Here is a 56,530-nt window from a genome sequence, read left to right as displayed (position 1 = left end):
GTGCCGCTCGATGCCGTCTACGTCGTCGCCAACTTCAAGGAGACCCAGCTCACGAATGTGCGCAACGGCCAGCCGGTCGAAGTCGAGATCGACAGTTTCCGCGGCACCAAGCTGCGCGGCCATGTCGACAGTCTGTCGCCCGCGAGCGGACTCGAATTCGCGCTGCTGCCGCCGGACAACGCCACCGGCAATTTCACCAAGATCGTGCAGCGCGTGCCGGTCAAGATCGTACTCGATGATATCAGGCTGAAGGGCCTGTTGCGCCCGGGCATGTCCGCAGTGCCGACCGTCGACACCAAGGCCACCGTGCTGGCCGAGCGCGAAGCCAAGAGCCGACTTGCCGCCAGCGCCGCGCGGCCGGACGGAGGCTAGCGGCGAGTTCTCCTCTCGCGCTTGCGGGAGAGGAGTGCAGCATCGATCGCGGAAGCAATTCGGCTTCATCACGCGCTAGCGGACGAGACTAATGACCACGCTACAGCCCACGCTCAACGCCGCGTCCTCCGCGGACCTCAGCCCAAAACCCGCCGCCGCACCGGCTATCCCCGCAAAAATCTGGATCGCGGTGGTCGGCGCCAATCTCGGCGCCTTCATGGCGGTGCTCAACATCCAGATCGTCAACGCCTCGCTGGCGGACATCCAGGGCGCGATCGGCGCCGGCATCGATGACGGCGGCTGGATTTCGACCTCCTATCTGGTCGCCGAGATCGTGGTGATCCCCCTGAGCGGCTGGCTCGCGCAGGTGTTCTCGGTCCGGCGCTATCTCCTGACCAATGCTGTTCTGTTCCTTGTCTTTTCCGCGGCCTGCGCGCTCGCGCACGACCTGCCGCAGATGATCGCGCTGCGCGCCGTGCAGGGTTTCACCGGCGGCGTGCTGATCCCATTGGCGTTCACACTGATCATCACGCTGCTACCTAAGGCGAAGCAGCCAATCGGGCTCGCCATATTCGCATTGTCGGCGACGTTCGCGCCGGCGATCGGCCCGACCATCGGCGGCTATCTCACCGAGAACTGGGGCTGGCAGTACATCTTCTATGTCAACCTGGTGCCCGGCGCGATCATGGTCGGCATGCTCTATTTCTCGCTGGAAGTAAAACCAATGAAGCTCTCGCTTCTGCGCGAGGGCGACTGGCCCGGCATCATCACCATGGCGATCGGCCTGTCCGCACTGCAGACGGTGCTGGAAGAGGGCAACAAGGACGACTGGTTCGGCTCGCCCTTCATCGTCCGCCTCTCCGTCATCGCGGCGGTGGCGCTAGTGGCGTTCATCGTGATCGAGCTCACCGCGAACAAGCCGCTGCTCAACCTGCGCCTGCTGCTCCGCCGCAATTTCGGCTTCGGCATGCTGGCCAATTTCCTGCTCGGCACCGCGCTGTACGGCTCGGTGTTCATCCTGCCGCAATATCTGTCACGGATTCAGGGCTACAATGCCGAGCAGATCGGCATGGTGCTGGCATGGACCGGGCTGCCGCAGCTCGTGCTGATCCCGCTGGTGCCACGCCTGATGCAGCGCTTCGACCCGCGCATCATCATCGGCGTCGGCTTCACGCTGTTCGCCGCCTCCAATTTCATGAACATCTATATGACCAATGACTACGCCACCGACCAGTTGTTCTGGCCGAACATCGTGCGCGCCATCGGCCAGGCGCTGGTGATGGCGCCGCTATCGGCGGTCGCGACTGCAGGGATCGAGGCCGAGAATGCCGGCTCGGCGTCCGGGCTTTTCAATATGATGCGCAATCTCGGCGGCGCCGTCGGCATCGCGCTGTTGCAGACGCTGCTGACCAAACGTGAGCAGTATCATTCCAACGTGCTGATGCAGTCGGTCTCGCTGTTGGAGCAGGCGACCCGCACGCGGATCGAGCAGCTCACGCAATATTTCATGAGCCATGGCGTCGCCGACCATGCCGATGCCACGCACCGCGCTATCGTCGCAGTCGGCAGGATCGTGCAGAAGCAGGCTTATATCCTGGCCTTCAGCGACACCTTTTACGTGATGGGCGTCGCGCTGATCGTCGCGCTGTTCGCCGCGGCGCTCCTGAAGAAGCCGAATGCGCTGGCCGGCGGCGGCGCGCATTAGGATTGCCGCGCGCACCCCCTCGTCATGCGCGGGCTTGACCCGCGCATCCATCAAAAAAGACTCTTCCGAAGCGAGATGGATTGCCGGGTCAAGCCCGGCAATGATGAGGGTGACATGCTACACCGCAGTCGCCTTGGCGAACTCCACATAGATCTCGCGCAGCCGCTCCGTCATCGGGCCGGGCTTGCCATTGCCGACCTTCTTGCCGTCGATGGCGACCACCGCCTGCACGAACAGGCTGGCGCTGGTGATGAAGGCTTCCTTGGCGGCCAGCGCCTCCTCGATCGAGAAGGCGCGCTCCTCGACGCGGAGCTGGCGTTCCTCGGCGAGCGCCACCACGGCCTTACGGGTGCAGCCGGGCAGAATTTCGCTGCCGTTCTGTCGGGTCACGATGACGTCGTCCTGGGTCAGGATGAAGGCAGAGGACGAGCCGCCCTCGGTGACCTTGCCGTCCTGGATCATCCAGGCCTCGCCGGCGCCAGCTTCGGCGGCCGCCTGCTTGGCCAGCACCTGCGCCAGCAGCGCCACGCTCTTGATGTCGCGCCGCTCCCAGCGGATGTCGGGCACCGTGATCACGTTGATGCCGGTCTTGGCCGAGGGCGCCCCGACGATGTCCTTCTCAGAGGTGAACATCACCAGCGTCGGCCTCACCCCTTTGGGAAAGGCAAAATCGCGTCCGGTATCGGCGCCGCGGGTCACCTCCAGATAGACCATGCCGTTGACGAGCTTGTTGCGCGCCACCAGCTCCTTCTGGATGTCCTGGATCCGCGCGATTGTTTCCGGCAGTTCCAGCCTGATCTCGCCGACCGAGCGCTCCAGTCGCGCCAGATGCGAGGCGTTATCGACCAGCCTGCCGTCGAGCACGGCGGCCACCTCGTAGATCCCATCGGCGAACAGGAAGCCGCGGTCGAGGACCGACACTTTGGCCTCCGAAAGGGGTACATAGGAGCCGTTGACGTAAGCGATCTTTTCCAAGCGAAGTCTCCCGGACGTAGTGATGCGATGGGGTTTCTATACGCAATTCGTTAATGCCGATAGGCCTCCAGGCCATCAAACCCTCGGCGTCATTCCGGGGCGATGCGCAGCATCGAGCCCGGAATCCATTTCCCCGCCAGCGCAAGCGGCTGAATGGAGTCCGGGCTCACGCTTCGCGTGCCCCGGAATGACGGCGGTATTAATGCTGCAAGATCTTCGACAGGAACTTCTGCGCGCGGTCGCTGCGCGGCTTGCCGAAGAAATCCGCCTTCAGCGCATCCTCGACGATCTCGCCCTGATCCATGAAGATCACGCGATGGGCGACCTTGCTGGCAAAGCCCATTTCATGAGTGACGACCATCATGGTCATGCCCTCGCGCGCGAGGTCGACCATCACGTCGAGCACCTCGCTGATCATTTCCGGATCGAGCGCCGAGGTCGGCTCGTCGAACAGCATCGCGACGGGGTCCATCGCCAGCGCCCGCGCAATCGCGACGCGCTGCTGCTGCCCGCCGGAAAGCTCCGCCGGATATTTCTTTGCGTGCTCCTTCAGCCCGACGCGCTCGAGCAGCTTCATCCCCTTTGCCACCGCTTCATCGTGCTTGCGGCCGAGCACTTTCTCCTGCGCCAGGCAGAGATTGTCGATAATCCGCAAATGGGGAAACAGCTCGAAGTGCTGGAACACCATGCCGACCCGCGCGCGCAGCTTCGGCAGGTCGGTCTTGGGATCATTGACCTTGATGCCGTCCAGGACGATCTCGCCGCCCTGGATCGGCTCCAGCGCATTGACGCATTTGATCAGCGTCGACTTGCCCGATCCCGAAGGGCCACAGACCACCACGACCTCGCCCTTGGCGACGCTGGTGGTGCAGTCCTTCAGCACCTGGAAGGTCGGCCCGTACCATTTGTTGACGTGGCGAAGTTCGATCATGCCTGGCTCAACTGTTGCCGCGAGATCACCTCTCCCGAAGGGAGACGTCGGCGCGCAGCGCCGGGTGAGGGGTTAAGGTCCCTCGATAGAGCAGGGCCCCTCACCCGGATCGCTTGTGCGATCCGACCTTTCCCTATGGGAGAGGTGAAGAGGTGCGTGCCTCGAAATTTCAACTGCATGACTATCTACCGAACTATGGCGATGCGCGCCTGGAGGCGGCGGACGCCGAAGGAGGCAAGGCAGGAGATGGTGAAATAGACCACTGCCGCGAACAGGTACATCTCGACCAGCCGCCCGTCGCGCTGCGCCACCTTGCTGGCGGCGCCGAGGAAATCCGGGATCGACAGGACGTAGACTAGCGAGGTGTCCTGGAACAGCACGATGGTCTGGGTGAGCAGCACCGGCAGCATGTTGCGGAACGCCTGCGGCAGCACGACGTAGCGCATGCTCTGCGCGTAGGTCAGGCCGAGCGCGCTTGCCGCCGCCGGCTGGCCGCGCGAAATCGACTGGATGCCGGCGCGCATGATCTCGGAGAAATACGCCGCCTCGAACATGATGAAGGTGATCAGCGAGGAGGCGAACGCGCCGACGCTGATCGGGCGCGACGCGCCGGTCAGCCACTGCCCGATATAGGGTACCAGGAAATAGAACCAGAAGATCACCAGCACCAGCGGCAGCGAGCGCATGAAATCGACATAGAGCCCGGCGATGCGGCCGAGCAGCTTGAAGCCGGACAAGCGCATCAGCGCGATCAGCGTTCCAAACACCAACCCGCCCAGCGCCGACAGCGCGGTCAGCGTCAGCGTGAACGTCATGCCGTCGACGAAGAGGTAGGGCAGCGAGCGGCGGATGACGTCGAAATCGAAGCTGCCGAGCATGCTATTTCCCCGCGATGTAGCCGGGAATCGCGACCTTGCGCTCCAGGAAGCGCATGCCGGTGACGACGACGATATTGACCAGCAGATACATGATGGTCGCGGCCGTGAAGGCTTCGAACACCTGGAACGAGAATTCCTGCATCGCGCGCGCCTGCCCGGTCAATTCGATCAGCCCGATGGTGATCGCCACCGCCGTGTTCTTCACGGTGTTGAGGAATTCGGAGGTCAGCGGCGGCAGGATGATGCGATAGGCCATCGGCAGCAGCACGTAGCGATAGGTCTGTGCCGTCGTCAGCCCGAGCGCGGTCGCCGCCTGCTTCTGGCCCCGCGGCAGCGAGGCGATACCGGCGGCAAGCTGCACGGCAACGCGCGCCGACATGAACAGCCCGACGCCGATCGAAGCCGTCCAGAACGGCGCGTTCGGCATTTGCTTCAGCCACAGTCCCGCCGCGCGCGGCAACAGTTCCGGCAGCACGAAGAACCACAGGAAGAGCTGCACCAGCAGCGGCATGTTGCGGAAGAATTCGACATAACAGAAGCCGATCCAGCCTGCGACCTTCGACGGCAGCGTGCGCAGCACGCCAACCACCGAGCCGAACACCAGCGCGATGATCCAGGCCGTGAGCGCGGTCTTGATCGTCAGAGCCAGCCCCGACAGCAGCATGTCGAGATAGGTGCCACTGCCGGTCGGGTTCGGCTCGAAGAAAATCTGCCAGTTCCAGTGATAGTTCAAAGCTCCCCCGTTCCGCGATACGCCCGGCCCGCCCATGCAATGGCCGGGCCAAGGATGGCCGGCCAGCCGCTGTTTCCCCTCATCCTGAGGAGCTTGCGCAGCAAGCGTCTCGAAGGATGAGGCCACGGTCGGGCCTCATGGTTCTCCCGGCGATGCGAAGCATCGTCCCGAGACGCGCTACGCGCTCCTCACCATGAGGTCTAAAGCTGCGTTTACTTATACGAATCCGGGTCCGGCGAGTCCGAGGGCTTGGCGAACTCGTTCTTCAGCTCCGCAGCGATCGGCGTATTCAGGTTCAGCCCTTTCGGCGGGATCTTCTGCGTGAACCATTTGTCGTAGATCTTCTGTCCCTCGCCGCCGGTGTAGAGCGCGGCAGTCGCCGCATCGACCACCTTCTTGAAGGCCGGGTCGTCCTTGCGCAGCATGATGCCGTAAGGCTCCGGCTTCGAGAATGCGTCCTTCGAGATCACGTAATCGTCGGGCGTTTTCGACCCCGCAACCAGACTTGCGAGCAGGATATCGTCCATCACGAAGGCGACCGCGCGGTCGGTTTCGACCATCAGGAACGCTTCCGCGTGGTCCTTGGCCGGGATGATGTTGACGTTGAGCCCGCGCGCGGCGTTGGCCTCGGTGAGCTGCTTGATGTTGGTGGTGCCCGCGGTCGACACCACGGCCTTGCCCTTGAGATCGTCGATCGAATTGAGCTTGCTCGACTTTTTCGAGACGTAGCGGCTCGCGGTGAGGAAATGGGTGTTGGTGAAGGAAATCTGCTTCTGCCGCTCGGCGTTGTTAGTGGTAGAGCCGCATTCGAGATCGATGGTGCCGTTGGCGAGCAGCGGAATGCGGGTCGATGACGTCACCGGATTGAGCTTCACCTCGAGCTTGTCGAGCTTCAGTTCCTTTTTCACCGCGTCGACGATCTTGTGGCAGATGTCCATCGCATAGCCGATCGGCTTCTGGTTGTCGTCGAGATAGGAGAAGGGGATTGAGGAGTCGCGGTGGCCGAGCGTGATCGTGCCGGTCTCCTTGATGTTCTTCAACGTCCCCGTCAGCTCCTGGGCGCCGGCCTCAGCCGCGCCGAGCGCGGCGGCGAGCGCGAAGCCGATCGAAAGAAGGCGTTTCATGCGTAGTTCTCCTCGTTTGGATAGGTTCGATTGTGTCAGAATGTCCGTCAGCCGCATTTGGTCGGACGGCGCGGCAACGCCGCGACGGCGGCATGGCTCGCATCCGAGATGACGTCATATGGCTCAAGCAGGTGTCCCCAACGTGCCCGGCGATGGCTGCCGCCATGATGGCCTGAAGTGCGGACAGTCGCAAGGTACCCGCGGCGGTGCACTTTAGTCGCACCCGCTAGAGCCTCGTCGAGAGCGCTCCGCCTCCGCGCAGCCGATTCGTAGTCTCGTCGCCGTGACCGCCTTCAAATGTAGCCAAGAATGTCTCCGCTGAAATACAACTGCAATCGAAGCTCCCCAGCATCCGCCGACGCATCGATCGCATCAGGTGGAGTTCACGAGCTATGTCCCGAAGGTTCGACGGCAAGGTAGTCATCGTCACCGGCGCCGGCAGTGGTATCGGCGCTGCGACCGCACGCCGATTTCATGAGGAAGGAGCGATCGTCGTCCTGAACGGACGCCGGGCGTCCAAATTGCAGGACGTCGCCGCAACCTTGACAGCCGACCGCTGCATGATCCGGCCGGCTGATGTCTCCAACGCGAATGCGGTTGAAGACCTCGTCACCGATGTCGTCCGCAGGCTCGGCAGGATCGACATTGTCGTCAACAACGCGGGAACGGGAACTGCCGGGGCTTTCCTCGATCTGCCCACTCAGAATTGGCGCGAGGTCTTCGCGGTCAACGTCGATGGGGTCTTCAACGTAACGCGGGCGACGCTTGCTCATCTTATCGAGAGCAAGGGCTCGATCATCAACGTGTCATCCATTTCGGGGCTTGGCGGCGATCGCGGGCTCAACTTTTACAACGCCACAAAAGGCGCGGTCAGCAATCTCACGCGGAGCCTGGCCCTCGAATTTGCCCCAAAAGGCGTGCGCATCAACGCGGTCTGTCCAGGCACCATATTCACCGACCTGACGAGGCGCGTCTTCGAACACTTCCCTGACGTGCTTCAGCGGCTAGAAGAACGCATTCCCCTGGGACGGGCAGCCCAGCCGGAAGAGGTTGCCGGTGTCATCGCGTTTCTTGCCAGCGAGGATGCGAGCTTTGTCAATGGCGTAAACTTGGCGATCGATGGCGGCGTCGGCGCATCGACGGGCTCGGCACCCTTTATATAGACCGCCCTATGCGGACTCGCTTGGTGCGTCGGCTGCGATCACAGCGCCCGCGCCATCTCACCGAGATCCCAGAACAGGCCGGCCATGATCGTGAGCGCTTCTTCCGTCACCGGCAGCAGAATGTGCTCGTCGGGTGCGTGCTGCGAGCAGCCGGGATAGGAATGCGGCACCCAGATCGTGGGCAAGCCGAGACCTTCCGAAAATACGTCGTTCGGCAGCGAGCCGCCGAAATTCGGCAGCACCGCCGGCGCCTTGCCGGTGGTGTTGCGGATCGATGTCGCGGTCCAGTCGATCCAGGGACTGTCCATGTCGGTCCGCGACGCCGCAAATCGTTGCGCGCCGCTGACCTCGACCATCGGGAAACCATTGGCATGGAGATGCGCGCGCACGGCATCGACGACCTTGTCGATCTTCGTGCCGACAACGAAGCGAAGCTGCAGCACGGCATTCGCCTTCCCCGGGATCGCATTCGCCGGGCTTGCGATATTGCCTGCTGACTGCGCCAGCACTTCCAGCGTGTTCCAGGCGTAGAGCCGCTCGGCGGGCGACAGCCCTTCCTCGCCCCAGTCCGGCGACAGCGCCGGCTCGTCCGCGCCCGGCTCGACCTTCACATCCGCCAGCGCCGCGCGGACCCGGTTCGAGATCGGCGGCGGCTTCAAGGCTTCCAGTTTCATCCGGCCCTTGGCGTCGACCAGGCTCGCAATCGCGTTCGCCAGGATGGTGGCGGGATTGGCGAGCACACCGCCCCAATTGCCGGAATGATGCCCGCCCTCGCGCAGGTTGACATCGAGATGGATGCGGTTGCCGCCGCGGCAGCCGAGGAAGATCGTGGGCCGTTCGGCCGAAAGCCGCGGCCCGTCGGATGCCAGGAACAGGTCGGCCTTGAGTTCCTCACGATAGGCTTCGCAGATCGTTCGCAGGTCGGGCGAGCCGATCTCCTCCCCGGTCTCGATGATGAACTTTACGTTGAAGCCGAGCCTGCCGCCGCGGGTCTCCCGCACCGCACGCAGCGCCGCGATATTGATGCTGTGCTGGCCCTTGTTGTCTGCGGTGCCGCGGCCATAGACGCGGTCGCCCTTGATGGTGGTCTTCCAGGGATCGAGATTGTCGCGCCATTCGCCGATCATGCCGTCGACGACATCGCCATGGCCGTAGGTGAGCACGGTCGGGCGCGAGGCGTCCTCTATATATTCGGCGAGCAGATATGGCCCCTTCCCTGTCGGCGATTCGATCAGGCGAGTCTTGAAGTCGAGTTCGGCCAGCGCAGGCTGCAGATTCTCCGTGAGATAGGCGCGCAGCGCGTCACCGCTGCCAGGATTTTGGCTTTCCGTGCGATAGCCGACCCGCTTGTCGAGCTCGCGCAGGAACTCGCCAGAGTGAAATTGCGCGCGCACCCGCGCGATCGCGTCAGCCCTGTCAGCCATGATCTGCCTTTCCCGCAACCAACCTGCCCACCTCTTATAGGGATATCGCGGCGGCTGGAAGACGCCCGAATAAAGCTTGCCAACGCTCGCCAAGCTGCAACAATTTCCGCGCAGTCCGGCGTCCGTCCGGACATCAAATAGGGAGGTCATCCATGAAAACGATCCTGCGCGTCTCGGCACTTTGCATCCTGTTCACCGGCGTCGCACCGGCCGCGACCGGCGAGCGCTTTCCGGAGATCCCGCTGGAGAAGATGACCCCTGCCCAGCGCACGGTCGCGGATGCCATCATGTCCGGCCCGCGCAAAGGCATGAGCGGACCGTTCAATGCCTGGTTACGCAGCCCGGAACTCGCGGACCGCTTGCAGAAGGTCGGCGAATATCTCCGTTTCAACACCTCGCTCGACAAGCGCGTCAACGAGATGGCGATCATCATGACCGCGCAATATTGGGGCTCGCAATATGAGTGGTATGCGCACGCGCCGCTCGCGCTGAAGGCGGGGCTCGATCCGAAGATCGTCGCGGCGCTCGGTGCCGGCCGCAAGCCCGAAAACATGAAGGAGGATGAAGCGATCGTCTGGGAGTTCACTACCCAGCTCCGCCGTGACCATGGCGTCGACGATGCCATCTACCAGAAAGCGGTTGCAAAATTCGGCGAACAGGGCGTGATGGATTTGGTCGCGGTGAACGGCTATTACGATGTGGTGTCGATGACGCTCAACGTCGCGCATGTCATGCCGCCGGCCGGTGAGGAACTGCCGTTCGGGCAGGCCGGACGATAAATTTCTTCCACGCTTTGGCGCGGCAGCGATGCCGCGCTTCTCGGGTTGCCCACGATGACAAAACAAATCCGGCTCAACGCCTTTGCCATGAACTGCGTGGCGCATCAGTCGCCGGGATTGTGGACCCATCCGCGCGACCGCACCGCGGAGTATAACCGGCTGCCCTACTGGCTCGATCTCGCCAAAACGCTGGAGCGCGGCCGGTTCGATGGTCTGTTCCTCGCCGACGTGCTCGGCGTCTATGACGTGTTCGGCGGCGGCCCGGACGCTGCGCTGCGCAATGCCGCGCAGACGCCAGTGAACGATCCCCTGCTGCTGGTTCCGGCGATGGCCGCGGTGACGAAGCATCTCGGCTTCGGCGTCACCAGCAATCTCTCCTTCGAGCCGCCCTACACATTCGCGCGGCGGATGTCGACGCTTGACCACCTGACCGAAGGCCGCGTCGGCTGGAACGTGGTGACCGGCTATCTCGACTCGGCCGCGCGCGGCGCCGGCAAGGACAAGCAGACGGCGCATGACGACCGCTACGAGATCGCCGACGAATATATGGAGGTGGTCTACAAGCTCTGGGAAGGATGTTGGGAAGACGACGCTGCGATCCGCGATCGCGCGCGCAGCATCTTCACCGATCCCGCCAAGGTGCATCCCGTCAAGCACGAGGGGAAGAATTATCGCCTCAACGCGCTGCATTTGAGCGAGCCGTCGCCGCAGCGCACGCCGGTGCTTTATCAGGCCGGCACGTCGCCACGCGGCCGGCAGTTCGCCGCCGAGCACGCCGAATGCGTATTCATGTCGGGACCGTCGGCCAAGGTGATCGCGCCGCGAGTCTCCGCCATCCGTGAGCTTGCCGCCCAGAAGGGCCGGAATCCGGCCGAGATCCTGATGTTCAGCATGATGACCGTCATCCTCGGCCGCACCGAGGCCGAAGCAAACGCGAAATATGCCGACTATCGCAGCCACATCAGCCATGAGGGCGCACTGACACTGATGTCCGGCTGGACCGGCGTCGATTTCTCGACCTACGACCTCGACCAGGAGGTGCGCCATGTCCATAACGACGCCGGCCGCACCGCGATGGACAACATCACCCGCGCCGATCCCGATCGCATCTGGACCGTGCGCGAGGTCGCCGAGCATGTCGGCATCGGCGGCATCGGCCCGGTCGTGGTCGGCACACCGGAAAAGGTCGCCGATGACATCGAGCGCTGGTTCGAGCAGACCGACGTCGATGGCCTAAACGTCGCGTTTGCGATCTCGCCCGACGATTTCGAGGACATCGCCGACATGCTGGTGCCGGAATTGACCCGCCGCGGCCGATACAAGCAGGACTATGCACAAGGCACGCTGCGGGAGAAATTGTTCGGCACGGGCCGCGCGCGGCTGACGGACGAGCACCCCGCGAGTCGCTACCGCATCAAGCCGCACGCGACGGCAGCGGAGTAGGATTGACAGCCCCTCACACCGTCATTGCGAGGAGCGAAGCGACGAAGCAATCCACGCTTCCGCAAGCGGCGCAATGGATTGCTTCGCTTCGCTCGCAATGACGACGAAGAATCGTAGGGTGGGCAAAGCAGAGCGTGCCCACCGTCAAGCACTCCACTCGTAATGGTGGGCACGCTTCGCTTTGCCCACCCTACAATCCGTGGCTCAATTCACCGAATTACTGACCACCACCTCGATCAGCTTCGTGCCGGGCCGGCCGAATGTGGACCGCATCGCGCCCTTGAGTTCGCGGGGATCGGTGATCCGTATCGCTTCCAATCCAAGCGACTTCGCAACGCCAGTAAAATCAACCGGCGGGTCGACGAAATCCATGCCGACATAATGATCGTCGCCGTGAAAGGCGAGGAGGCGCTGCTTGATGATGCGGTAGCCGCCATTGTTGACGATGACGAACGTCAGCGGCAGCTTGTGGTTGGCCGCGGTCCACAGCGACTGGATCGAATACATCGCGCTGCCGTCGCCGGAGAAGCACACCACCGGTCGCTGCGGATTGGCGAGGCTGACGCCGACCGATGCCGGCAATCCCCAGCCGATGCCGCCGGAGGCGAGCGCGTGATAGCCATAGCGGTCGCGGTGCGGGCGCAGCGCGATCATCTGGCGCGACGAGGTCAGGCCTTCATCGACCAGGATCGCATTATCAGGCATTGCCTCGACAACCTGCAGCGCCAGCCAGTCCGGATCGATCGGCGAGGTGCCCTCGGCTTTCGAGATCTGGTCGACCAGCGCCTTGCGCTTCGCGGCCCAGTTTTTTGACGCCAGCGCCGCAACGCCCTGCTTTGCCCGCGCCTCCAGCGCGCCGCCGCCGGCTGCTTTCAGCGCCGGGATCAACGCGCGCAGGGTTTCCTTCACGTCAGCCTTCAGCGCAATCTCCGCGCCGTAGTTCTTGGCGAGGTCCCAGTCGACCAGGCCGACCTGCACGATCCCGAGCCCATCCGGCAGCGGATCGATCTCGCTATAGACCGACATCCGCAAGGGATCGCCGCCGAGTGCGATGATGAGGTCGTAGGGCGCGAGGGTCTCGCGCGCAAGTTTCTGAACCCGAGCGATCGCGCCCATGAAGCACGGGCTTTCGGAGAGGAAGTGCGCGCCATAGGGCGTCGAAGATTGATAGGCCGGCGCGCCGAGCGTTTCCGCGAGTTCGGCGGCTTCCTGCAGCGCATCGCTCTTGACGATCTCATCGCCGGTGACGATCGCCGGCCGCTCGGCTTTGAGGATGCGCGCGACCAGCGCCTGCAGCGATTCATCTGACGGCTTCACCCGCGTGTCGACGCGGGTCGCCCGGCCGAGCTCGATGCCGGCTTCGGAATTGAGGATATCGCCGGGCAGCGAGATGAACACCGGTCCGGTCGGCGGCGTGGTCGCGACTTTGGCGGCGCGGCGCACGATGCGCGGCAGATCCTCCAGTCGCGTCACCTCGACCGCCCATTTCACCAGCGGCTCCGCCATCTGCACCAGCGGCCCATAAAGCACCGGCTCCGTCAAGCCGTGGCCCTGCTCCTGCTGGCCGGCAGTGAGGATCAACGGCGTGCCGGTGAATTTGGCGTTGAACAGCGAGCCCATCGCGTTGCCGAGACCGGGCGCGACATGGACGTTGCAGGCGACGAGCTTGCCGGAGGCGCGGCTGAATCCGTCGGCCATCGCCACCACCAGGCTCTCCTGCATCGCCATCACATAGGTGAGGTCGGGATGGTCTTTCAGCGCATGCATGATCGGCAATTCGGTGGTACCGGGATTGCCGAACAGATGCGTGATGCCCTCGTCCTTCAACAGCGCCAGGAACGCCGAACGCCCGGTAATGCGATTCTTCATGTCTCCTCCTACCCTCGGGCTCATTGGCGCGCGGGATGAGGCATCATGACCAAACTTGCACGCCCCGAGCAATCGCGCCTGCGCTCATGGCTGCCTTGCGATGTAGCGCCGTAGGACCGTAGCCCGGATGGAGCGCAGTGTAATCCGGGGAGCCACGGGCGAACCCGGTGCGCTACGCTCCACCCGGGCTACGAAAATTCAAAACATCCCCTCGCGATCGGGGCGCTTCTTCTTTTTCGAGCGATGCCAGACCACGCCGGGATAACCCTTCAATGGCACCAGCGGTTCGCCGGTATAGGCCCACTCCTGCAGCTCTTCGATCGCGACGTGATAGAGCGGCTGCCGCCCGGTACGGCCCAGGAACAGCGCGCGCGGAATGTTCACCATGTGCGGCGAGCGAGCGCGCTCGTAAAATAGAGGCGTCCCGCAGGTCGCGCAGAAGCTGCGCACGGTCTTCGTCGCGTCATCCTCGTAGCGCGTGATCGCATCCTTCCCCGCGACGATGCGGAACCGCTTGCGCCAGCTCCCGACATAGGTCGCATAGGCCGCCCCATGCGCGCGGCGGCTCGGCGCGGAATGATCATGCCAGGCCCAGCGCGCCGGCACGTCGATCTCAAGCCGAACTGCGCCGCACAGGCATTGGCCCGACGCGATCCCTCCTGCAGCGGCTGCTTTGGCCATTGTCGCTCCTCGTTTTCCTCGTCATTGCGAGGAGCGGAAGCGACGAAGCAATCCATCTCTCCACGCGCGGAACCATGGATTGCTTCGCTACGCTCGCAATGACGGCGGTGTTTACGCCTGCGCCATCTCGTCGTGCACGGGATAATCCGTATATCCCTTCTCCTCGCCGCCGTAGAACGTCGCGCGATTATACGGTGTGATCGGATAGCTGCGCTGCAGGCGGCGCGGCAGGTCCGGATTGGAGATGAAGATGCGGCCGAAGGCGATCGCATCCGCGTGTCCCGCCGCGATTGCGGCATCCGCGGTCTCGCCGGTGAAGCCGCCGGCGGTGATCAGGACGCCGCTCCACATCGGGCGATACAGCACCATCGCCGAGGGCACGTTCTGGTGATTGACCTCGGCGCGGCCGGCGCCGGAGGAACGCGGCTCGATGAAGTGCAGATAGGCGAGCCCGAGCGGATCGAGCTGCTTGATGGCGTGGCTGTAGAGCGGCATCGGGTCGGCCTCGCCGCTGCCATTGGCGATACCGTAAGGCGACAGCCGCACGCCGACGCGGTTCGCGCCCCAGACCTCGATAACGGCCTTCGTCACCTCCATCAGGAAGCGCACGCGGTTCTCGATCGACCCGCCATATTGATCGGTGCGCAGATTGCTGCGCGACTGCAGGAACTGCTCGATCAAATAGCCATTGGCGCCATGGATCTCGACGCCGTCAAAGCCAGCCTCCAGCGCGTTCTTCGCGCCCTCGCGGTAGGCCTCGATCACGCCGGGAATCTCGCTTGTCTCGAGTGCGCGCGGCGTCTCGTAATCGACAACCTTGCCGTCCGCCGTCATCGCCTTGAACTCGGAGGAGATCGCCACCGCTGATGGTGCGACCGGCAGCGCGCCGCCGGGCTGGAACGAGGAATGCGAGACGCGGCCGACATGCCAGAGCTGCAGGAAGATGATGCCGCCCTTGGCGTGCACGGCGTCGACCACTTTCCGCCAGCCGGCAATTTGCTGCTCGCTGTAGATGCCGGGAATGCCCGGACTGCCGAACCCGGTATTCACCACAGGCGAGGCTTCCGCGATGATCAGCCCACCCGGCGTGGCGCGCTGGGCATAATATTCCACGTTCAGCGGCCGCGGCGCGAGCGACGGTTTTTCCGCGCGCATCCGCGTCAAGGGCGCCATCACCACGCGGTGCTGGAGCTGGTACGGTCCGATCTTGAGAGGAGAGAAAAGCGACGGGAATTTCATGCCTGCCCCGGATTTTGTGTTGTCGTTGCCGGCACTATAGGGGAGGCGCGCGCCGCTGAAAAGCAAGTGGCGGCCACGAGGGCCGCCAAGCTCGTCATTCCGGGGCGATGCGGAGCATCGAGCCCGGAATCCATTTATCCACGCAATCTGCGGCCCGATGGATTCCGGGCCTGCGCCTTTGGCGCATCCCGGAATGACGAGGGAGTGTCAGGCCGTCTTGATCCAGACCGCCTTGACGTTGAGATATTCCTCCAAATGCTGCTTGCCGGATTCACGGCCGTAGCCGCTCATCTTGTAGCCGCCGAACGGCACCGCCGGGTCCATCGCCTGGTAGCAGTTGACCCAGACCGAGCCGGCGCGCAGCGCGCGCGCAACCTGGTGCGCCTTGCTGACATTGGTGGTCCACACGCCGCTGCCGAGGCCGAACATCGTCGCATTGGCGCGCTGAATCAGTTCGTCCGTGTCCTTGAAGGCGATCGCGGAGATGACCGGCCCAAAGATCTCCTCCTGCGCGATGCGCATATTGTCCTGCACATTGGCGAACACCGTCGGCTGCACGAAATAGCCTTTTGCCAATGGCCCTTCGGTCAGCCGCGCGCCGCCGGCAACAGCCCTCGCGCCTTCCTTCTGGCCGATATCGAGATAGTCACTGACACGATCCATCTGCTGCTGCGACACCAGGGGGCCGATCTGCGTGTTCGGATCGATGCCGTTGCCGACCTGCAGCTTCTTGCCGAATTCGGCGACGCGGCCGACGAACTCGTCATAGACCTTCTGCTCGACGAACAGCCGCGTACCCGCGCTGCAGATCTGCCCGGAATTGGCGAACACCGCCATTGCCGCGCCCGGCACCGCCTGGTCGAGATCGGCATCGGCGAACACGATGTCCGGCGACTTGCCGCCGAGCTCGAGCGAGACGCGCTTGAGGTTGCCGGCCGACGCCCGCACGATCGCTTGGCCCGTGACGTGCGAACCCGTGAAGGCGACCTTGTCGACGCCCGGATGTGAGGAGAGCGCCGCGCCTGCGGTCTCGCCGTATCCCGGCACCACATTGACGACACCAGGCGGAATGCCGGCTTCCATGCAGAGCTCCGCGAGCCGAAGCGATGTCAGCGGGGCTTCTTCCGCCGGCTTCAGCACCACCGTGCAGCCGGTCGCGATCGCCGGGCCGATCTTCCAGACCGTCGCCGCCAAGGGCCCGTTCCATGGAATGATCGCGCCGACCACGCCGACCGGCTCCTTCAAGGTGTAGGAGAATATCTCGCCCGGCAGCGAGTTCTCGATGGTCTCGCCATGCAGCGCGGTCGCCTGCCCGGCATAATAACGAAGCATGCCGAGCACGCGCAGGCGGTTGCCGCGGGTGCGGCTGATCGGCGCGCCCATGTCGAGCGTATCGAGCTGCGACAGTTCCTCGAAGTTCTTCTCCACCAGGTCGGCGAGCTTCAAGAGCATGCTCTGCCGCTCGAACGGCTTGACCTTGCTCCACGGGCCCTCGAAGGCACGACGCGCCGCCGCCACCGCACGGTTGATGTCTTCCGCGTCGCCTTCGGCTACCGTTGCGAGCAATTCGCCGGTCGCGGGATTGTGGGTCTCGAACTTTTTACCGGAGGCCGCATCGACCCATTGGCCGTCGATCAGCATCTTCTTGTAGGAACCGTCCGCGTAGGGGTGACGCGTGATCGGAATTGCCTGTGTGACAGCCATGTTTGCACTCCCTTGATATGGAACGAGATTTATATGACGGGCCTTGCAGGTTTCAGACCCGTTATATGCGGAACTCTACAACGGCGACCCAAATCCGTAAAGCAGCCGGCCTGATCGCGGGCAGCGCGGCAATGAAGACCTCCCATGCACCATCGTGCATGGCACGACCGCCATGTTAGCCTAGAGATCGCTGCCACGTATTTTGTCGGAGACAGACCATGCCCCACCCCGCCATGTCGCCAAATCATGTCGCCGTGATCACCGGAGGCGCGTCCGGCATCGGGCTCGCCGCCGCCATGCGCTTCGCCGCTTCGGGCATGAAGGTCTGCGTCGCCGACGTCAGTGCCAACGCTCTCAAGGAAGCCGCCACAAAACTGTCAATGATCGCGCCCGGCGGCGCCGACAGCATCATGACCGAAACCGTCGACGTCAGCCGGTTCGAGGACCTCGTGAAACTGGAAAGCGCGGTGCGACAACGGTTCGGCGGCACCGACATCCTGATGAACAATGCAGGCGTCCAGCCGGGCAGCCAGATGTTCGGTCCGCGCGAGAACTGGCAGCGGATTCTCGGCGTCAATCTGTGGGGCATCATCAACGGCACGCATGCCTTCGTGCCGCGCATGATCGAGCGCGGGCGCGACGGCCTCGTCATCAACACCGGTTCTAAACAGGGCATCACGACGCCTCCGGGCGATCCCGCCTACAACGTATCCAAGGCCGGCGTGAAGGCTTTCACCGAGGCGCTGCAGCACGAATTGCGCAACACGCCGGGCTGCCGGCTGTCAGCGCATCTGCTGATCCCCGGCTTCGTCTTCACCGGCCTGACCGCGCGCGGACGCGCCGAGAAGCCAGCCAGCGCCTGGACGGCGGAGCAGACGATCGACTTCATGATCGAGCGGCTCGACGCCGGCGATTTCTATATCCTCTGCCCCGACAATGACGTGCCGCGGCAGCTCGACGAGCGGCGCATCCTGTGGGCCGTCGGCGACATCGTCGAGAACCGTCCCGCACTGTCGCGCTGGCATCCGGATTATGCGGATGCTTTCGCGGCGTTCGTGAAGGGAAAATAGTCGCCGCCTCATGGATATCGAGCAGCGCTGCAGCGCTCCTCCATGCGAATTCCGGGACCGCGACCGCAGCTTTCGCGCCGCGGTCGCTTTTTCCCCCGCAACAAAGCCGGCGTTCTTCATTGCCAATGTAATACCGCAGCGCTGCTCCGACTGCGCCGTTCAATTCTCTCTAAACTGGAATTTAAAGACGCTCGCACGGAGTTGAGCGGTGTGCGCATCGCGATCTCGCAAATGATCGCCACCTCATCATGATCGCGGGCTGGGTGCGATACTGACGGAGTGGTGTAATGTTACGCAAGATGGTTATCGCATTGTTGGCGGCTGCATCGGTTGGTCTTGCGGCGGCGCCGACGGTGGCGTTGGCACGTGGTGGCGGAGGCGGCGGCGGCCATGGTGGCGGCTTTGGCGGTGGCGGCGGCTTCCACGGCGGCGGTTTTGGTGGCGGCGGCTTTCATGGCGGCGGATTTGGCGGTGGCGGATTCCGTGGCGGCTTCGGCGGCGGTGGTTTCCGCGGCGGCTTTGCCGGCGGCGGATTCCACAACGCCTTCGGCGGTATTCATCAGGGCTTCGGCGGATTCCGTGGTGGCGGCTTCCACGGCCGCGGCTTCCATGGACGGCGCTTCGCCTTCGGCACGGGCTTCGGCCTCGGCTTGTACGATCCCTATTATTACGATGACTATGCCTACGACTATCCGTACGGCTATGGCTACCCGTATTACGGCTTCAGCGACACCTATTACGACAACGGCAATTGCTATGTCGTGAATCGCCGCGTCCACACCACGCACGGCTGGCGTACACAGCCGACGCAGGTCTGCGGCTGATAGGCGAGCGGAGAGCCAAAGAGGCCGGCGGATTTCCGCCGACCTCACACCGTCTCCGGCGTCAGCGCCAGCAACCGCCGCACCAGTGCGAGCGCGGTTTCGGTGGCGGGATCGGCTGATGTGACGGGCACGGCGAGCACGATCAGGTCGACCGGATCATGCGAGAGCACGATCACATGCGTGGCGCTGTTGGCCGCAATCAGCGAGAGCACGCGCTCGACCGCGGGGTCGTCAGGTGGATATCCCCAGGGCGCACCCGACCGGCGCAGCACCCGCTGCGTGGCGAACAATTCCCGCAAGCGCGGCGGATCGTAACTGGCGAGCTCGGCCTCGCGGTAGCGCCGCGCGTGCTCGAAGATCGGATGCCGCGCCAGTTCGGCGATCAATTCGTCACGCGTCCTGGCCGTCGACAGCGCTGCCGCATTCAAGACCCCCGGCTCCTGCGCCTCGAACACCGCGCGCAGCGCATCCGTCATCAGGGCGATCGTGAGCACGCCGGCGACCGCGACCGCGCAGAAGCGCTCGATCTGCGCGGCATCGACATCGCCGGCGATGAAGGCGGCGGCGATGCCGAGCAGCGCCGAGCTGCCAAGCCGCAAGGTCATCAGCGCAAGCCCGTGACGCCGCGTCTCGGCACCGCCCCCTGCGATCAGGATCACGGTCACGGTCAAGAGCGCGCCGATCGCACCGAGCCGGACCGGGATGTCCGGAAACAGCGTGCGGAAATCGGTGATCACGAACGGAATCACGATCAGCGCGCCGGCTGCGAGGCGTCCGATGCTGCGGTTTTCCGACGCCATCAGCGAAGCGCGATCGCGGCGCGCGAGCAACAAGGCACAGACGAGAAAGCCCGCAAGCTGGAACAGCGACAACGAAACAGCATAAGCCGTCGTGAACCGGGCAAGCCCGAGCGCGCCGCCAAGGCCGAGCAAGATGCCACCGAACACCGCCAGCATCTTCACCACGCGCGGCGCATGCCGCCGCAGCATGCCTTCGGTCACGACAAGCGCGCCAAGCGGGATCAGCGCCGCCGGAATGACGCTCAGGCGATCCAGCACATCGCTGCCGCTCCACCACGCCACGCCGCGCACCAGGAACAGGAGCGCGATCACGCCGAGTCCGAACAAGAGGCGCCGCGTCAGCGGGCTGTTCGGGTCGCGCCAGTAGAACGTCATCATCGCGACGCAGAGCCCGATCGCACCGCAGAGATTGACGATGGAATCGGCCACGATCCCGGGATTCATCGGCGCCCATCCTTGTCGCGAGAACGCGGCCGCAGCGAGCCGAACGTGCGCGTGTCATCCAACCAGTGGAAGAACGGCAACACCAGCCGCTGCAACGCCAGCACGGCGGAGGCGGCAATCAGCGCCGGCAGCGAGCCCGCCGGCACCTCGCTCGTGAGATAGCGCCGCGCGCCGGCCAGATCGATGCGGCCGAGCTGCAGCACGTCATCGCCGCGCGCATAGTCGAGCTCGCGAGCGCAGAACTCGCCATAGATCGCATTGCGGTGCTTTGGCGCGATCTCGAAGCTCTTCTTCAGCGCATCCGAGCCGCCGGTGTAGGCATTGGTGATGACGAAGCGTTCTTCGTCAAAGCCGGCCTCGGAACCGACACCAAACACCGCGCGATGACGCGCCATGATCCCGCGCGCGAGCTGCAGGTGCGCAAAACTGCGCCGCGCGCCTGATAGCGGCGACGGGTACACATCGGAAAATGTCTCACAGACCATGCCGACCACCGCCGGCACCTGCGTGACATTGGAAATCCATTTCGGACGCAGCCCGTCGCGCGCAAACAGCACCAGTGCGGTCATGCCATAGAGCACCCAGGACAGTCCCTGCCCGCGCACGTCAGGGTCGATCATCACGAGGCCGAGATGGGTGACGTCGATCGGCGCGCCGTCGAGCTCGACCTCCATCACCGACAGCGCATTGAAGGCGATCGGCCGCCCGGTTTCCTCTTCCGAGATCAGCGTGATGATGGCGCGCGCGAGACGCTCGGGCTCGCCGGAGAAGATGCCGTAAGTCAGGCTCTCCTGCGGCAGCGTCTTGGCGGCCACGACGCGTAGCTGCGAGACCAGTGCCGCCAATTCCTCCTGCGGCAGCGAGACGCCCGGACGCTCGACGATGCGCGTGCGAAGGCCCGCATGCGTGCGCAAGGTGAGATCGATGTTTGGCTGCGACAACGCCTTGAGCCAGAAGGTGGCGTGGCCGGGCAGGCGCGCCAGTGCCACGCCGGCTTTGCCAAATCTTTCGCGCAAGCGCGAGACCGAGATTCTACTCCAAGACGCCATGCCGCTGCCCGTTGTCGGGCCAGATTACTGCCCTTCGCCCATTAAGGCGCTGTAAGCGCCAGGCGGCGCTCATGGTGAGAAGGTAAATGCTCCCTTGCGCGCCGTCATCGCTGCATCCTCGCGGCGAAAAGCGGCGGATGCCAGACATCCGCCGCCTCGCGAAGTTCGTTCCATCTCCGGCTGCCTGGTCAGGCCGCCTTGGACACTTCCATCAGGATCCGTTCGGCCTTGGCGTCCTCGATGCGGTTCACCAGCTTGCCGCCTTCATGGACGTCGCGGACCGTCTTGGTCAGGGTGACGCAGGTCTGTACCAGCATCACGATGCCCATGGTGAGATAGCCCTTCATCCAGAGATCGACAGGCAGGAAGAATATGCCGACGCCGACCAGGAAGGCGGAGCCGAGGAAGGAGGCATAGGTGAAGGTGACCCACGCATTGCTGTGGGGCTGGACGTTCTGATTCATGACAATCTCTCTTAAATGAACAATGTTGAGGACTTGAAGGTTCAGGCAGTAGCTGCGCGCCCGGCTTTGAGCCGTGCGAGCACGTCGTCGGCAGTCGATTTCATGCGGGGACCAAAGCCCAGCTCGGCGAGCTTCTCAGCGGTGGCGAGCGGTCCGCTGGCGGCGTCGAGTTCGATCAGCGCCTCGTCGGCGGCCTGGGCTTCCATCTGCCGTTCGCGCAACCTGCGCAGCGTGTTCTCCGCTTCCGGCAGCGTGGATTCGTAAGGGCGCGCGGCCTCGATGCCGCTCCGGCGCAGCGAGCGCACCGCGTCGGAAGCGCGAGCGATGCGGCGGCCGCGGTCGAGTTCGGTGAGCCGCACCTCGGCATTGGCGACATGGCGCTTCAACCGCGCGATCTCCTGACCGAACAGCGTGCGCGCGGTCATCGCGGCGTCGCGGTCGGCTTCGAGATTGGCAATCGCCTGCGCGGCCTCCCGCGCCAGATCCTCACGGCCGCCTTCCAGCGCGGCCGTGGCGCGCAGCTCGAGATCGCCGATCCGCGCATTGGTCGCCTCGAGCCGACGGCCCTCCTGCTGGTCTCCGGCAATCGCCAGCGCCAGCGTTCGCTTGGAGCGATCGATGGCAGAGGCCGCGTCGCGCATCTGCTGGTCGAGGATGAGGAGGGCCGAGCGATCCTGCAGCTCCTCCTCCGCCGCGGCCACGGTGCCGCGGAAAAGCGTGAAAACGGTTTTGAACATTTGCCAGCTCCCTGTTATGAGCATTGCTCACATCATCTTTGTAGCTCGAACTTGAGCGTGGTTCAATAATTTATTGAGCAGCGCTCACAATGTGATTGACAAATGTCCAAGGCCCTGGAACGACGAGCCAAAAACCGCGAACGGCTGATCGAGGCGGCAGAACGGTCGATCGCCGCCAGCGGATTGGCCGGCCTAAAGACGCGCGATCTCGCCAGCGAACTCGGCATCGCCAATGGCGCGGTCTACAATCTGGTCGAGGACGTCGACGAGCTGATCCTGCGGATAGGATCGCGCACACTGGCGCGGCTCGACGCGGCCCTCACCGCGGCGGAGCGGGACGGTCCGGCGGATCCCACCGACACGTTGGTCCGCATCGCGGTCGGCTATTGCGATTTCGCCGCCGACAATCTCGAGCTATGGCGCGCGTTGTTCGAGCACCGGATGGCGCCGGGCAAGCCGGTCCCGGACTGGGCGATCTCCGAGCAGATGGACCTGTTCGGCCACATCTACCGCCCGCTCGCCGCGCTCTTTCCCGCGCGCTCACCGCGAGAGCTGAGCGTCACGGCCCGCAGCCTGTTCTCCGCCGTCCACGGCATGGTCGCGCTGGGGCTGGAGCACAAGCTGATCGCAGTGCCCATCGAAGCCTTGCGCAGCGAAGTCGCCACCATCGTCCGCGCGATGGTCGAGGGATTGAAGGCAGCGAATTTGTAGGGTGAGCAAAGGCGCAGCGACGTGCCCACCCTCTCGCCCCTCATGGTGAGGAGCGCGCAGCGCGTCTCGAACCATGAGGCCCCGCCGGTGGCCTCGCCCTTCGAGACGGTCGCTACGTGACCTCCTCAGGGTGAGGAGAAAGATTGGAATACGCAGCATGTGCAGGGTGGGCAAAGGCGCGCCTGCGACGTGCCCATCATCAAGGACTCCGCTCGCAATGGTGGCACGCTTCGCTTTGCCAGCCCCACAACTCCGGGCCCGCTCTCTCCACGTCGTCCCGGGCTTGACCTGGGGCCCATAACCACAGGAAGTAGTTTTGCGAAGATGACTATGACCGAATCCTATCGAGACATCACGCGGCATGGCCCCGCCTTCGCGGGGACGACACGCGGAGGAGGCAGGGAACGATGCGCGTTGGACCATTGGCGGCTCTCACTCTCTTTCTTTCGATCAGCGGCGCGAGCGCGGCTCCAGCTACCTCCGCTTCAGGATCGGCGGCACTGGCGCTCGCCGCCGTGGTCGCCCAATACTCGCCGATCGCCGCCGCGCCCAAGCGCACCGTCGCTTCCTTCTTCAAGGGCGACACCAATTTTCCCTATGGCGGAAAGATCTCCGTCACCGCCGATAGCATCGTCTGCCGCACCAGCAATGTCGACATCACGTCGCGCTCCTGCGAGATCACCTTCAAGATCGCCAAGCGCGCTCTGAAAGGCCGCGACGCCAACGAATTGTTTGCAACCATGCTGATGGCGGGCATCCCCGCCGAAGGCGCCGCCGGATCGAACATCGCGGGCCTGTCGAAGCTGACCTGCACGATCGATCCCAAGGTGATCAAGCAAAAGGCCGGCGGCGGCGCCGACTGCACTTTCGAGCCGGGCAATCAGCCGTAGACCGCCGGTGACTACGGCAATCGTTCTCAGGATGGATCGAAGGCCAGTTGAATCTGGACGTTGAGGCGATCCGGAAGTTCGGCTGGGATGGATGGAAGAGGCTGCGCCCTCTTGATGGTCTCGATCGCCTCGGTATCGAGCAGGGTCTGGCCGGAGCTTGTTTTCACCCAAACACCCAGGAGGCGTCCTCTCCGGTCGATCGAGAAGAACGTTTCGACCGTGCCTTGAAGCGTATTGTGGGCGGCCGCGGGATAGCGCTGAAATCTTGCGATGTGCTTGAGCAGGCTTTGTTGAAACTTCAGCAGGGCATTATTCGGCACCACATTCGCCACGGTCGAACGACGTGAGATGCTGGGGATGCTGGGACTGGCTTCAACAGGCAGGGACGCGCGGTCGGGCGACTTGATCACAACCTCATCCTTCGCCTGATCATCCGGCTGATCGGCTTCAGGATTCGAATGGGCGACATTCGCCGTCGTCGCCTGCGACGTCGAATCGACTGGAATCGGTGTCTCCTCGCGTTGAGGAACCAGGCGCACCTGTATTGTAGATGTCTGTCCTTGATCGACCGACGATGCGGCTGGGTGCTGTACCTTGATCCAATAGACGCCGCCGGCAAACAACAGCACCGCCAGAGCCGGGATGATGACGAGACGCGCCACTTCTGCGTTGGACCAGGCCGTCGGATCTCCCGCAGTGAGCGCGGCCTTTATCCGGTCCGTCTCCCTTGGAGGCAACGGATCATCTGAACCGTCCATCTTCATATGGCGGGCGCTTTCGCCAGGATAGGCGTGAGCTTCGCGATGCCGCGAACGCCGGCGATCGGAACGCCACGGACAGACCACCTATCGAACTGCGGTACGAACATCTCTGGAAAAGGCCAGTCCGGTCACCTGAGGCGCGCCAAGCCCCTCAGCCAAGCATGATGGCCATCTCCCTATATAGGATTTGTGACATGCCGCTAAAACGGACTGGCGCCAGAAACCGAAACAGGCTTCCGACCGCCCGCATGGCGCGGTTCCGCGCCCTGAAACCGATATTCCCGAGGCCCGCCGTGAATCGGCGAGAGTCGCAGCGCAAACAAGCACAACCTTAGCGCGCTCGTCAGTGCACTTTGTGCCAGAGCGAAGGCAGAAAGTGTCAGGCGACGTGCGGACGTGCGGTTTGTGCCATCTCGCTCGCGCTTTCTTCGCGTCGACCGTTAACCATAGGAACACGAGCGCATGCGTTAGGACAGCCGCACTGATGGAAAGTTGCAGCGTTCCCAGATTTCAATTGCGGATATTTTATCAATTGGAGCGTCCGGTCATGATTGAACGTCGTGCCCTAGAACGTGTTCAGTTGAACCAGTTCGCATTGCTTTCGTTTAGCGGGATTTCGGGAGTTCATCCCTGCCTGGTGAGGAATCTCCACATGCGCGGTGCTGGTTTGTACTCGAATTCATTTCACTTCTTTGCCAACGACTTCCTCATGTCGTTTGACGGCTTCAAGTCGAGCACGCACTGCCACGTCGTGTGGAGACGCGGCTACGAATGCGGCGTCGTGTTTCCTTCAGGGTATCTCCACAGCGAGCTCGAGATCTTGTCAGCGCAGGTGTGACGACGGCTTATCCCAGGAAGACGCGCTGGCCTGCTCCGCATGGCTGCGCCACGCGTAGCCCTCAAGGAAGGAAGAAGTGGCTTGCCGAGCCGTAGCTCGCGGACGCAAACCCGCCTGCGCCCGTGGGGCTTCGGGCGGCAGCCTTCTCTCGCTTCGCGAGCGAAGGCTGGTGGGCGCGACAGGGATCGAACCTGTGACCCCTACCATGTCAAGGTAGTGCTCTCCCGCTGAGCTACGCGCCCGAAAAATCGGCTGGGTCGGGTCCCTATAACGGACCCCAAGCGGGCAGGCAAGGACGCTTGAAGGCGAATCTTGGCTGCCGATCAGGCCGCCAGCATCTTGTTCACTTCGCTGACCAATTCGCGCAGGTGCACGGGCTTGGCCAGCACCTTGGCGTTCTTGGGCGCCTCCGAATCGGAGTTCAGGGCGACGGCGGCGAATCCGGTGATGAACATGATCTTGATGTCGGGGTCGAGTTCCGAGGCGCGGCGGGCGAGCTCGATGCCATCCATCTCCGGCATCACGATGTCGGTCAGCAGCATCTCGAACGGCTCCTCGCGCAGCCTCTGATAGGCCGACATACCGTTATCGTGCGGGGAAACCTGGAATCCGGCGTTTTCGAGCGCCTTGACCAGGAAGCGGCGCATATCGTTGTCGTCTTCGGCGAGGAGGATCTTGGGCATGGCGTTGATTTCGTCGAATCCCGGCTTGGGAGGATCGGTCCGCACACTAAGCCCGATAGGCGGTAAATTTCGAGTGAAAGATGAGCCGGCGCGGCCGACCGGATGCTTAACTTAGTTGTGGACCGGAACGCCGCGCGAATCAATCGCGTCGGGCGTTACCCGCTCTTAAGAGACATTCCAGCCCGGCTCACGATTTTTTTCGCTTGGCAGAAGGGTCGTGATTACCGACAATGCCCCCACATAAATCCTCCGTTTTTCCGGCAAAATCGTGCTGGAAGCCCCAGCGGAATTGAAGGGACGGCGCCGGACGATGAGCAGGCCTGACGGTGAATTGCCGCCTCCGTTCGAGATCGTCGAACCCGTCAATTGGCGGGCGCCGATCATCTTCAACTCGCCGCATTCGGGCTCGGTCTATCCGGCCGAATTCCTCAACGCCTCCAGGATCGATCTGACGTCGCTCAGGCGCTCGGAAGACTCCTTCATGGACGAGTTGATCGAAGGCTTGAGCGCGCGTGGCTTTCCCGTCGTGCGGGTGCATTTCCCGCGCTCCTATGTCGACGTGAACCGCGAGCCCTATGAGCTCGATCCGCGCATGTTCACGGGCCGGCTTCCGAGCTTTGCCAATACGCGCTCGATGCGGGTCGCTGGCGGGCTTGGCACGATCCCGCGCGTCGTCGGCGACGGCCAGGAGATTTATCGCGAGCGGCTCAATGTCGATGAGGCGCTGTCGCGGATCGAGGCGCTCTACAAGCCCTATCACCGGGCGCTGCGCCGGCTGATCAACAAGGCGCACCAGGCGTTCGGAACCGTTGTTGTGGTCGACTGCCACTCGATGCCGTCGATCGGGGTGTCGCGGGACGAGCCGCGGCGGCCCGACATCGTCATCGGCGACCGCTACGGCACAAGCTGCGCGCCGCTGCTCCCCGACGTGGTCGAAGACGTCATGAGCGGGCTCGGCTATTCGATCGGCCGCAACAAGCCCTATGCCGGCGGCTTCATCACCGAGCACTACGGCAACCCGGCGACCGGGCTGCATACCGTTCAGCTCGAGCTCAACCGCGCGGTCTACATGGATGAACGCCGGCGCGAGCGCGGGCCGCGCTTTGCGCAGTTGGCCGCCGATTTCGCAACCTTGGCGGAGGCGCTGGCGGAAGTCCCGCTCGGCGACCTCGGTGCGTTCCAGGCGGCAGCGGAGTAGGATCCATCGTCATTCCGGGGCGCGCGAGCGCGAACCCGGAATCCATCTCACTACCATACCTGCGGCCCGATGGATTCCAGGTTCGTCCTTCGGACGCCCCGGAATGACAGCAAGAACCCCAAAAGAAAAAAGGGCCGCTTGAATGAACAAGCGGCCCAAGTCTAGGGAGGAAACGCCCAAGGAGGGCAGCGATAGCGCGAGGCGCTACCGCACCGCAACAATATGCGGCCGCGCCGCACAAAACGCAAGCGGTTTTAGATTCATTTCCCATGCATTATCCGCAGGGCTTGCAGACCCGCAACACAGGGCTAAAGTCGATTTTTGTCGTTTTCTTTCAATATCTTCGTCAAGAAATGAACGGCTAATGCTGTTCTTCAATCGCAGCCTCCCGATTTCGTGACTGCACCTAGTACCAAAACTCATAGCGGGATGCGGCGCCCCTCTCGCGTTCAAAAATGCTGGCGACAAACCTCCTCAATGTCGGTGCGGATTATCCCGGATTGAGCTAGGCAGTAGCACTGAGTTGCCAGTTCGCTTCTCGCTTTAAGGAACAGCCGTGCCGGTCATCGATTTCACTGCCTTCATCGGCCGCCTCGCGACCGCCGCCGGCGAAACCATCCTGCCGTTCTTCCGCACCTCGCTCTCAGTCGACAATAAGAGCGCTAGCGAATTCGATCCGGTGACCGAAGCCGACCGCGCAGCAGAAGCGGTGATGCGGCGGTTGATCAAGGCCAATTTCCCCCAGCACGGCATCGTTGGCGAGGAATTCGGCAATGAGCGCGAGGACGCCGAATATGTCTGGGTGCTCGATCCGATCGACGGCACCAAGTCGTTCATCGGCGGCTTCCCGATCTGGGGCACGCTGATCGCGCTGCTGCACAAGTGCACGCCGGTGTTCGGGATGATGCATCAGCCCTACATCGGCGAGCGGTTCTCCGGCGACAATGGTTCAGCTCATTACTCCGGCCCGTCCGGCGAACGGCGGCTTTCGGTCAGGCGCTGCGCATCGCTGAAGGAGGCGACGGCCTACACCACGAGTCCGCTGTTGATGAACGCCACCGACCGGGCATGCTTTGGACGGATCGAGAGCGCCGCCAGGCTCACGCGCTATGGCGGAGACTGCTACTCCTACTGCATGCTGGCTGCCGGCCATCTCGATCTCGTGGTCGAGACCGAGCTCAAGCCGTATGACATCGCAGGCCTGATTCCGATCGTCACCGGCGCCGGCGGCATCGTCACCACCTGGGAAGGCAAGCCAGCGCAAAGCGGCGGCCGCATCATCGCCGCGGGCGACCCGCGGGTGCACGAGGCGGCGATGAAGCTGCTCAACGGTTGAGCAAGCCCCCCGTCACGATGCGGCCTTGCGCAGATAGTCGACGAGCAGCTTCGCCGGGCGCGGCAATGCCTTGAAGCTGCGCGCGCAGATCGTGAGTTTGCGGTCGGCCCAGGAGTCGCGCAGCCGGATGGACGTGATCGGCATCGACCGGGCGCAGCGCCGGGCGGCCGTCTCCGGGATCACGGCGATGCCGACATCGGCCGCGACCATCTGGCAGATCGCGTCGAAATCGCGCAGGCGCGCCCGGAACCGCAGACGGGCCCCTAACCGGGCCGCATGCTTGGCGATGTGGGCCTGCAGCGCGGTCGAGGCGGTCAGCCCGACGAAGTCATAGCCGGTCACGTCCTGGAAATCGATCTGGCGGCGGCCTGCGAGATCGCTGCGGCGCGAGGCCACCAGCGTCAGGCGATCCTCGCTGAACAGGAAGCGCTCGACGCTTTCGGGCAACGCATGCTCGGCGGCGAAGCCGAGATCCGCAGCACCGGTCGCGATCGCAGCCGCGATGTCGGCGCTCTCGCGCTCCTCGACGTCGATATTGATGTCGGGATGCTCGCGCAGGAAGGCCGCGAGCGCCCGCGGCAGATGTTCCGACAGGCCCGACGTGTTGGCGAGCAGCAGCACGCTCGCCCTAACGCCGCTGGCATAGGCGGCAAGGTCGCCGCGCAGCGCTTCGACATTGTGGATCACGATCCGCGCATGATCGAGCAGGCTTTCGCCGGCGGCGGTCAACTCGACACCGCGGCGGCCGCGCTTGAGCAGCGAGACGCCAAGCGCAGCCTCGAGCCCCTTGATCCGTTCGCTCGCGGACGCAAGTGCCAGATGAACGCGGGAAGCGCCATTGGTGATGCTGCGCGTCTCCGCCACCGCAATGAAGAGCTGCAGATCAACCAGGTCGAAACGCATACCGGGCTCCGTCTATCTTCGGCAAAGCCGAAGGCATTCTCCGTAATCTCCAGATTGTGCCGCTTGCGGCGATCGGTCAATGTGGCCCCATGTTCGACTCGATGCTGATTCTGATCGCCTTCGCCTTCCTGCTTGCCGGTTTCGTCAAAGGAACGCTGGGGCTTGGCCTGCCTACGGTTTCCATGGGACTGCTGGCCGTGACGATGCCGCCCGCGCAGGCGATCTCGATCGTGATCGTGCCGGCGATCGTCACCAACATCTGGCAGACCTTCGTCGGCTCTTATCTGCGCGACATCCTCAAGCGGCTATGGCCGCTGATGCTCGGCACCGTGGTCGGCATCTGGCTGAATAGCGGGCTGCTGACCGGGCCTTATGCGCCCTATGGCACCGTCGTTCTTGGTCTCCTGCTCATCATCTATGCGGTCGTGGGCCTTAGCCGCTTCAGCTTCAAGGTCGCCCGCCGCGACGAGAAATGGATCGGCGGCATCGTCGGCGTCGTGACCGGGGTGATCTCGGCGGCGACAGGCGTGCAGGTGATTCCGTCGATGCCATTCATGCAGGCGATCGGCATGGAGAAGGACGAGCTAGTGCAGGCGCTCGGCCTGTTCTTCACCACCGCAACCGTCGCCCTCGCCTTCAATCTCACCGCCGCCGGTGTATTGACCGCCGCGACCGCGCTGCCCGGGGCGGTGGCGATGGTGGCGTCCTTCGTTGGCATGTTCGTCGGGCAGGCGGTGCGGTCACGGCTGCAGCCGGAGGCGTTCCGCCGCTGGTTCCTGATCGCGATGATCCTGCTCGGGTTCTACCTCGCAGCCAGCGCGCTCGTGAAGATCCACGGCTAAGCCTCGAGGATTTCTCTAGCGCGCCTCCAGCATCGCCACCCGGAAGCCGAGATAGACGAACAGCCCGCCGAGCGTGCGGTTGATCCAGGCGATCACGCCGCTGGAGCGGCGGATCCGCATCGCCGCCCGCGCCGCAAAGGCCGCCACGCCGAAACACCACAGCGTGCCGTTGAAGACGAAGATCGCGCCGAGCAGCAGGAAGGCCGCGGTCTTGTGTGGCGAATCAGCCGCCACGAACTGCGGCAGGAAGGCGAGGAAGAACAGCGCCACCTTCGGATTGAGCGCATTGGTGAGCGCGCCCTGCCAGAACACCCGTCGCAGCGTCGGCGCCTCACCCTGAAGGGTGACATCCGCGATCACGCGCTGGCGTGACAACAGCATCTGGACGCCCGTGAACAGGAGATAGGCTGCGCCGACCCATTTGAGGGCGGTAAAGGCCAGCGAGGACGTCATCAGCAGCGCCGAAAGCCCAATCGCCGCGCCGAAGACATGAAAAAGGCAGCCACAGCTTATGCCGAGCGCGGCCGCCGCTCCGCCACGCCATCCGAGTTGCATGCTCCTGCCGATGATATAGGCGGTGTCTGGCCCCGGCGTCACGTTAAGCAGCAGCCCCGACAAGATGAAAAGCCATAGTTCGTGAATTCCGAGCATCGTCATCATCTCTCACGCGGACGTTGGCCAACGAACAAGGACAGCAGCTCCACATTATTCCACGACATAAAAATCATGCAGCTAACATTTCCGGCGCCGTCCGCTGCCAATTCCGGAACGTTTGCATTACTATGATCTCAGGATCGGGCTTCCGCCAGGTACATCTTGTTTTATAAGGGTTGGAACGGTCGGCCGCGCACGCGGCGGTCACTGGCCGATTCCGGAGCATAGATACGGTTATGGAGAGACGGCTAGCTGCCATAGTCTGCGCCGATGTCGCCGGCTACTCGCGGATGATGGGCGCCGACGAGGCGGGCACGCATGCCGCCTTCAAAGCCCATCGGACCGCGATCCATCCGATCATCCTCAATCATGGCGGCCGTATTCTGAAGAACACCGGCGACGGCTTCCTGCTCGAATTTCCGAGCATCGTCGGAGCGCTGGAGGCCGCCATCGAGATGCAGATGCTGATGGCGGAGCGCAATAACCAGCTTCCCGCCGACCGTGTCATGCAGTTCCGGATGGGCATTCACATGGGCGATGTGATGGCCGACGAGGACGAATTGTTCGGCGATGACGTCAACATCGCCGTCCGGCTCGAGACGGTTTCCCCGCCGGGCGGCTTGGCCGCCTCGGCCAAGGCCTATCACGAAGCCGGCAGGCACCTCAAAGCCACCTTGGTCAACACCGGCAGCCATCGTTTCAAGAATATCGCGGACCCCGTGGAGGTCTTCACCTGGGAGCCGGGCGGCCCGGAGGCGCCTGGGCGCCAGGTGCGGGATTCGTCGGGCCTGCCAGGGCAGTCGCGGACCGCGATCGTCGGCGTGCTTCCCTTCGCCAATTTGAGCGACTCCAGCGACGAGTATTTTTCCGACGGATTGACCGAAGACCTGATCCACGCGCTTTCGCTGCAGTCCTTCTATCGGGTGCTGAGCCGCAACTCGACATTCTCCTTCAAGGGCAAGAATGTGAGCACCCGCCTGATCGCCCGCGAGATCGACGCGACCTACCTGATCCAGGGCTCGGTGCGGCGTGCCGGCAGCAAGATCCGCGTGACCGCCGAGCTGATCGCGCCCGAGAACGGCGAGCAACTGTGGACCGGCCGCTATGACCGCGACATGGGCGATCTGTTCGCGATGCAGGACGAGATCACGACCAGTCTCTCCGCGGCGATCGCAACGGAGATATTCCGCGCGGAGGCTTCCGCACCTGCCCGCGTTTCCAGCGATGTCACGGCGTGGGATCGCTTCCTGAAGGGCCTTTCCCACTATTACCGGCACACCAAGGAAGATTACGAGGCTTCCATTGCGCTATTCAAGGAAGCGATCGCGCTCGACCCGACGCTTTCGATCGCGCACGCCTATCTCGCCACCATCCAGGTGCAGAGCATTCAGTTTGGCTGGATCAAGCGCACGCGCGAATTGTGGACCTCGATCGTGAGCCTTGCGGAGGCCAGCGTTCGGCTCGACCCGCGCTCGTCCTTCGCCTTTCAGATCCTGTCCTATGTGCGTTCGGTGGAGGGACACTACGAGGCGGCCCTGGATGCGGCGAACCGCGCCGTGGCGCTCAACCCATACGACATGGGCGCGCGCGGCGTGCTTGGATATGTTCACCTCGTGAGCGGCGAGCATCGCCAGGCCATCGAACTGTTTTCGATGGGGGCGCAGCGCGGCAACAGCGACCCACGTTACCAATGGGCAGCCTTGAACGCGTTCAGCCACTACCTCCTGGGACAATACGACGCGACCCTGTCCTGGGCGCGCGAGCAGCTCTACATCAATCCGAACCATATGCCGGCACTGGCGATCCGTGCCGCCGCGCTGGCTCAGCTGGGGCGGACCAAGGAGGCGGCGGACGCGACCGGCGTTCTGATGTCCAACTATCCGACTTTCACCGTCGATCGACATTTGAAGAACTTCCATTGGAAGCAGCCGGCCGATATCCAACACTATCGTGAGGGGCTCCTGAAAGCCGGCGTACCGCTCGCCCGCCTGACCCTTGTCGAAACCCGAAGGCTTGCCGCCGAGTCGTGAACGAGCGCGCAGCCGAGCGCAGCGCCCTCCGGTCATTCACCCACTTTGAGGGATTCAGGCAAACCTCGCCACACGCTGTAGTCGTGTAACACCCCGCCACCGCGCTTCGGTGGTTTGACCGCGCCACGGCACCCTATCTGCACAACGGCTCCGTCGCCTCGCTCGAATGGCTGCTCCGACCCGCCGCCGAGCGTCCAAAAAAGTTCTGCATGGGCGCGCGTGATTTCGACCCGGAGCATGCCGGCTTGGACGTGAAGAGCGACGAGACGTCGTGCAGGAATGGCCAGACGCTGTTCTCGGCGACCGATCGCGACGGAAAAGAGATCCACGGCAACAGCGTGAGCGGCCGCTCGTTCGAGGGAGCCGCACCGTATCCGAAGGGCATCGTCGGCCGCGCGCTCGACAAGAATGAGCGCGAAGCCCTGATCGAATATCTGAAGACCTTGTAGCCGATCGAGGAAATATTCTACCCGAACAGCGGCGTGCCCGGCACGAAGGCGTCGAACGCCGCCCAGAACTGCGCGCGGTAGCGGTCCTGCTCTTGCAGGATCTCGTGCTTGGAGCCGGCGATCACGAGATGCGAGCCGGCGCGCAAGTGATAGGCGAACTCCTCGATGGCAGGCGTCGACACCACGGTGTCGTTGCTCGCCGCCAGCATCAGGATCGGCTGGCGGATCTGCGAGGGATAGTAATATTCGCGGAACGTACGCATCGCCTTGAAGGCGGTGTCGGCCCAGGCGACCGTTGGCGCACCGAGGCCGAGCGTTGCGTCTTCTTCCAGGATCGCCGCGTTGCGCGCAAAGCGGACGGGATCGCTGGTGAGGGGATTGTTGATGAAGGGCGAAAGCCCGACCAGATCGTCGCTGCCGCCCGGAACGTAGCGTCCGCCCTGGCCGGCAAGCCGCATGATCCGCAACAGCGCGGATGGTACAAATGAGGTGCGGCGTCCCGGCAGGTCGATCATCGGTGCCGACAGCACCATGCGATCGAACCAGCGTTTTCCCGCATGCGCGATGCGCAACATCACGGCCCCGCCCATCGAATGCGCCAGCGCAAAATAGGGCGGCGGACAATCCGGCAGCACCACCTGCTGCACGAAGGTTTCGACGTCGATCTCGTAATCGGCAAAGCTGCGCACATAGCCTTTGCGTGGATCGCGCAACTGCCGCGAGGAATGGCCCTGCCCGCGCCAATCGATCATCGCCACCGCAAAGCCGCGGTCGCGCAGATCGCGCACGGTCTCGAAATATTTCTCGATCATCTCGCTGCGGCCGGTGAACACGCAGACTGTCCCCTTGCGGCCCGGCGGCGGCGCCCATCGCGCAAAGCGCAATTCAGCGCCATCAGGCGTCTTGATGGTGCCGCTGACGACGTCTTCCGGAACCGGATTGGCTGGAATGGAGACGAGCGTCATGAAGGGGAACCGCTAGGTGAGAGACGGCGGGAATCAAGGGCGTGAGCGCCAAAAAGCGACGATATTTCCGCCTCTTGAACGCCTGATGGCCCCACCCATATCACCTTCGTGCAGGCCGCTACCAGTGTTTCGGAACCGGAACATCAGGCTGCACACAGACTAAAGCCCGGCCCGATGGCGGGCGGGTAATCGAATCAGTCGCTCATTGGAGGACTATCATGCGTACCTACGATCTGACCCCGTTCTATCGTTCCACCGTCGGCTTCGACCGCTTTTTCAACCTGCTCGATCAGGCGACTTCGGACGGCAGTCCCGGCTATCCCCCCTACAACATCGAGCGCACCGGCGAGAACGCCTACCGCATCAGCGTTGCGGTTTCCGGCTTCTCCGAGGCTGAGCTTTCCATCGTCGCGAAGGAAAACACGCTGACGATCAAGGGCGAGAAGACCGCCAACGAGAATGGCAAGGACAATACCAACGTTCTCTATCGCGGCATCGCCTCTCGGGCCTTTGAGCGCGCGTTCCAGCTCGCCGACTTCGTACAGGTGAAGAGCGCTTCGCTTGAGAACGGCCTGCTCCACGTCGACCTCATTCGCGAGATTCCCGAGGCCAAGAAACCGCGCAGCATTCCGATCACGACCGGCTCCGCCGCGCCGCAGGTCGCCGACGGCTCCAAGGCCGCCGCCTAATCGCGGCAGCAGCTTCGGCAGATATTGGTTGAACGCAAAACGCCCCGGGAAACCGGGGCGTTTTTGTTTTTCTCGGTCATTCCGGGATGCGCCGTCAGGCGCAGGCCCGGAATCCATTTGGCCACGGGTGTCGGCGGCGAAATGGATTCCGGGTTCGATGCTCATGCATCGCCCCGGAATGACAGGAACGTTTGCTACTCCAAGCCCTGCACCTGCGGCATTTCCTGGGTCGGCAGAATGGTCGGCGCGGCGGGAGCAGCCGGCTTGACCTGGCCGACGGTCGGGGCGGCAGCCGGTGGAATGGCCTGCTGGGTCTCCGCGGGCTTCTGCTGCACGGCGGCTGATTGCTGGGCCGGTTCCGGCGCGCGCTTCGCGGTCAGCGGGTTCGGCCTGGGCTTCGGCACAGTCCGGCTCGCCACATGCGGAATGGGGGCCGGCGGCCGCGGCACGCTGCTGCGAACAGGGGTTGCCGGCGGCAACGGCCCGGCAGCGCCATAGGCGCCGCTCAGATCGCCTCGATAATCGTCATCCATCCCGTCGGCCGGAATGAATCGGATGATGCGCCCGCTGCGCGCATCGATGATCAGCCTGCCGTCGCTGCCGCCGGGCTCGATGACCGCGATCGTGTAGACCAGCCCGTGCTGCCGCGGGATGCCGAGCGGCAGGAACCCGTTTTCGCGCAGCACGGCGTAGACTTCGATCGGCGGCAGCAGCCCCGGTTCGTAGGCTGGCCCATAGCGCGGCGCCGGCACTTCCGGCGGCATCGCCGCATAGGGGCCGTCGAAGTCGGACACGGTCACGACCAGCGGATTTTCGACGTGATTGGGCGCCAGCAACTGCGCATTGGCGGTCGGGGCCGCAAGAACGAGGCCCGCAGACAAGACCCATCCCGTAAACAGCTTCATCACCGGTAGCTCCTGTAAGACGCTGGGCGTGGAGCATTTTTGCCCTCTGGCGCCCGCGGGAAACTTCAGCGGCAATTCCGGCGGTCCTTGGGCCGGATCACGGCGCGTTTGCTTCAAATCGGGGGCGGCCCTCCCGTCGCGCACCGCGCAAAACTACATGCGGACGAGGACTCTCATGCGCTTGTGTGATAGAAAAAAATTTGGCAAGGTCGGAGTTAGGACAGTATAGCTGTCTTAATCGCGGAGCAATTCCCGGCATAGGGATTGCAACGGAAACTCGGCCCTTCGGGCTCCGAGAATGCTGCGGGCAAGGCCGTTCCTCAGGGACGTTGAACGCTCCTCGCCTGATTTAAGACATTGCGGCTCGCGGAGGACGAGCGGTGGCCCCAGTGGGTGCCGCAACGCCCAAGGTGCGCCAACGACCGTGAGGCCCTTTAGCCTTATTTGAGAGGAAACATGAGCGGGTCGGAATTCGAGCGCGAAACCATCGTGACAGAGACGTTGTCGGCGGCCGCAGCCTCGAAAGCGGACGAACCGGCGCGCGAACACGATTGGCGTCCCAAAGCCGAAGGCATGTACGACCCGAGCCTGGAGAAGGATGCCTGCGGCGTCGGCTTCATCGCCAACATCAAGGGCAAGCCCTCGCACCAGATCGTCTCCGACGCGCTGAACATTCTTTGCAACCTCGAGCACCGCGGCGCGGTCGGCGCCGATCCGCGCGCCGGTGACGGCGCCGGCATCCTGGTGCAGATCCCGCACGCTTTCTTCGCGCGCAAGGCGGCCGAGCTTGGCTTCAAGCTGCCGCAGCCGGGCGACTATGCAATCGGTGCGCTGTTCCTGCCGCGCGACGCTGCCTGGCGCAACGTCATCAAGAGCATCATCGCCGACGAGATCAAGAACGAGGGCTTCAAGCTGCTCGGCTGGCGCGACGTGCCGACCGACAACTCCTCCCTCGGCGTCACCGTGAAGCCGACCGAGCCCTATCACCTGCAGGTATTCATCGGCCGCAACGGCGTCGGCAAGACCGAGGACGAGTTCGAGCGCCGGCTCTACATCCTGCGCAAGTCGATCTCGCAGGCGATCTATCAGCGCCGCGATCGCGGCATGGCCGGCTACTACCCGGTCTCGTTCTCGTGCCGCACGGTAATCTACAAGGGCATGTTCCTGGCCGATCAGCTCGGCAAGTATTATCCGGACCTGCACGAGGACGATTTCGCGAGCGCGCTGGCGCTGGTGCACCAGCGCTTCTCGACTAACACCTTCCCGGCCTGGTCGCTGGCGCATCCCTATCGCATGATCGCCCATAACGGCGAGATCAACACGCTGCGCGGCAACGTCAACTGGATGGCGGCGCGGCAAGCTTCCGTGCATTCGGAGCTCTACGGCAAGGACATCAGCCGGCTCTGGCCGATTTCCTATGAAGGCCAGAGCGACACCGCCTGCTTCGACAACGCGCTCGAATTCCTGGTGCAGGGCGGGTACTCGCTGCCGCACGCGGTGATGATGATGATTCCGGAAGCGTGGGCCGGCAATCCCTTGATGGATGAAGAGCGCCGCGCCTTCTACGAATATCACGCCGCGATGATGGAGCCGTGGGACGGCCCCGCCGCGATCGCGTTCACCGACGGTCGCAAGATCGGCGCCACGCTCGATCGCAACGGCCTGCGGCCGGCGCGCTATATGGTGACAAAAGACGACCGCATCGTGATGGCGTCCGAGATGGGCGTGCTGAAGATCCCGGAGGACCAGATCGTCACCAAGTGGCGGCTGCAGCCGGGCAAGATGCTGCTCGTCGATCTCGAGCAGGGCCGGCTCATTCCCGACGACGAGATCAAGGCCGATCTGGCCAAGAGCCATCCCTATCGCGACTGGCTGGCCCGCACCCAGATGCAGCTCGAAGAACTGCCTGACGCGCCGACCAAGAGCGTGCGTTCGAACCTGCCGCTGCTCGACCGCCAGCAGGCATTCGGCTATTCGCAGGAAGACATCAACATCCTGATGACGCCGATGGCGGCAACCGGCGAAGAAGCCGCGGGTTCGATGGGCAACGACACGCCGATCTCGGCGCTGTCCGACAAGCCGAAGCCGCTGTTCACCTATTTCAAGCAGAACTTCGCGCAGGTGACGAACCCGCCAATCGACCCGATCCGCGAGGAGCTCGTGATGAGCCTCGTCTCGATCATCGGGCCGCGGCCGAACCTGTTCGACCTGCAGGGGCTCGCCTCCACCAAGCGCCTCGAAGTGCGCCAGCCGATCCTGACCGACGCGGATCTGGAGAAGATCCGCTCGATCTCCGATGTCGCCGAGACGCATTTCAAGTCGCGCACGCTGGACACCACCTTCCATGCCGGCTTCGGCGCCGCCGGCATGGAGCAGGTGCTGGACGAGCTCTGCGCGCGCGCCGAAGGCGCGGTGCGCGAGGGCATCAACATCATCATCCTGTCCGACCGCATGACGGGCACCGACCGGATCCCGATCCCCGCGCTGCTCGCCTGCGCCGCCGTGCATCATCATTTGATCCGCACCGGCTTGCGTACGTCGGTCGGCCTCGTGGTCGAATCCGGCGAGCCGCGCGAAGTGCACCATTTCGCCTGTCTCGCCGGCTACGGCGCGGAGGCGATCAATCCCTATCTCGCATTCGAGACCATCATCGCGATGAAGGACCGCCTGCCGGGCGGGCTCGACGACAAGGAGATCGTCAAGCGCTACATCAAGTCGATCGGCAAGGGCCTGCTCAAGGTGATGTCCAAGATGGGCATCTCGACCTACCAGTCCTATTGCGGCGCGCAGATCTTCGACGCCGTCGGGCTGAAGGCCGATTTCGTCGGCAAGTATTTTGCCGGCACCCACACCCGCATCGAAGGCGTGGGGCTGGGCGAGATCGCCGAGGAAACCGCGCGTCGGCATGCCGATGCGTTCGGCGACGCCCAGGTCTACAAGACCGCGCTCGATGTCGGCGGCGAGTACGCTTACCGCACCCGCGGCGAGGATCACGCCTGGACCGCCGAGTCGGTCTCCGCGCTGCAGCACGCCGTGCGCGGCAACTCGCTCGAGCGCTATCGCGCGTTCGCCAAGATCCTGAACGAGCAGCAGGAGCGGCTGCTCACGCTGCGCGGCCTGTTCCGGATCAAGACCGCGGCGGAAGAAAAGCGCAAGCCGGTGAAGCTCGAGGAGGTCGAGCCGGCCAAGGAGATCGTCAAGCGCTTCTCCACGGGCGCAATGTCGTTCGGCTCGATCTCGCGCGAGGCGCACACCACGCTCGCCATCGCGATGAACCGGATCGGCGGCAAGTCCAACACCGGCGAAGGCGGCGAGGAATCCGATCGCTTCAAGCCGCTGCCGAACGGCGATTCCATGCGCTCGGCGATCAAGCAGGTCGCCTCGGGCCGCTTCGGCGTGACGACGGAATATCTCGTCAACTCCGACATGATGCAGATCAAGATGGCGCAGGGCGCCAAGCCCGGCGAAGGCGGCCAGTTGCCCGGCCACAAGGTCGACGCGACGATCGCCCGCGTCCGCCATTCGACGCCCGGCGTCGGCCTGATCTCGCCGCCGCCGCACCACGACATCTATTCGATCGAGGATCTGGCGCAGCTCATCTACGATTTGAAGAACGTCAATCCGGACGGCGACGTGTCGGTCAAGCTCGTCTCCGAGATCGGCGTCGGCACGGTTGCCGCCGGTGTCGCGAAGGCGCGTGCCGACCATGTGACGATCGCGGGCTTCGAGGGCGGCACCGGTGCCTCGCCCCTCACCTCGATCAAGCATGCCGGCAGCCCGTGGGAGATCGGGCTCGCCGAAACTCACCAGACGCTGGTGCGCGAGCGGCTGCGCAGCCGCATCTCGGTGCAGGTCGACGGCGGCTTCCGCACCGGGCGTGATGTCGTGATCGGCGCGCTGCTCGGGGCCGACGAGTTCGGCTTCGCCACGGCGCCCTTGATCGCGGCCGGCTGCATCATGATGCGCAAGTGCCATCTCAACACCTGCCCGGTCGGCGTCGCGACCCAGGACCCGGTGCTGCGCAAGCGCTTCACCGGCCAGCCCGAGCACGTGATCAACTACTTCTTCTTCGTCGCCGAGGAAGTGCGCGAGATCATGGCGACGCTCGGCTACCGGACGTTCGACGAGATGGTCGGCCAGACCCAGATGCTCGACCAGACCTCGCTGGTCGCGCATTGGAAAGCCAAGGGCCTCGATTTCTCGCGGCTGTTCGTGCGGCAGAAGGAGGAGAAGGGCCAGAAGATCTACCGTTCGGAGGCCCAGAACCATCATCTGGAAGCCGTGCTCGACCGTCGCCTGATCGAGAAGGCCCGCGCCGCGCTCGACCGTGGCGCGCCGGTCAGGATCGAGGAGGAGATCAACAACACCGACCGCTCTGCCGGCGCGATGCTGTCGGGCCAGGTGGCGAAGATCTACGGCCATGAAGGCCTGCCGCTCGATACCATCCATGTCAGCCTCAAGGGTACCGCGGGCCAGGCATTCGGCGCGTGGCTTGCCAAGGGCGTCACCTTCGAGCTCGAAGGTGAAGGCAACGACTATGTCGGCAAGGGCCTTTCTGGTGGACGCCTCATCGTCAAGCCGCCGAAGAATTCCGGCATCGTGCCGGAGGAGTCGATCATCGTCGGCAACACCGTGATGTACGGCGCGATCGAGGGCGAATGCTACTTCCGTGGCATCGCCGGCGAACGCTTCGCCGTGCGCAATTCCGGCGCGGTCGCGGTCGTCGAGGGCGCCGGCGATCATTGCTGCGAATACATGACCGGCGGCATCGTCGTCGTGCTCGGCAAGACCGGCCGGAACTTCGCAGCCGGCATGTCCGGCGGTATCGCCTATGTCCTGGACGAAGCCGGCGACTTCCCGAAACTGTGCAACCTCTCGATGGTCGAGCTGGAACCGGTGCTGTCGGAAGAGATGATCAACGCCGCCACCTATCACCATGCCGGCGATCTCGAGGCGCATGGCCGGGTCGACGTGTTCCAGAACCTGCTTGATTCCGATGTCGAACGGCTCCATGTGCTGGTCACGCGGCACGCCAAGCTGACCGGCTCGAAGAAAGCCGCCGAGATCCTGGCGGACTGGAAGGCGTGGCTGCCGAAATTCCGCAAGGTGATGCCGGTCGAGTACCGTCGCGCACTGAAGGAAATGAAGGCGAACGCCGACGCGGAGCCGAAAATCGCGATCGGAGCGTAGTCACAAGACCCTCATGGTGTGAGGAGGCGCGAAGCGCCGTCTCGAACCATGAGGCCAGGATACCGGCCTTCATCCTTCGAGACGCGGCGCGAGCGCCGGTCCTCAGGATGAGGGTCTAACGGGGCGTGTGACGCGAGCCCGGATGACGAAACAAGACGAACCAGGTGCAGGGGCCTCAGGCTTAATGGGAAAGATCACAGGTTTCCTCGAGATCGAGCGGCACGACCGCAAGTACACGCCGGTCACCGAGCGGCTGAAACATTTCCACGAGTTCGTCATTCCGCTCAGCGAGAAGGACCTCCGCGATCAGGCCGCGCGCTGCATGAACTGCGGCATTCCCTACTGCCACGGCACCGGCTCGGTCGCGCCGGGCACGCCCGGCTGCCCGGTCAACAACCAGATCCCCGACTGGAACGACCTCGTCTATCAGGGCAATTGGGAAGAAGCCTCGCGCAACCTGCATTCGACCAACAACTTCCCCGAATTCACCGGCCGCATCTGTCCGGCGCCGTGCGAGGCGTCCTGCACGCTCAACATCGACGACAACCCCGTCACCATCAAGACCATCGAATGCGCGATCGTCGACCGCGCCTGGGACAATGGCTGGCTGAAGCCGGAAGTCCCGGCCGAGAAGACGGGCAAGAAGGTCGCGGTGATCGGGGCGGGGCCGGCGGGCATGGCCTGCGCGCAGCAGCTCGCGCGCGCCGGGCACGACGTGCATGTCTATGAGAAGTATGCCAAGGCGGGCGGACTGCTGCGTTACGGCATTCCCGACTTCAAGATGGAGAAGGGCATCATCGATCGCCGCGTCACGCAAATGGAGGCCGAAGGCGTCACCTTCCATTACGGCGCCCAAGTCGGCGGCGATGCACCCGGCGCGATCGATCCGAGCGATCTGCAGAGCCAGTACGACGCGATCGCGCTGACCGGCGGCGCGGAAGCCCCGCGCGACCTCCCCATCCCCGGCCGCGATCTCGACGGCATCCATTTCGCGATGGACTTCCTGCCGCAGCAGAACCGCCGCGTCTCCGGCGAGCCGCTCAACGGCGTGACCGACATCCTGGCCAAGGACAAGCATGTGGTGGTGATCGGCGGCGGCGACACCGGCTCCGACTGCATCGGCACCTCGCTGCGCCAGGGCGCCAAGTCCGTGACCCAGCTCGAGATCATGGCGGCGCCGCCGGAGCGCGAGAACAAGGGCGTGACCTGGCCGAACTGGCCGTTGAAGATGCGGATCTCGTCGAGTCAGGCCGAAGGCGCGATCCGGGAATACGCCGTGCTGACCCAGAAGTTCGAGGGCACTGGCGGCAAGGTGAAGAAGCTGCACTGCATCAAGGTCGACGACAAGTTCAAGCCTCTGCCCGGCACCGAGTTCGTACTCGACGCCGAGCTCGTGCTGCTGGCGATGGGCTTCGTGCATCCCGTGCACGACGGCCTGCTCAAGCAGCTCGCGGTCGACCTCGACCAGCGCGGCAACGTCCGCGCCAACACGAGCGACTACCAGACCTCATTGCCCAACGTCTTCTCCGCCGGCGACATGCGCCGCGGCCAGTCGCTGGTGGTCTGGGCCATCCGCGAAGGCCGCCTCTGCGCCCGCGCGATCGACACGTTCTTGATGGGCAAGACGGATCTACCGCGGTAGGCTAGTTCTGCACCCTGACCCCGAGCAGCATGACCGTCGACTGCGAGCTCGATCCCGGCGAGCTCGAGTCCAATATGTCGTGGCGGACGGTGCCCTTAATCCAGAGGCTGCGGGTCATCTTGTAGATGAGGTCGCCCGACAGCGAGTAGATCTTGTCCACGCGGTTGTCGCCCTGGTAGTCGAGCGTGCCGTAGGTGAACCTGCCGATCGCGGTCAGCCAGCGGCGGAAGTCGTGATCGACCTCGACGGTGTAGGTGCGCGCCAGCACGCCTGATGTGCCGGGCAGCGTGGTCTCGGCGAGCTGGGTGTCGGAATAGAATTTGGCCGTCGTCAGCGGCGTCGCGGTCCAGGTCAGCGATGCCGTGGTGAGCAGGCCATCCAGCCGGTTCAGCCGCGGATCCTGATAGTTGCGGGCGGCGTAGCCGATCGAGACTTCGCCGAACAACAGCCGCGAGAACTCGAAGGACGAGCCGGCCTTCGCATAGCCGCCCACGGAATCCCGCGCGAAGCCCGAGCGGTCGAGCCGCAGATCATGGACGCGGCTGTCGCCCTGGATTTCCACGAACGGCTTGACCGCAGGGTTCACTTCGTAGCTGACGCGCGCGACGCCGCCGTACTGGCTGAAGTTGCGGTCATCGTTCGAGTCCAACGAGCCGTCGGTGAGCCTGGACCATTGGTAATCGGTGCGGTCGACGGTGGCGCCTGCGGAGACCTGCAGGCGATTGAAATTCTGGTCGACGCCGAAGGTGCCGCCGACCGTGGTGTAGATCGGGTACCTGGCGAGACCCGCCGGCACGTTCGGACTGCCGGGGATGTCGGTGGAGACGAGCAGCCGCGCCTGCCCCATCAGCCTTGTGTCACGGGTGACGTCGAGCCGCCCATCGATATGGCCGATGAAGTTGGGGCGATCGATATCGAGCGGCGCGGAGAGCGCTGTGCCATCGGCGTTCGGCGTCAGGTTTTGGGTGTAGCCGGTGAAGGAGCCGCGCAGGTCCGCGACCAGCGCGTGGCGCTCCCAGTTGGACACCGCCAGGAATTCCGGGGCGATCACGTAGGTCGGCGAGCCCTGTGGCACCGACAGCCGGCCGGGATTGGTTTCATAGCCGGCGCTGAGTTCGACCGCGGACTTGATCAGGAAGCTGCCGGCATAATCGCCGACCGCGCCGAACGGATCATCGTCGACCTTAAGCCGCTTGCGCGGCGGCTGGCCCACCACATTGCCGGCCATTGCCGGCGGCACCGGCGGCTTGTTGGCGGTCTCCGACGGCGGGATCGACAGGCGCAATTGTCCGGCCAGAGTCCTCGGCGGTGGCGCGGGCGGCGGCGTGCCGGGGCCGGGCGGCCGTTTCGGCCTCGCCTGCGCCGGATAATATTTCGGCTGCTGGCGTTTGCGGTTGAGCGAGTCATAGCCTGACGTCGAGGCGCCGTTCGCAGCCGGCAGGCCGTAAGACGGCACCTGGCCAATGCGTGACGGCGCGCGGCCATCGCGATCCCGGTCACGCAATCGTGGATCGTTGAGCGGATCGGCCAGCTCGGCCGCGGTCCTGCGCAGGGGCGAATCAGGCGGCGCCACCTGGGTCGTGCGCGACGGGCTGAACAAATCGGGCGTGACCGTCTGGGCCTGCGCGAAGGGGCCGCTCACCGCGAGCGCGGCAAGGCACACGACAGGCGCGCGCAAATAGCGCGCGCGCCCAGCCCGGCCCCTTGCTCGCCCTCGTCCCACGATAGAATACCTCAACAAATTCCTTGACTTACACGGCAAACGCGGAACGGGGCCGAGAACGTCCTTAATGGAGTTAAAACAATTATGGTTAATGGCTCGTTGAGAGCGGCCGGCTGCGTCGCCTGCCGCCGCCGGCCGTGCTAAGGGAGACGACTCTGGGCGCACCGCCCCTCCTCCCTGGAAACAGACCCTCTGGTAAAGAGATATGGCCAAGCCCAAACCGCTGATGCCGAAATCGTCGGACACCGAGCCCGCTGACGCCGCCGTACAATCGGCGCTGCGGACGCTGGAGGCTGAAGCCAGCGGTGTCGCCGCCATCGACGCCGCGCTCCGCTCCGACCTCGGGGCGCCCTTTGCCGCGGCGGCGGAGATGATCCGCAACGCCAAGGGACGGCTGATCGTCACCGGGCTCGGCAAATCAGGTCACATCGGCCGCAAGGTTGCGGCGACCTTTGCCTCCACCGGCACGCCGGCGTTCTTCGTCCATGCCGCCGAAGCGAGCCATGGCGATCTCGGCATGATCACCGCCGACGACGTCATCCTGGCGCTGTCATGGTCCGGCGAGCAGCCGGAGATGAAGAACCTGATCTCTTACGCCGCGCGCTTCGGCATTCCCGTGATCGCGATAACAGCGGAAAAGGGTTCGAGCCTGAGCAAGGCCGCCGATATCGCGCTGACGCTGCCGAAGGCGCGCGAGGCCTGCCCGCATAATCTGGCGCCGACCACCTCCTCGCTGATGATGCTCGCGCTCGGCGATGCGCTGGCGATTGCGCTGCTGGAAGGCCGCGGCTTCACCTCAACCGATTTCAGCGTGCTGCATCCCGGCGGCAAGCTGGGGGCGATGCTGAAATATACCCGCGACCTCATGCATGCTGGCGAGGCTGTGCCGCTGAAGCCGCTCGGCACCAGGATGTCGGACGCGCTGGTCGAGATGACCTCGAAGGGTTTTGGCTGTGTCGGCATCGTCGACCGCCGCAGCCATCTCGTCGGCATCGTCACCGACGGCGACCTCCGCCGCCATATGCGCTCCGACCTGATGACCGCCGTCGTCGACGACGTCATGACCAAGAATCCGAAAACCATCGGCCGCGACACGCTGGCCGGCGAGGCGCTGGAATTGCTGAATTCGTCGAAGGTCACCGCGCTGATCGTCGTCGACGCCGGCAAGCCGGTCGGCATCGTGCATTTCCACGACTTCCTGCGCGCGGGCGTGGCGTAAGCTCGCCGCGCTAGACCCTCATGGTGAGGAGCGCGGAACGCGCGTCTCCGGACGATGCCTCGCATCGCCTTGAGAACCACGAGGCCCCGCCGGTGGCCTCGCCCTTCGAGACGACCGCTACGCGGTCTCCTCAGGGTGAGACGCGCGGAGTTACATCACTGATTTGCCCGACGACGAAAGCGGAATGTTTTTCGCGCGAGGGCTGGACAGACTTTTTGTGATTTGCCCGTCGAGGCTGGGCAAGTATTCAATCAGCCTTGAACGGCGCAGAAATGCATTCGCCGTTGCGGGCGATTGCACGTAGAAAATTCCATCCTCATTGCCATGCGCGTCGCGCAAAGAAAGGACGTTCTACGAGGACGCGCCCGCGGCAAATACTTGCCCAGCCTCGTCGAGTTGTTATGTCGCACGCAAAGTAACCACATCGTCATTGCGAACGCAGCGAAGCAATCCATAGCGCGGCAGGCGGAGAGATGGATTGCTTCGCGGCGCCTGTCATCGGGCGCGCGTTCGCGCGACCCGCTGGCTCGCAATTACGGCGGCTGTCATTCCGGGGCGATGCGATAGCATCGAGCTATGATGTGCAATTGCACATCAGAGAATCCATTTTTCCGCTTGCGCAAGTGGACGAATGGATTCCGGGCTCGCGCTTCGCGCGCCCCGGAATGACAGTGGGATTTTGCGGCGAAGGAATGACGGATTACGCTGTTCGCGCGGGAGGAAATGCCAATCCGCCCTGCATCACTACGCCGCCGCCACCGTCAAACTGGCGCCGTCGGCGCTGACAACCTTGACGCGGCTGCCGGCGGGCGCGTCGGGGCCGGCGACGCGCCAGATCGTGTCATCGATCCGCACCGTGCCTGAGCCGTCGATGATCGGCTTCTCCAGCGTGAACTCGCGGCCGATCAGGGCTTCGGTGCGCCGGTTGAGGAACGGGCTGCTCGCGCTCGCCGAGGTCCCGCTCTTGGCGAAGTGCCGCCATGCCGGCACGGCGGCGACCGCGAACGCGGCGAACATCAGGAACTGTGTCTGCCAAAGCGGATTGATGACGAACGACACCAGTCCGACCATGAGCGCTGATAGCCCGAGCCAGAACAGGAACACGCCGGGCGCCGCCAATTCCAGCGCCATCAGGATGAAGCCGAAGATCAGCCAGTTCCAGGTACCTAGTGTCGAAAACATCTCGGTCATGACACGACCTCTAATTCCGCAGACGCAATGCTAGCACGCCCGCACCCTCACCGCTCGGGCGCGATTGGCGGCGGCGTCGGGCCGGCCTGCGGCACCGAGGAGCGGCGCGCGGCGGCGGCTGCCGAAGCTGTGCTTTCGCCGAAGGTGGCGCGCGCGATCTCGCCGATGCCGGCAAGCGAGCCGAGCACGCTCGATGCCTCGATCGGCAGCATCACGATTTTCTGGTTCGGCGCTTCCGCCAACTGCCCGAACGCCTTGATGTACTTGTCGGCGATGAAGTAGTTCAGTGCGGCGACGTCGCCCCTCGCGATCGCTTCGGACACCATCTGCGTTGCCTTCGCCTCAGCCTCCGCAAGTCGCTCGCGCGCTTCGGCGTCGCGGAAGGCGGCTTCGCGGCGACCTTCGGCCTGCAGGATCTGTCCCTGCTTGGCACCCTCGGCGCGCAAAATCTCCGATTGCCGCTGGCCTTCCGCCTGCAGGATGTCGGCGCGCTTGACGCGCTCGGCCTTCATCTGCCGGCCCATCGCCTCCACGAGGTCCGCCGGCGGCACGATGTCCTTGATCTCGATGCGATTGACCTTGACGCCCCAGGGCGAGACCGCGGCGTCGACGACGCGGAGCAGCCGCTCGTTGATCTCATCGCGATGCGACAGCACCTGGTCGAGGTCCATCGAACCCATCACCGAGCGGATGTTGGTCATGGTCAGCACCGTGATCGCCTGGTGCAAATTGGCGACTTCGTAGCTCGCCTTCGCGGCGTCGAACACCTGGAAGAAGGCAACGCCATCAACGGTGACGGTGGCATTGTCCTTGGTGATCACCTCCTGCTCGGGGATGTCGATCACCTGCTCCATCATATTCATCTTGCGCCCGATGCGGTCGAAATAGGGCACGATGAGATTGAGGCCGGGGAGCAACGTGCGGGTGTACTTGCCGAAGCGCTCGATGGTCCAGCCATAGCCCTGCGGAACGGTCTTGACCCCGGCGAACAGCGTGACGATGACGAGCAGAACAAGGGCGATGGCGAAAATGTCGAAACCACTCATAAAGTCCTCCAAGACCGGCGAAAGCCGGCGCGGCCCTGCATTTGGTCTGCAAAACCGCAACGCCGGTTCAGCCGGCTGTTGGTTGACACATAGTTAAGGAGCGGTTTTGCGAGGCTGCCAGATATAGCCTGCGAACGTAAATGATGTGTCAGGCGCTGCGCTCGACTTCGCCTCTCCCGGTTGCGGGAGAGCGAGCGCACCGTGGTCCCAATTCGGCTAAATCCAGCCCTGGAGTTCGCGCAGCACGAGTTGGCGGATCACGTCCATGCCGGGCTCACTGTCGTTCAGGCAGGGAATCGCCGCAAACTGCTCGCCGCCATTTTGCTTGAAGATGTGCGCGTTCTCCTGCGCGATCTCTTCCAGCGTCTCCAGACAGTCGGCGGAGAAACCGGGCGTGACGACGGCAATTCGTCGCACGCCGTCCTTGGCGAGCTTTTCGACGGTCTTGTCGGTATAGGGCTGCAGCCAGACATCGTTGCCGAAGCGCGACTGGAAGGTCAGCATCAGCCTGGAGGCATCGAGCCCGAGGCGCTTGCGCAGGCTTTCCGTCGTGGCGACGCACTGGGCGAAATAGGGATCACCCTGATCGACATATTTCTGCGGCATGCCGTGGAAGGACGCCAGGATCAATTCCGGCTCGAACGGCAGCGTCGCCAGGTGCGCGTTGATCGAAACCGAGAGCGCGTCGATATAGACAGGATCGTCATAGTATGGCGAGGACACCCGCAAGGTCGGCTGCGCACGCAAGCTGGAGAGCACCCGGAACGCCTCGTCGCAGACGGTCGCCGATGTCGCGGCGGAATATTGCGGATAGAGCGGCACCACCAACAGCCGGTTACAGCCCTGCGCCGTCAGCGCCTCGATCCCCGCCCGGATCGAGGGATTGCCGTAGCGCATCGCCCAATCGACCACGACATGATCTTCCCCGATCGCCGCCGCTAGCTTCTCGGCCTGCGAGCGCGTGATCGTCTTCAGCGGCGACTCGTCCTTCTCGGTATTCCAGATCTTCCGGTAATCGAGCGCCTTGGTGCGCGGCCGCGTGCGCAGGATGATGCCGTTGAGGATCAGCTTCCACAACAGCCCCTGATCCTCGATCACGCGCGGGTCGGAGAGGAATTCCCTCAAATAGACCCGCACGCCCGGGGCGTCGGCGGTGTCGGGCGTGCCGAGATTGACCAGCAGCACGCCGATGCGATCCGGCTGGGCTTGCGCTGCCGGCGTCGTGTTTCGGACTGGGACGGCCACGGTCATGACGGCCGTGGCTTCGCGCGTTGCCCCATTCTTGTCAAGACAACGCACCGTTAGCTAGGCTCCCCTCCGCAATGCGGGGGAGGAACCATGACGGTTGCCGAATGGTGCGTGTTCGGAACGTTGATGCTGTATTTGTTGACGCTCGCAGCCGCCAAGTGGACTGCGAGCGGCCGTTTCGACAATTCCAACCCGCGCGATCCCGCCTTCTACGACGACCCGATCCGGGCCCGCGCGCTCGGCGCCCACCAGAACGGGATCGAGGCGTTTCCGTTCTTCGCCTTCGCCGTGCTGCTCGCCGAATTCCGCGTGGGACCGTTACGGCTGATCGATGAGCTCGCGGTGCTGTTCCTGATCGTGCGGATCGCCTACGTCTTCACCTATCTCGGCAACCGCCCGACCTTGCGCTCGATCCTCTGGACCATCGGTTTTACGATCAATGTCGCGATCTTCTTCCTGCCGATGATAAAGCGATATCTGACGGTCTGAGTTCTCCCTCTCCCCGTTCTTACGGAGAGGGTTGGGGTGAGGGGCTGCCTCCGCGAAAAAGCTGGAAGTTGTGTTTGCGGAAACAGCCCCTCACCCGGCGCAATGCGCCGACCTCTCCCCGCGAAGAGCGGGGAGAGGTAACTTCAAAGGCCGCTCCGCGGCGCCGTCACATAAAGTACGCGCAGGTCGGCGGCTCGGTGGCGAGGTAGCCGAACAGCAATCCCAGCCCGAACAGCAGCACCAGACCGGCGGCGCCGAACTCGATGCCGCGCATGAAGAGCATGCCGCTGCCGTCGCGGCCGGCGCTGACGCGTTGCGCCAGACCGCGGGCGGAGACGGCGAGGATCGCGATCGTCGCGACCGTGATCGCGGTGCCGAGGCCCATCACGAAGGTCGCGGCGATGCCGGCCCAGAACAGGCCCTGCGCCAGCGAGAATCCCAGCACCAGGATCGCACCCGAGCAGGGCCGGATACCGACGGTCACGATCGCGCTCAAGCCGCGGCGCCAACCGCCGGGGCCGGCGAGCTCGCTCGGCTCGGGACCGTGCGAATGGCCGCAATGCTCGTCATGGACATGAGCGTGGGCGTGCTGGTGCCCGGCGCCATGCCCGTGCTCGTGCCCATGATCGTGGTGATGATCGTGGTCGTGGTCATGGTGATGATCGCGGTGATGGTGATGACCGTCATCGTGGTGGTGATGCGGGACACCTGCGATGGCCGGCTGCGGCACATTCGCCTGCAGCGCGCGGAAGAAGCCGCCGCCCTTGCTCCAGACCAGCCGCGCACCAAAGGCGGCAATCAGGGCATAGCTGGCGATCTCGATCGCTTTTTCCGCGCCGCACGAGGTTTTCGCGGTGGCGTTGAGCAGCCAGGCGCCGATGACGACGAACACCACGGCCACCACGGCCTGCAGCAGGGCCGAGGCAAACGACAGCGCGATGCCGCGCGAGGCGGTTTCCCGGTTGGCGACGAGATAAGAAGAGATCACCGCCTTGCCGTGGCCGGGGCCTGCAGCATGGAAGATCCCATAGGCGAAGGAGACGCCAAGCAACGTCCAGACTGCATAGCCATCGGTCTTGGCAGCACGGATGGACGCGGAAATCTCGCGGTAGAATTCCCCCTGCTTGGCGAGCAGCCAGCCGATGATACCGCCGACCTGCGGCTCGGCCGCCCGCCGCGGGGCCCCAAACGGATTTTGTGCTGACAGCGCATGCATGGCAGCATCGGCCAGCGCAAAGACTGCGAGCGCCACGGCGGCAATCGCCAGGCTACGCGCGACGGATGATCCCTGCTTCATGGACACTCCACCACGATCTTGTTGGCGAACATCGCGCCGAAGTTGGAGCTTTCGCCGCTCAGGAAGTTCTGCTCCCCGAGCTGCTGCGCGCTCGCGGTGCCATCATTCGGCCGCTGGAATTGCAGCTTGCAGTCGGCCGGCGCGCCGACCAGCTTGGCGGGGTCCTTGTCGGCATATTTGAAGTCGATAAAGAAGGCGGGGTCGAACACTTCGAGCGAAAGCTGCCTGGTCTTGAACGGCGTCTTCGCCGGCAGCGTGAAGTGCAGCGTCAATTCCGTGTTGTTGTATTCGAGGAAATAATCGACCGGCTCGGTGAATTTCTGCTTCTTGCCGTCGGCCTTGGCGAAGGTGAAGTAGGCGTATTCCTTCAGCGACTCGACATTGGTCTGGGCGAGCGGCGCCAGCTCCTCGCGGGTGAAGGCGCCCTTGGTCTTGGCCTCGATGCCCTGCAGCGCATAGGTCGAGAACATGTCGTCGAAGGTCCAGGCGTGGCGGACGCCGGTGATGGTGCCGTCGGGCGCATAGATCACCTCGCTCCTGGCGGTGATCCAGACATGCGGATGGGCTTGTGCGGCGGCCGTGCCGAGCATCACGGCGCCAGCGGCCAGGAGGCCGAGCCAATTGCGGGACATGCGCCTCACTTCAGGCGGCCTCGGCGGTCTCGAGCAGCCCGCGCCGGCGGAGCAGTGCATCCGGCTCCGGCTCGCGGCCGCGGAAGGCGACATAGGCCTCTTCCGGATCGCGCGAACCGCCCGACGAATAGATGTCGTCGAGCAGGCGCTTTGCGGTCGCGGGATCGAAGATGTCGCCGGCCTCCTCGAAGGCGCCGAAGGCGTCCGCGTCCATCACCTCCGACCACATGTAGCTGTAATAACCGGCGGCATAGTGGTCGCCGGAGAAGATGTGGCCGAACTGGGTCGGCCGGTGCCGCAGCGCGATCTCGGCGGGCATGCCGATCTTCTCGAGCTCCTGCTTCTCGAAGGCCCTGACGTCGCGGCTGGCTTCGGCCGGCTGGGTGTGGAATTCGAGGTCGATCAGCGCCGAGGATACGAACTCCACGGTGGCAAAACCCTGGTTGAACTTCCGCGCGGCGAGGAAGCGCAGCAGGAGATCGTCCGGCAGCGGCTCGCCGGTCTCATAGTGCCTTGCGAAGCGCTGCAGCACCTCCGGCCGCTCCTGCCAGTGCTCGTAAAGCTGCGACGGCAGCTCGACGAAATCGGTGAACACGGAGGTGCCCGACAGCGAGGGATAGGTGACGTTGGACAACATGCCGTGCAGGCCGTGGCCGAATTCGTGGAACAAAGTGCGGGCATCGTCCGGCGACAGCAGCGCGGGCGCACCGCCCGCGCCCTTGGCGAAATTGCAGACATTGATGACGAGCGGGGCAACCGCGCCGTCGAGCTGCTGCTGATCGCGCAGCGAGGTCATCCAGGCACCGGAGCGCTTCGAGGGGCGGGCGTAATAGTCGCCGTAGAACAGCGCCTTGTGCTTGCCGTCGCGATCCCTGACTTCCCAGACCCGGACGTCGGGGTGCCAGGCCGGGATATCCTTGCGCTCCTCGAAGGTGACGCCGAACAGGCGGGTGGCGCAGTCGAAGGCGGCCTCGATCATGTGGTCGAGCACAAGATAGGGCTTGATCGCGGCGTCGTCGAAATTGGCGCTGATCTGCCGGAGCTTCTCGGCGTAGTAACGCCAATCCCAGGCTGCCAGCGCAAAATTGCCGCCCTCCTCCGCGATCAGCGCCTGCATCGCGTCGCGGTCGGCGAGCGCCCGCGCCCTCGCCGGCTTCCAGACCCGCTCCAAGAGGCCGCGCACGGCGTCCGGCGTTTTCGCCATGGAATCCTCGAGCCGGTAGGAGGCGTAGTTCGAGAAGCCCATGATCTTGGCGGCTTCCTCGCGCAGCGCCAGGATCTCGACGATGGTCGCGTTGTTGTCGTGGGCGTTGCCATTGTCGCCACGCGCGGTGAAGGCCTTGAAGACCTTTTCGCGCAGGTCGCGGCGATCGGAGGTTTTCAGGAACGGCTCGACCGAGGAGCGCGACAGCGTCACGATCGCCTTGCCGGCCATCCCGCGCTCTTCCGCCGCGGCCTTGGCGGCGGCGACAAAGCTGTCCGACAGCCCGGCGCGGTCGTCCTCGGCGAGCTCCATGAACCAGTCCTGCTCGTCGCCGAGCAGATGGTGGCTGAAGCTGGTGCCGAGATGGGCGAGCCGCTCGTTGATCTCGGCCATCCGCGCCTTGGCGGCGTCGTCGAGGCCGGCGCCGGCGCGGCGGAAGCGCGTATAGGTGCGCTCCAGCAGCCTGAGCTGTTCGCCGCTCAGGCCGAGCGAGGCGCGGTTCTGGTGCAAGAGCGCGATGCGGCCGAACAGCACGGCGTTCATCATGATCGGGTTCCAGTGCCGCGCCATCCGCAAGGAGACTTCCTTGTCGATCTCCAGGATCGCCGGATTGGAGTGCGCCGACACCAGGTCATAGAACACCGCCGAGACCTTGGAGAGCAGCTTGCCGGAACGCTCCAGCGCGGTGATGGTGTTGTCGAAGTCCGGCGCCGCCGGATCATGAACGATCGCGCCGATCTCGGCGGAGTGATCGGCAAAGGCCTGCTCGAAGGCGGGCAGGAAATGCTCGGGCTTGATCTCGTCGAAGGGCGGCGTCTCGAACGGCGTCTGCCAGCCCTGCAGCAGCGGGTTGGCCAAACCTTGCGAACTTGCCGACATGCGAAATCCTATTTTTGTCCAAGATATTGCGGCAAACTATACCACACCGTGCGGCAATTTTGGGCCTTTTGCGCTTGATCGCAGGGCCCATTTCGGGGACATTGCGCCCCTCAAAAAGGACCTTCTTCCATGAGCCAACAGCCCTCCTCCACCGGCAACCGCCAGATCGTCTGGCCGAGCGTGATCACCGTGATCAGCGCGGCGATCCTGATCGGCGCGGAAGTGTTCGGCGGTGCCTTCGCCGGCGGCTGGGCGCTCGCGATCCTGTTCGGGCTCGAAGACACCGCCGCGCACATCCTGCAAGCGGTGCTGTTCGCGCTCGGCGTCCTCGTGATGATCGCATTCATCCGCGCGGCGCAGCGCATCGAGCCGTTCACGCGGCGCGCGTGAGGCGCGACTGCGAAAACACTGTGGCAGAAGGCTCCAAACGCGCAGCCGACTGCTAGCTTCTCTTAACGTCCATTCATATTCGACGTGGTGCGCACGTGCAGCGACAAACAATCGCAAGCTCGCGTTAGGGAAATCTGCGCGCAGCCCAAAAAAATTCTTGCGCAGCTAAGTCAAAACACTTATTTCCAGCCTTGCCCAATTTCGCACGTGCCTGTGGTCGTGTGTCAGTCGGTAGGTATCCGGACAAGAGGCCGGACAGCCGCCAAGGGATGAAGAACCGAGGGTCGCCTCTGAAGCGGCCAGCATCTCTCTCAAGGGATGCCGATGAAGGTCTCTCCATCTCTTGCAACCGTGACTGGCAGCCGGAGGCGAACCGGCGCACCCCGCTCTCAACGGGGGACGCGACTTAAAGCAACGACGGAGCGGGCTTTTTTGGTCTCTACCGGCATTCCAACGCCGGCGCGGGCTACTGAAAAGGCTTGTCCTTCATTGCCAGGTGAGCGGGCGGGAAATCTCCCAACCAATCCACGGCAGCACAGTCTGGTTTGAGTTTTTTGGCTTCGTTGCGCCTCCATCGCGCAATTCGGCCAAGGCACTCTTATCCGACGTCACGTTTTTGAATGCGGCCCCGTCGCTGGGGTCGTTGGGAGAGTGCCATGACCGAGCGCATCCAGGAATTCCTGCGTCACCGCCGCAGCGAGGGCCTCGACACCGAGCCGTGCCTCGTCGTCGACCTCGAAGTCGTGCGCGACAACTACCAGAGCTTCGCGAAGGCATTGCCGGACAGCCGCGTGTTCTACGCGGTGAAGGCCAACCCGGCGCCGGAAGTGCTGTCGCTGCTCGCCTCGCTCGGCTCCTGCTTCGACACCGCGACAGTCGCCGAGATCGAGATGGCGCTGGCCGCTGGCGCGACGCCGGACCGCATCTCCTATGGCAACACGATCAAGAAGGAGCGCGACATCGCGCGCGCCTTCGCGCTCGGCATTCGCCTGTTCGCGGTCGACTGCGCCGCCGAGGTCGAAAAGGTCGCCCGTGCCGCCCCCGGCGCCAAGGTGTTCTGCCGCATCCTCTATGACTGCGCCGGCGCCGAATGGCCGCTGTCGCGCAAGTTCGGCTGCGACCCGGAGATGGCGGTCGACGTGCTCGACCTCGCCAAGCGCCTCGGCCTGGAGCCTGTCGGCATCTCCTTCCATGTCGGCTCGCAGCAGCGCAAGGTGAAGGCGTGGGATCGGGCGCTGGCGATGGCCTCGACCGTATTCCGTGACTGCGCCGAGCGCGGGATCAACCTGTCCATGGTCAACATGGGCGGCGGCTTCCCGACCAAGTACCTGAAGGACGTGCCGCCGGTGGTGCAGTACGGCCGGTCGATCTTCCGCGCGCTGCGCAAGCATTTCGGCAACCAGATCCCGGAGACGATCATCGAACCGGGCCGCGGCATGGTCGGCAATGCCGGCATCATCGAGACCGAAGTCGTTCTGATCTCCAGGAAGAGCGACGAGGACGAGGTGCGCTGGGTCTATCTCGACATCGGCAAGTTCGGCGGTCTCGCCGAGACGATGGATGAGTCGATCCGCTACGCGATCCGCACGCCGCATGACGGCGCGGATATGACGCCGTGCGTGCTTGCTGGCCCGACCTGCGACTCGGCCGATGTGCTGTACGAGAAGCTGCCGTATCCGCTTCCGGTGACGCTCGAGATCGGCGACAAGCTGCTGATCGAGGGCACCGGCGCCTATACGTCGACCTACTCGTCGGTGGCTTTCAACGGCATCCCGCCGCTGAGGACCTACCACATCTGACGTCTCTTACCTCTCGCGCTTGCGGGAGAGGGAGAAGAAAACAGGGAGCCGGCCTGCCGGCTCCCTCCCCGACATTTTCGAATTTTCGAACGACGCTTTCACCGGTGTGCCCCGCCGCTGGAAGCGGGGACTGACGTGCCATGACTGCTTTGCGGAAGACCACCGTTGCCCTCACCCCGAGCGCCGCTCCGTTCGCGATCCGTGCGGAACGTTCCTCGGACGTCGAGGCGCGTGAAATGCTGCTGGATGTCTGCTTTGGCGAGAACCGCCATCAGCGCACATGCCAGCGCCTGCGCGACGGACGCGCGCCCGCCGAAGG

50 protein-coding genes, 1 tRNA gene and 1 pseudogene (2 of these 52 only partly in view) are annotated in these 56,530 nt (G+C 64.1%); 23 read left to right on the top strand and 29 right to left on the bottom strand.

The annotated features are described in order from the left end of the window. Both AC5ZG5_RS18590 and AC5ZG5_RS18585 read left to right on the top strand, forming a co-directional pair. Window positions 1-372, top strand: the final stretch of a protein-coding gene (locus tag AC5ZG5_RS18590; RefSeq protein ID WP_456643228.1) for an HlyD family secretion protein. It extends 780 nt beyond the left edge of the window; only the last 372 of its 1,152 coding nucleotides appear in the window; the start codon falls outside the window, past its left edge; its stop codon occupies window positions 370-372. Between the two features lie 91 nt (window positions 373-463). Continuing rightward, a complete protein-coding gene (locus tag AC5ZG5_RS18585; protein WP_456643229.1) occupies window positions 464-2,077 on the top strand; it encodes an MDR family MFS transporter in 1,614 nt (537 codons plus the stop codon). A gap of 117 nt (window positions 2,078-2,194) precedes the next feature. Here the strand turns inward: AC5ZG5_RS18585 and AC5ZG5_RS18580 are convergent, their stop codons facing one another. The 5 genes from AC5ZG5_RS18580 to AC5ZG5_RS18560 form a co-directional block, all read right to left on the bottom strand. Beyond that, window positions 2,195-3,052, bottom strand: a complete 858-nt coding sequence (locus AC5ZG5_RS18580) for a D-amino-acid transaminase (protein WP_456643230.1) — start codon at window positions 3,050-3,052, stop codon at window positions 2,195-2,197. Between the two features lie 199 nt (window positions 3,053-3,251). Further along, the gene (locus AC5ZG5_RS18575; RefSeq protein WP_456643231.1) at window positions 3,252-3,983 is read right to left on the bottom strand and encodes an amino acid ABC transporter ATP-binding protein; all 732 of its coding nucleotides are present in this window, start codon (window positions 3,981-3,983) and stop codon (window positions 3,252-3,254) included. 185 nt (window positions 3,984-4,168) lie between these two features. Further along, window positions 4,169-4,861, bottom strand: coding sequence for an amino acid ABC transporter permease (locus AC5ZG5_RS18570; RefSeq protein ID WP_028168055.1), 693 nt, complete (start codon window positions 4,859-4,861; stop codon window positions 4,169-4,171). 1 nt (window position 4,862) lies between these two features. Next, entirely contained in the window at window positions 4,863-5,594 is a 732-nt protein-coding gene (locus AC5ZG5_RS18565) for an amino acid ABC transporter permease (RefSeq protein WP_028168056.1), read from the bottom strand. Window positions 5,595-5,806: 212 nt separating this feature from the next. Then, window positions 5,807-6,718: an amino acid ABC transporter substrate-binding protein gene (locus AC5ZG5_RS18560; protein WP_130229199.1), complete on the bottom strand. Its 912-nt coding sequence runs from the start codon at window positions 6,716-6,718 to the stop codon at window positions 5,807-5,809. A 392-nt stretch (window positions 6,719-7,110) separates the two neighbouring features. Between AC5ZG5_RS18560 and budC the strand changes: the two genes are divergently transcribed. Beyond that, window positions 7,111-7,881: a meso-2,3-butanediol dehydrogenase gene (gene budC / locus AC5ZG5_RS18555; protein ID WP_130229198.1), complete on the top strand. Its 771-nt coding sequence runs from the start codon at window positions 7,111-7,113 to the stop codon at window positions 7,879-7,881. A 38-nt stretch (window positions 7,882-7,919) separates the two neighbouring features. On the opposite strand, the gene AC5ZG5_RS18550 is transcribed toward budC, so the two are convergent. Further along, window positions 7,920-9,305, bottom strand: coding sequence for a M20 family metallopeptidase (locus tag AC5ZG5_RS18550; RefSeq protein WP_456643232.1), 1,386 nt, complete (start codon window positions 9,303-9,305; stop codon window positions 7,920-7,922). 152 nt (window positions 9,306-9,457) lie between these two features. Between AC5ZG5_RS18550 and AC5ZG5_RS18545 the strand changes: the two genes are divergently transcribed. Together AC5ZG5_RS18545 and AC5ZG5_RS18540 are read left to right on the top strand one after the other, a co-directional pair. Next, window positions 9,458-10,084, top strand: coding sequence for a carboxymuconolactone decarboxylase family protein (locus tag AC5ZG5_RS18545; RefSeq protein WP_207231117.1), 627 nt, complete (start codon window positions 9,458-9,460; stop codon window positions 10,082-10,084). A 54-nt stretch (window positions 10,085-10,138) separates the two neighbouring features. Further along, window positions 10,139-11,527 carry an LLM class flavin-dependent oxidoreductase gene (locus AC5ZG5_RS18540; RefSeq protein ID WP_456643233.1) on the top strand — a complete coding sequence of 463 codons (1,389 nt, stop codon included), beginning with the start codon at window positions 10,139-10,141 and terminating at the stop codon, window positions 11,525-11,527. Between the two features lie 204 nt (window positions 11,528-11,731). On the opposite strand, the gene AC5ZG5_RS18535 is transcribed toward AC5ZG5_RS18540, so the two are convergent. The 4 genes from AC5ZG5_RS18535 to AC5ZG5_RS18520 all read right to left on the bottom strand — a co-directional run bounded on the left by AC5ZG5_RS18535 (window position 11,732) and on the right by AC5ZG5_RS18520 (window position 17,020). Beyond that, window positions 11,732-13,396, bottom strand: a complete 1,665-nt coding sequence (locus AC5ZG5_RS18535) for a thiamine pyrophosphate-binding protein (RefSeq protein WP_456643234.1) — start codon at window positions 13,394-13,396, stop codon at window positions 11,732-11,734. A gap of 198 nt (window positions 13,397-13,594) precedes the next feature. Continuing rightward, window positions 13,595-14,077 (bottom strand): GFA family protein, encoded by a 483-nt coding sequence (locus AC5ZG5_RS18530; protein WP_028168063.1) that lies wholly within the window; start codon window positions 14,075-14,077, stop codon window positions 13,595-13,597. Between the two features lie 111 nt (window positions 14,078-14,188). Then, entirely contained in the window at window positions 14,189-15,316 is a 1,128-nt protein-coding gene (locus tag AC5ZG5_RS18525) for an alkene reductase (RefSeq protein ID WP_456643235.1), read from the bottom strand. 207 nt (window positions 15,317-15,523) lie between these two features. Further along, window positions 15,524-17,020: an aldehyde dehydrogenase family protein gene (locus tag AC5ZG5_RS18520; RefSeq protein WP_028168065.1), complete on the bottom strand. Its 1,497-nt coding sequence runs from the start codon at window positions 17,018-17,020 to the stop codon at window positions 15,524-15,526. A 218-nt stretch (window positions 17,021-17,238) separates the two neighbouring features. On the opposite strand from AC5ZG5_RS18520, the gene AC5ZG5_RS18515 reads away from it, so the two are divergent. Next, the gene (locus AC5ZG5_RS18515) at window positions 17,239-18,090 is read left to right on the top strand and encodes an SDR family NAD(P)-dependent oxidoreductase (RefSeq protein WP_456643236.1); all 852 of its coding nucleotides are present in this window, start codon (window positions 17,239-17,241) and stop codon (window positions 18,088-18,090) included. Window positions 18,091-18,377: 287 nt separating this feature from the next. Further along, complete coding sequence (locus AC5ZG5_RS18510; protein WP_456643237.1) at window positions 18,378-18,914, top strand: hypothetical protein; 537 nt, start codon at window positions 18,378-18,380, stop codon at window positions 18,912-18,914. Window positions 18,915-18,958: 44 nt separating this feature from the next. Here the strand turns inward: AC5ZG5_RS18510 and AC5ZG5_RS18505 are convergent, their stop codons facing one another. From AC5ZG5_RS18505 to AC5ZG5_RS18490, 4 genes are all read right to left on the bottom strand, one after another. Next, on the bottom strand, window positions 18,959-20,158 hold the full coding sequence (locus tag AC5ZG5_RS18505) for a hypothetical protein (protein ID WP_130228439.1): 1,200 nt from the start codon (window positions 20,156-20,158) through the stop codon (window positions 18,959-18,961). Further along, window positions 20,155-21,207: a hypothetical protein gene (locus tag AC5ZG5_RS18500; protein WP_456671204.1), complete on the bottom strand. Its 1,053-nt coding sequence runs from the start codon at window positions 21,205-21,207 to the stop codon at window positions 20,155-20,157. The genes AC5ZG5_RS18505 and AC5ZG5_RS18500 overlap by 4 nt, the downstream gene beginning before the upstream one ends. Window positions 21,208-21,395: 188 nt before the next feature. After that, complete coding sequence (locus AC5ZG5_RS18495) at window positions 21,396-21,671, bottom strand: YiaA/YiaB family inner membrane protein (protein WP_130228438.1); 276 nt, start codon at window positions 21,669-21,671, stop codon at window positions 21,396-21,398. A gap of 41 nt (window positions 21,672-21,712) precedes the next feature. Then, window positions 21,713-22,408, bottom strand: coding sequence for a PspA/IM30 family protein (locus AC5ZG5_RS18490; RefSeq protein WP_456643239.1), 696 nt, complete (start codon window positions 22,406-22,408; stop codon window positions 21,713-21,715). Between the two features lie 102 nt (window positions 22,409-22,510). Between AC5ZG5_RS18490 and AC5ZG5_RS18485 the strand changes: the two genes are divergently transcribed. Further along, window positions 22,511-23,119 carry a TetR/AcrR family transcriptional regulator gene (locus tag AC5ZG5_RS18485; protein ID WP_028168072.1) on the top strand — a complete coding sequence of 203 codons (609 nt, stop codon included), beginning with the start codon at window positions 22,511-22,513 and terminating at the stop codon, window positions 23,117-23,119. A 407-nt stretch (window positions 23,120-23,526) separates the two neighbouring features. Continuing rightward, the gene (locus AC5ZG5_RS18480; protein ID WP_456643240.1) at window positions 23,527-24,009 is read left to right on the top strand and encodes a hypothetical protein; all 483 of its coding nucleotides are present in this window, start codon (window positions 23,527-23,529) and stop codon (window positions 24,007-24,009) included. A 26-nt stretch (window positions 24,010-24,035) separates the two neighbouring features. On the opposite strand, the gene AC5ZG5_RS18475 is transcribed toward AC5ZG5_RS18480, so the two are convergent. Continuing rightward, the gene (locus AC5ZG5_RS18475; protein WP_456643241.1) at window positions 24,036-24,773 is read right to left on the bottom strand and encodes an energy transducer TonB family protein; all 738 of its coding nucleotides are present in this window, start codon (window positions 24,771-24,773) and stop codon (window positions 24,036-24,038) included. A gap of 544 nt (window positions 24,774-25,317) precedes the next feature. Between AC5ZG5_RS18475 and AC5ZG5_RS18470 the strand changes: the two genes are divergently transcribed. Then, window positions 25,318-25,608, top strand: a complete 291-nt coding sequence (locus tag AC5ZG5_RS18470) for a hypothetical protein (RefSeq protein ID WP_051397160.1) — start codon at window positions 25,318-25,320, stop codon at window positions 25,606-25,608. 167 nt (window positions 25,609-25,775) lie between these two features. Here AC5ZG5_RS18470 and AC5ZG5_RS18465 read toward each other — a convergent pair. Continuing rightward, window positions 25,776-25,850 (bottom strand) — tRNA-Val (locus AC5ZG5_RS18465). Window positions 25,851-25,931: 81 nt separating this feature from the next. Further along, a complete protein-coding gene (cpdR, locus tag AC5ZG5_RS18460; RefSeq protein WP_027583737.1) occupies window positions 25,932-26,291 on the bottom strand; it encodes a cell cycle two-component system response regulator CpdR in 360 nt (119 codons plus the stop codon). A gap of 310 nt (window positions 26,292-26,601) precedes the next feature. On the opposite strand from cpdR, the gene AC5ZG5_RS18455 reads away from it, so the two are divergent. Continuing rightward, window positions 26,602-27,489, top strand: a complete 888-nt coding sequence (locus tag AC5ZG5_RS18455; protein WP_456643242.1) for an N-formylglutamate amidohydrolase — start codon at window positions 26,602-26,604, stop codon at window positions 27,487-27,489. Window positions 27,490-27,693: 204 nt separating this feature from the next. Here AC5ZG5_RS18455 and AC5ZG5_RS18450 read toward each other — a convergent pair whose 3' ends face one another. Continuing rightward, on the bottom strand, window positions 27,694-27,867 hold the full coding sequence (locus AC5ZG5_RS18450; RefSeq protein ID WP_456643243.1) for a hypothetical protein: 174 nt from the start codon (window positions 27,865-27,867) through the stop codon (window positions 27,694-27,696). A 178-nt stretch (window positions 27,868-28,045) separates the two neighbouring features. Here AC5ZG5_RS18450 and hisN point away from each other — a divergent pair, with 178 nt between their 5' ends. After that, the gene (gene hisN, locus AC5ZG5_RS18445; RefSeq protein WP_456643244.1) at window positions 28,046-28,825 is read left to right on the top strand and encodes a histidinol-phosphatase; all 780 of its coding nucleotides are present in this window, start codon (window positions 28,046-28,048) and stop codon (window positions 28,823-28,825) included. 12 nt (window positions 28,826-28,837) lie between these two features. Here hisN and AC5ZG5_RS18440 read toward each other — a convergent pair whose 3' ends face one another. Next, window positions 28,838-29,728 carry a LysR substrate-binding domain-containing protein gene (locus AC5ZG5_RS18440; protein WP_456643245.1) on the bottom strand — a complete coding sequence of 297 codons (891 nt, stop codon included), beginning with the start codon at window positions 29,726-29,728 and terminating at the stop codon, window positions 28,838-28,840. Window positions 29,729-29,817: 89 nt separating this feature from the next. Between AC5ZG5_RS18440 and AC5ZG5_RS18435 the strand changes: the two genes are divergently transcribed. After that, the gene (locus tag AC5ZG5_RS18435; RefSeq protein ID WP_456643246.1) at window positions 29,818-30,570 is read left to right on the top strand and encodes a sulfite exporter TauE/SafE family protein; all 753 of its coding nucleotides are present in this window, start codon (window positions 29,818-29,820) and stop codon (window positions 30,568-30,570) included. Between the two features lie 15 nt (window positions 30,571-30,585). On the opposite strand, the gene AC5ZG5_RS18430 is transcribed toward AC5ZG5_RS18435, so the two are convergent. Next, window positions 30,586-31,221, bottom strand: a complete 636-nt coding sequence (locus AC5ZG5_RS18430; RefSeq protein WP_130228441.1) for a LysE family translocator — start codon at window positions 31,219-31,221, stop codon at window positions 30,586-30,588. Between the two features lie 239 nt (window positions 31,222-31,460). On the opposite strand from AC5ZG5_RS18430, the gene AC5ZG5_RS18425 reads away from it, so the two are divergent. Both AC5ZG5_RS18425 and AC5ZG5_RS18420 read left to right on the top strand, forming a co-directional pair. Beyond that, window positions 31,461-33,254 (top strand): adenylate/guanylate cyclase domain-containing protein, encoded by a 1,794-nt coding sequence (locus AC5ZG5_RS18425; protein ID WP_456643247.1) that lies wholly within the window; start codon window positions 31,461-31,463, stop codon window positions 33,252-33,254. 122 nt (window positions 33,255-33,376) lie between these two features. Further along, window positions 33,377-33,703 (top strand): annotated as a pseudogene (locus AC5ZG5_RS18420) (c-type cytochrome); the annotation flags it as partial. Window positions 33,704-33,720: 17 nt separating this feature from the next. Here AC5ZG5_RS18420 and AC5ZG5_RS18415 read toward each other — a convergent pair. Next, window positions 33,721-34,668: an alpha/beta fold hydrolase gene (locus AC5ZG5_RS18415; protein WP_130228431.1), complete on the bottom strand. Its 948-nt coding sequence runs from the start codon at window positions 34,666-34,668 to the stop codon at window positions 33,721-33,723. Between the two features lie 218 nt (window positions 34,669-34,886). Between AC5ZG5_RS18415 and AC5ZG5_RS18410 the strand changes: the two genes are divergently transcribed. Beyond that, complete coding sequence (locus tag AC5ZG5_RS18410) at window positions 34,887-35,357, top strand: Hsp20 family protein (protein ID WP_028162974.1); 471 nt, start codon at window positions 34,887-34,889, stop codon at window positions 35,355-35,357. A 194-nt stretch (window positions 35,358-35,551) separates the two neighbouring features. Here the strand turns inward: AC5ZG5_RS18410 and AC5ZG5_RS18405 are convergent, their stop codons facing one another. Continuing rightward, window positions 35,552-36,262 (bottom strand): hypothetical protein, encoded by a 711-nt coding sequence (locus AC5ZG5_RS18405; RefSeq protein WP_456643248.1) that lies wholly within the window; start codon window positions 36,260-36,262, stop codon window positions 35,552-35,554. 456 nt (window positions 36,263-36,718) lie between these two features. Between AC5ZG5_RS18405 and gltB the strand changes: the two genes are divergently transcribed. Both gltB and AC5ZG5_RS18395 read left to right on the top strand, forming a co-directional pair. After that, window positions 36,719-41,452 (top strand): glutamate synthase large subunit, encoded by a 4,734-nt coding sequence (gene gltB, locus AC5ZG5_RS18400; RefSeq protein ID WP_456643249.1) that lies wholly within the window; start codon window positions 36,719-36,721, stop codon window positions 41,450-41,452. A gap of 184 nt (window positions 41,453-41,636) precedes the next feature. Next, window positions 41,637-43,094 (top strand): glutamate synthase subunit beta, encoded by a 1,458-nt coding sequence (locus AC5ZG5_RS18395; RefSeq protein ID WP_456643250.1) that lies wholly within the window; start codon window positions 41,637-41,639, stop codon window positions 43,092-43,094. Between the two features lies 1 nt (window position 43,095). On the opposite strand, the gene AC5ZG5_RS18390 is transcribed toward AC5ZG5_RS18395, so the two are convergent. Beyond that, a complete protein-coding gene (locus AC5ZG5_RS18390; protein ID WP_456643251.1) occupies window positions 43,096-44,817 on the bottom strand; it encodes an outer membrane beta-barrel protein in 1,722 nt (573 codons plus the stop codon). Between the two features lie 205 nt (window positions 44,818-45,022). On the opposite strand from AC5ZG5_RS18390, the gene AC5ZG5_RS18385 reads away from it, so the two are divergent. After that, complete coding sequence (locus AC5ZG5_RS18385) at window positions 45,023-46,036, top strand: KpsF/GutQ family sugar-phosphate isomerase (RefSeq protein WP_028162979.1); 1,014 nt, start codon at window positions 45,023-45,025, stop codon at window positions 46,034-46,036. 744 nt (window positions 46,037-46,780) lie between these two features. On the opposite strand, the gene AC5ZG5_RS18380 is transcribed toward AC5ZG5_RS18385, so the two are convergent. The 3 genes from AC5ZG5_RS18380 to hemH form a co-directional block, all read right to left on the bottom strand. Beyond that, entirely contained in the window at window positions 46,781-47,227 is a 447-nt protein-coding gene (locus AC5ZG5_RS18380) for an NfeD family protein (RefSeq protein WP_130229434.1), read from the bottom strand. A 47-nt stretch (window positions 47,228-47,274) separates the two neighbouring features. Continuing rightward, window positions 47,275-48,273 (bottom strand): SPFH domain-containing protein, encoded by a 999-nt coding sequence (locus AC5ZG5_RS18375; RefSeq protein WP_456643252.1) that lies wholly within the window; start codon window positions 48,271-48,273, stop codon window positions 47,275-47,277. A gap of 216 nt (window positions 48,274-48,489) precedes the next feature. Further along, a complete protein-coding gene (gene hemH, locus AC5ZG5_RS18370; RefSeq protein WP_028162982.1) occupies window positions 48,490-49,524 on the bottom strand; it encodes a ferrochelatase in 1,035 nt (344 codons plus the stop codon). A gap of 87 nt (window positions 49,525-49,611) precedes the next feature. Here hemH and AC5ZG5_RS18365 point away from each other — a divergent pair, with 87 nt between their 5' ends. After that, a complete protein-coding gene (locus AC5ZG5_RS18365) occupies window positions 49,612-50,010 on the top strand; it encodes an MAPEG family protein (RefSeq protein ID WP_456643253.1) in 399 nt (132 codons plus the stop codon). Window positions 50,011-50,176: 166 nt separating this feature from the next. Here the strand turns inward: AC5ZG5_RS18365 and AC5ZG5_RS18360 are convergent, their stop codons facing one another. From AC5ZG5_RS18360 to AC5ZG5_RS18350, 3 genes are read right to left on the bottom strand one after another with little or no spacing between them, the layout of a single operon-like run. Beyond that, window positions 50,177-51,307 carry a nickel/cobalt transporter gene (locus tag AC5ZG5_RS18360; RefSeq protein WP_456643254.1) on the bottom strand — a complete coding sequence of 377 codons (1,131 nt, stop codon included), beginning with the start codon at window positions 51,305-51,307 and terminating at the stop codon, window positions 50,177-50,179. Then, entirely contained in the window at window positions 51,304-51,939 is a 636-nt protein-coding gene (locus tag AC5ZG5_RS18355; protein WP_456643255.1) for a DUF1007 family protein, read from the bottom strand. Before AC5ZG5_RS18355 ends, AC5ZG5_RS18360 begins: the two co-directional genes overlap by 4 nt. A 10-nt stretch (window positions 51,940-51,949) precedes the next feature. After that, entirely contained in the window at window positions 51,950-54,022 is a 2,073-nt protein-coding gene (locus tag AC5ZG5_RS18350) for a M3 family metallopeptidase (RefSeq protein ID WP_456643256.1), read from the bottom strand. A 129-nt stretch (window positions 54,023-54,151) separates the two neighbouring features. On the opposite strand from AC5ZG5_RS18350, the gene AC5ZG5_RS18345 reads away from it, so the two are divergent. From AC5ZG5_RS18345 to AC5ZG5_RS18335, 3 genes are all read left to right on the top strand, one after another. After that, window positions 54,152-54,412 (top strand): hypothetical protein, encoded by a 261-nt coding sequence (locus AC5ZG5_RS18345; RefSeq protein ID WP_456643257.1) that lies wholly within the window; start codon window positions 54,152-54,154, stop codon window positions 54,410-54,412. 656 nt (window positions 54,413-55,068) lie between these two features. After that, window positions 55,069-56,211, top strand: coding sequence for a type III PLP-dependent enzyme (locus AC5ZG5_RS18340; RefSeq protein WP_028162988.1), 1,143 nt, complete (start codon window positions 55,069-55,071; stop codon window positions 56,209-56,211). 140 nt (window positions 56,212-56,351) lie between these two features. After that, window positions 56,352-56,530, top strand: partial view of a GNAT family N-acetyltransferase gene (locus tag AC5ZG5_RS18335; protein ID WP_130229441.1) — the beginning only. The gene runs 412 nt beyond the window's last position; only the first 179 of its 591 coding nucleotides appear in the window; the start codon lies at window positions 56,352-56,354; its stop codon lies beyond the right edge, outside the window.

Source organism: Bradyrhizobium sp. Ses1 (genome assembly GCF_059512365.1).
The sequence above is the reverse complement of the archived record's forward strand: the minus strand, read 5'-3'. Positions and strand labels throughout refer to the sequence as shown.

Coding starts and splice junctions, on each gene's coding strand:
- AC5ZG5_RS18340 (WP_028162988.1), top strand. CDS start 55,069: ATGACCGAGCGCATCCAGGAATTCCTGCGTCACCGCCGCAGCGAGGGC.
- AC5ZG5_RS18575 (WP_456643231.1), bottom strand. CDS start 3,983: ATGATCGAACTTCGCCACGTCAACAAATGGTACGGGCCGACCTTCCAG.
- AC5ZG5_RS18395 (WP_456643250.1), top strand. CDS start 41,637: ATGGGAAAGATCACAGGTTTCCTCGAGATCGAGCGGCACGACCGCAAG.
- AC5ZG5_RS18415 (WP_130228431.1), bottom strand. CDS start 34,668: ATGACGCTCGTCTCCATTCCAGCCAATCCGGTTCCGGAAGACGTCGTC.
- AC5ZG5_RS18530 (WP_028168063.1), bottom strand. CDS start 14,077: ATGGCCAAAGCAGCCGCTGCAGGAGGGATCGCGTCGGGCCAATGCCTG.
- AC5ZG5_RS18470 (WP_051397160.1), top strand. CDS start 25,318: ATGATTGAACGTCGTGCCCTAGAACGTGTTCAGTTGAACCAGTTCGCA.
- AC5ZG5_RS18520 (WP_028168065.1), bottom strand. CDS start 17,020: ATGGCTGTCACACAGGCAATTCCGATCACGCGTCACCCCTACGCGGAC.
- cpdR (WP_027583737.1), bottom strand. CDS start 26,291: ATGCCCAAGATCCTCCTCGCCGAAGACGACAACGATATGCGCCGCTTC.
- AC5ZG5_RS18430 (WP_130228441.1), bottom strand. CDS start 31,221: ATGCTCGGAATTCACGAACTATGGCTTTTCATCTTGTCGGGGCTGCTG.
- AC5ZG5_RS18485 (WP_028168072.1), top strand. CDS start 22,511: ATGTCCAAGGCCCTGGAACGACGAGCCAAAAACCGCGAACGGCTGATC.
- AC5ZG5_RS18360 (WP_456643254.1), bottom strand. CDS start 51,307: ATGAAGCAGGGATCATCCGTCGCGCGTAGCCTGGCGATTGCCGCCGTG.
- AC5ZG5_RS18540 (WP_456643233.1), top strand. CDS start 10,139: ATGACAAAACAAATCCGGCTCAACGCCTTTGCCATGAACTGCGTGGCG.
- AC5ZG5_RS18505 (WP_130228439.1), bottom strand. CDS start 20,158: ATGAATCCCGGGATCGTGGCCGATTCCATCGTCAATCTCTGCGGTGCG.
- AC5ZG5_RS18345 (WP_456643257.1), top strand. CDS start 54,152: ATGAGCCAACAGCCCTCCTCCACCGGCAACCGCCAGATCGTCTGGCCG.
- AC5ZG5_RS18435 (WP_456643246.1), top strand. CDS start 29,818: ATGTTCGACTCGATGCTGATTCTGATCGCCTTCGCCTTCCTGCTTGCC.
- AC5ZG5_RS18535 (WP_456643234.1), bottom strand. CDS start 13,396: ATGAAGAATCGCATTACCGGGCGTTCGGCGTTCCTGGCGCTGTTGAAG.
- AC5ZG5_RS18385 (WP_028162979.1), top strand. CDS start 45,023: ATGGCCAAGCCCAAACCGCTGATGCCGAAATCGTCGGACACCGAGCCC.
- AC5ZG5_RS18350 (WP_456643256.1), bottom strand. CDS start 54,022: ATGTCGGCAAGTTCGCAAGGTTTGGCCAACCCGCTGCTGCAGGGCTGG.
- AC5ZG5_RS18365 (WP_456643253.1), top strand. CDS start 49,612: ATGACGGTTGCCGAATGGTGCGTGTTCGGAACGTTGATGCTGTATTTG.
- AC5ZG5_RS18550 (WP_456643232.1), bottom strand. CDS start 9,305: ATGGCTGACAGGGCTGACGCGATCGCGCGGGTGCGCGCGCAATTTCAC.
- AC5ZG5_RS18410 (WP_028162974.1), top strand. CDS start 34,887: ATGCGTACCTACGATCTGACCCCGTTCTATCGTTCCACCGTCGGCTTC.
- AC5ZG5_RS18375 (WP_456643252.1), bottom strand. CDS start 48,273: ATGAGTGGTTTCGACATTTTCGCCATCGCCCTTGTTCTGCTCGTCATC.
- AC5ZG5_RS18500 (WP_456671204.1), bottom strand. CDS start 21,207: ATGGCGTCTTGGAGTAGAATCTCGGTCTCGCGCTTGCGCGAAAGATTT.
- AC5ZG5_RS18585 (WP_456643229.1), top strand. CDS start 464: ATGACCACGCTACAGCCCACGCTCAACGCCGCGTCCTCCGCGGACCTC.
- AC5ZG5_RS18425 (WP_456643247.1), top strand. CDS start 31,461: ATGGAGAGACGGCTAGCTGCCATAGTCTGCGCCGATGTCGCCGGCTAC.
- AC5ZG5_RS18475 (WP_456643241.1), bottom strand. CDS start 24,773: ATGAAGATGGACGGTTCAGATGATCCGTTGCCTCCAAGGGAGACGGAC.
- AC5ZG5_RS18545 (WP_207231117.1), top strand. CDS start 9,458: ATGAAAACGATCCTGCGCGTCTCGGCACTTTGCATCCTGTTCACCGGC.
- AC5ZG5_RS18455 (WP_456643242.1), top strand. CDS start 26,602: ATGAGCAGGCCTGACGGTGAATTGCCGCCTCCGTTCGAGATCGTCGAA.
- AC5ZG5_RS18510 (WP_456643237.1), top strand. CDS start 18,378: ATGTTACGCAAGATGGTTATCGCATTGTTGGCGGCTGCATCGGTTGGT.
- AC5ZG5_RS18525 (WP_456643235.1), bottom strand. CDS start 15,316: ATGAAATTCCCGTCGCTTTTCTCTCCTCTCAAGATCGGACCGTACCAG.
- AC5ZG5_RS18405 (WP_456643248.1), bottom strand. CDS start 36,262: ATGAAGCTGTTTACGGGATGGGTCTTGTCTGCGGGCCTCGTTCTTGCG.
- AC5ZG5_RS18480 (WP_456643240.1), top strand. CDS start 23,527: ATGCGCGTTGGACCATTGGCGGCTCTCACTCTCTTTCTTTCGATCAGC.
- AC5ZG5_RS18515 (WP_456643236.1), top strand. CDS start 17,239: ATGCCCCACCCCGCCATGTCGCCAAATCATGTCGCCGTGATCACCGGA.
- gltB (WP_456643249.1), top strand. CDS start 36,719: ATGAGCGGGTCGGAATTCGAGCGCGAAACCATCGTGACAGAGACGTTG.
- AC5ZG5_RS18355 (WP_456643255.1), bottom strand. CDS start 51,939: ATGTCCCGCAATTGGCTCGGCCTCCTGGCCGCTGGCGCCGTGATGCTC.
- AC5ZG5_RS18490 (WP_456643239.1), bottom strand. CDS start 22,408: ATGTTCAAAACCGTTTTCACGCTTTTCCGCGGCACCGTGGCCGCGGCG.
- budC (WP_130229198.1), top strand. CDS start 7,111: ATGTCCCGAAGGTTCGACGGCAAGGTAGTCATCGTCACCGGCGCCGGC.
- AC5ZG5_RS18440 (WP_456643245.1), bottom strand. CDS start 29,728: ATGCGTTTCGACCTGGTTGATCTGCAGCTCTTCATTGCGGTGGCGGAG.
- AC5ZG5_RS18380 (WP_130229434.1), bottom strand. CDS start 47,227: ATGACCGAGATGTTTTCGACACTAGGTACCTGGAACTGGCTGATCTTC.
- hemH (WP_028162982.1), bottom strand. CDS start 49,524: ATGACCGTGGCCGTCCCAGTCCGAAACACGACGCCGGCAGCGCAAGCC.
- AC5ZG5_RS18560 (WP_130229199.1), bottom strand. CDS start 6,718: ATGAAACGCCTTCTTTCGATCGGCTTCGCGCTCGCCGCCGCGCTCGGC.
- AC5ZG5_RS18495 (WP_130228438.1), bottom strand. CDS start 21,671: ATGAATCAGAACGTCCAGCCCCACAGCAATGCGTGGGTCACCTTCACC.
- AC5ZG5_RS18570 (WP_028168055.1), bottom strand. CDS start 4,861: ATGCTCGGCAGCTTCGATTTCGACGTCATCCGCCGCTCGCTGCCCTAC.